The organism is Actinomycetospora sp. 2LY8.5 (assembly GCF_057180585.1).
This window is the reverse complement of record NZ_JBXUHE010000036.1, coordinates 1-55,438: the sequence shown is the minus strand read 5'-3', so window position 1 is coordinate 55,438 and position 55,438 is coordinate 1. Positions and strand designations below refer to the sequence as shown.

General features: G+C 74.4%; 56 protein-coding genes (1 of these 56 cut by a window edge). 18 read left to right on the top strand and 38 right to left on the bottom strand.

Translation table 11 applies throughout. From position 1 onward, the window contains the following. Nucleotides 1-746, top strand: partial view of an ABC transporter permease gene (locus tag AC2A1K_RS28075; protein ID WP_483899641.1) — the 3' portion only. The gene continues 46 nt to the left of window position 1, outside the view; only the last 746 of its 792 coding nucleotides appear in the window; its start codon lies off the left edge, out of view; its stop codon occupies nucleotides 744-746. 33 nt (nucleotides 747-779) lie between these two features. Here AC2A1K_RS28075 and AC2A1K_RS28070 read toward each other — a convergent pair whose 3' ends face one another. From AC2A1K_RS28070 to AC2A1K_RS28040, 7 genes are all read right to left on the bottom strand, one after another. Next, nucleotides 780-1,535: an SDR family NAD(P)-dependent oxidoreductase gene (locus tag AC2A1K_RS28070; RefSeq protein ID WP_483899640.1), complete on the bottom strand. Its 756-nt coding sequence runs from the start codon at nucleotides 1,533-1,535 to the stop codon at nucleotides 780-782. Beyond that, the gene (locus AC2A1K_RS28065) at nucleotides 1,532-2,875 is read right to left on the bottom strand and encodes an MFS transporter (RefSeq protein WP_483899639.1); all 1,344 of its coding nucleotides are present in this window, start codon (nucleotides 2,873-2,875) and stop codon (nucleotides 1,532-1,534) included. Before AC2A1K_RS28065 ends, AC2A1K_RS28070 begins: the two co-directional genes overlap by 4 nt. Further along, a complete protein-coding gene (locus tag AC2A1K_RS28060; protein WP_483899638.1) occupies nucleotides 2,872-3,609 on the bottom strand; it encodes an enoyl-CoA hydratase/isomerase family protein in 738 nt (245 codons plus the stop codon). The genes AC2A1K_RS28065 and AC2A1K_RS28060 overlap by 4 nt, the downstream gene beginning before the upstream one ends. A 29-nt stretch (nucleotides 3,610-3,638) precedes the next feature. After that, nucleotides 3,639-4,961 (bottom strand): NtaA/DmoA family FMN-dependent monooxygenase, encoded by a 1,323-nt coding sequence (locus AC2A1K_RS28055; protein ID WP_483899637.1) that lies wholly within the window; start codon nucleotides 4,959-4,961, stop codon nucleotides 3,639-3,641. Continuing rightward, nucleotides 4,958-6,115, bottom strand: a complete 1,158-nt coding sequence (locus tag AC2A1K_RS28050; RefSeq protein ID WP_483899636.1) for an LLM class flavin-dependent oxidoreductase — start codon at nucleotides 6,113-6,115, stop codon at nucleotides 4,958-4,960. Before AC2A1K_RS28050 ends, AC2A1K_RS28055 begins: the two co-directional genes overlap by 4 nt. Then, nucleotides 6,112-6,606, bottom strand: coding sequence for a cyclase family protein (locus AC2A1K_RS28045; protein WP_483899635.1), 495 nt, complete (start codon nucleotides 6,604-6,606; stop codon nucleotides 6,112-6,114). Before AC2A1K_RS28045 ends, AC2A1K_RS28050 begins: the two co-directional genes overlap by 4 nt. A 166-nt stretch (nucleotides 6,607-6,772) precedes the next feature. Then, entirely contained in the window at nucleotides 6,773-7,690 is a 918-nt protein-coding gene (locus tag AC2A1K_RS28040) for a dihydrodipicolinate synthase family protein (protein WP_483899634.1), read from the bottom strand. Nucleotides 7,691-8,161: 471 nt separating this feature from the next. Here AC2A1K_RS28040 and AC2A1K_RS28035 point away from each other — a divergent pair, with 471 nt between their 5' ends. From AC2A1K_RS28035 to AC2A1K_RS28015, 5 genes are all read left to right on the top strand, one after another. Further along, a complete protein-coding gene (locus AC2A1K_RS28035; protein ID WP_483899633.1) occupies nucleotides 8,162-8,827 on the top strand; it encodes a GntR family transcriptional regulator in 666 nt (221 codons plus the stop codon). Between the two features lie 45 nt (nucleotides 8,828-8,872). Then, nucleotides 8,873-9,211, top strand: coding sequence for a cupin domain-containing protein (locus AC2A1K_RS28030; RefSeq protein WP_483899632.1), 339 nt, complete (start codon nucleotides 8,873-8,875; stop codon nucleotides 9,209-9,211). Between the two features lie 251 nt (nucleotides 9,212-9,462). After that, the gene (locus AC2A1K_RS28025; protein WP_483899631.1) at nucleotides 9,463-10,401 is read left to right on the top strand and encodes an LLM class flavin-dependent oxidoreductase; all 939 of its coding nucleotides are present in this window, start codon (nucleotides 9,463-9,465) and stop codon (nucleotides 10,399-10,401) included. Then, complete coding sequence (locus tag AC2A1K_RS28020; protein WP_483899630.1) at nucleotides 10,398-11,693, top strand: NtaA/DmoA family FMN-dependent monooxygenase; 1,296 nt, start codon at nucleotides 10,398-10,400, stop codon at nucleotides 11,691-11,693. The genes AC2A1K_RS28025 and AC2A1K_RS28020 overlap by 4 nt, the downstream gene beginning before the upstream one ends. Continuing rightward, a complete protein-coding gene (locus tag AC2A1K_RS28015) occupies nucleotides 11,690-12,904 on the top strand; it encodes an acyl-CoA dehydrogenase family protein (RefSeq protein ID WP_483899629.1) in 1,215 nt (404 codons plus the stop codon). Before AC2A1K_RS28020 ends, AC2A1K_RS28015 begins: the two co-directional genes overlap by 4 nt. A 1-nt stretch (nucleotide 12,905) precedes the next feature. On the opposite strand, the gene AC2A1K_RS28010 is transcribed toward AC2A1K_RS28015, so the two are convergent. The 5 genes from AC2A1K_RS28010 to AC2A1K_RS27990 form a co-directional block, all read right to left on the bottom strand. After that, nucleotides 12,906-13,280: a winged helix-turn-helix transcriptional regulator gene (locus AC2A1K_RS28010; protein ID WP_483899628.1), complete on the bottom strand. Its 375-nt coding sequence runs from the start codon at nucleotides 13,278-13,280 to the stop codon at nucleotides 12,906-12,908. Then, complete coding sequence (locus tag AC2A1K_RS28005; protein ID WP_483899627.1) at nucleotides 13,277-13,873, bottom strand: NADPH-dependent FMN reductase; 597 nt, start codon at nucleotides 13,871-13,873, stop codon at nucleotides 13,277-13,279. Before AC2A1K_RS28005 ends, AC2A1K_RS28010 begins: the two co-directional genes overlap by 4 nt. Nucleotides 13,874-13,957: 84 nt before the next feature. Then, on the bottom strand, nucleotides 13,958-15,067 hold the full coding sequence (locus tag AC2A1K_RS28000) for an LLM class flavin-dependent oxidoreductase (protein WP_483899626.1): 1,110 nt from the start codon (nucleotides 15,065-15,067) through the stop codon (nucleotides 13,958-13,960). Next, nucleotides 15,064-15,891 carry a hydroxyethylthiazole kinase gene (thiM, locus tag AC2A1K_RS27995; RefSeq protein ID WP_483899625.1) on the bottom strand — a complete coding sequence of 276 codons (828 nt, stop codon included), beginning with the start codon at nucleotides 15,889-15,891 and terminating at the stop codon, nucleotides 15,064-15,066. Before thiM ends, AC2A1K_RS28000 begins: the two co-directional genes overlap by 4 nt. 11 nt (nucleotides 15,892-15,902) lie before the next feature. Then, nucleotides 15,903-16,748 (bottom strand): sulfurtransferase, encoded by an 846-nt coding sequence (locus AC2A1K_RS27990; protein ID WP_483899624.1) that lies wholly within the window; start codon nucleotides 16,746-16,748, stop codon nucleotides 15,903-15,905. A gap of 62 nt (nucleotides 16,749-16,810) precedes the next feature. On the opposite strand from AC2A1K_RS27990, the gene AC2A1K_RS27985 reads away from it, so the two are divergent. The 3 genes from AC2A1K_RS27985 to AC2A1K_RS27975 all read left to right on the top strand — a co-directional run bounded on the left by AC2A1K_RS27985 (nucleotide 16,811) and on the right by AC2A1K_RS27975 (nucleotide 20,113). Continuing rightward, entirely contained in the window at nucleotides 16,811-17,449 is a 639-nt protein-coding gene (locus AC2A1K_RS27985) for a GntR family transcriptional regulator (protein ID WP_483899623.1), read from the top strand. Nucleotides 17,450-17,643: 194 nt separating this feature from the next. Then, a complete protein-coding gene (locus AC2A1K_RS27980) occupies nucleotides 17,644-18,984 on the top strand; it encodes a dicarboxylate/amino acid:cation symporter (RefSeq protein WP_483899622.1) in 1,341 nt (446 codons plus the stop codon). Between the two features lie 430 nt (nucleotides 18,985-19,414). Next, nucleotides 19,415-20,113, top strand: coding sequence for an SDR family oxidoreductase (locus tag AC2A1K_RS27975; RefSeq protein WP_483899621.1), 699 nt, complete (start codon nucleotides 19,415-19,417; stop codon nucleotides 20,111-20,113). Between the two features lie 32 nt (nucleotides 20,114-20,145). Here the strand turns inward: AC2A1K_RS27975 and AC2A1K_RS27970 are convergent, their stop codons facing one another. The 6 genes from AC2A1K_RS27970 to AC2A1K_RS27945 form a co-directional block, all read right to left on the bottom strand. Beyond that, on the bottom strand, nucleotides 20,146-21,351 hold the full coding sequence (locus tag AC2A1K_RS27970) for an acyl-CoA dehydrogenase family protein (protein WP_483899620.1): 1,206 nt from the start codon (nucleotides 21,349-21,351) through the stop codon (nucleotides 20,146-20,148). A 67-nt stretch (nucleotides 21,352-21,418) separates the two neighbouring features. Then, entirely contained in the window at nucleotides 21,419-22,414 is a 996-nt protein-coding gene (locus AC2A1K_RS27965) for an ABC transporter substrate-binding protein (protein WP_483899619.1), read from the bottom strand. After that, nucleotides 22,411-23,568 (bottom strand): Rrf2 family transcriptional regulator, encoded by a 1,158-nt coding sequence (locus AC2A1K_RS27960; RefSeq protein WP_483899618.1) that lies wholly within the window; start codon nucleotides 23,566-23,568, stop codon nucleotides 22,411-22,413. Before AC2A1K_RS27960 ends, AC2A1K_RS27965 begins: the two co-directional genes overlap by 4 nt. Further along, nucleotides 23,565-24,671, bottom strand: a complete 1,107-nt coding sequence (locus AC2A1K_RS27955) for an LLM class flavin-dependent oxidoreductase (RefSeq protein ID WP_483899617.1) — start codon at nucleotides 24,669-24,671, stop codon at nucleotides 23,565-23,567. The genes AC2A1K_RS27960 and AC2A1K_RS27955 overlap by 4 nt, the downstream gene beginning before the upstream one ends. Then, the gene (locus AC2A1K_RS27950) at nucleotides 24,671-25,417 is read right to left on the bottom strand and encodes an ABC transporter ATP-binding protein (RefSeq protein ID WP_483899616.1); all 747 of its coding nucleotides are present in this window, start codon (nucleotides 25,415-25,417) and stop codon (nucleotides 24,671-24,673) included. The genes AC2A1K_RS27955 and AC2A1K_RS27950 overlap by 1 nt, the downstream gene beginning before the upstream one ends. Beyond that, nucleotides 25,414-26,292 (bottom strand): ABC transporter permease, encoded by an 879-nt coding sequence (locus AC2A1K_RS27945; RefSeq protein ID WP_483899615.1) that lies wholly within the window; start codon nucleotides 26,290-26,292, stop codon nucleotides 25,414-25,416. Before AC2A1K_RS27945 ends, AC2A1K_RS27950 begins: the two co-directional genes overlap by 4 nt. Before the next feature lie 671 nt (nucleotides 26,293-26,963). On the opposite strand from AC2A1K_RS27945, the gene AC2A1K_RS27940 reads away from it, so the two are divergent. From AC2A1K_RS27940 to AC2A1K_RS27920, 5 genes are read left to right on the top strand one after another with little or no spacing between them, the layout of a single operon-like run. Beyond that, nucleotides 26,964-28,607, top strand: a complete 1,644-nt coding sequence (locus tag AC2A1K_RS27940) for an ABC transporter substrate-binding protein (RefSeq protein ID WP_483899614.1) — start codon at nucleotides 26,964-26,966, stop codon at nucleotides 28,605-28,607. Continuing rightward, complete coding sequence (locus tag AC2A1K_RS27935) at nucleotides 28,588-29,574, top strand: ABC transporter permease (RefSeq protein WP_483899613.1); 987 nt, start codon at nucleotides 28,588-28,590, stop codon at nucleotides 29,572-29,574. The genes AC2A1K_RS27940 and AC2A1K_RS27935 overlap by 20 nt, the downstream gene beginning before the upstream one ends. Next, entirely contained in the window at nucleotides 29,571-30,437 is an 867-nt protein-coding gene (locus AC2A1K_RS27930) for an ABC transporter permease (protein WP_483899612.1), read from the top strand. The genes AC2A1K_RS27935 and AC2A1K_RS27930 overlap by 4 nt, the downstream gene beginning before the upstream one ends. A gap of 2 nt (nucleotides 30,438-30,439) precedes the next feature. Beyond that, on the top strand, nucleotides 30,440-32,122 hold the full coding sequence (locus AC2A1K_RS27925) for a dipeptide ABC transporter ATP-binding protein (RefSeq protein WP_483899611.1): 1,683 nt from the start codon (nucleotides 30,440-30,442) through the stop codon (nucleotides 32,120-32,122). Next, on the top strand, nucleotides 32,119-33,558 hold the full coding sequence (locus tag AC2A1K_RS27920) for an LLM class flavin-dependent oxidoreductase (RefSeq protein ID WP_483899610.1): 1,440 nt from the start codon (nucleotides 32,119-32,121) through the stop codon (nucleotides 33,556-33,558). The genes AC2A1K_RS27925 and AC2A1K_RS27920 overlap by 4 nt, the downstream gene beginning before the upstream one ends. Nucleotides 33,559-33,571: 13 nt before the next feature. On the opposite strand, the gene AC2A1K_RS27915 is transcribed toward AC2A1K_RS27920, so the two are convergent. Beyond that, entirely contained in the window at nucleotides 33,572-35,002 is a 1,431-nt protein-coding gene (locus tag AC2A1K_RS27915) for an MFS transporter (protein WP_483899609.1), read from the bottom strand. 114 nt (nucleotides 35,003-35,116) lie between these two features. Here AC2A1K_RS27915 and AC2A1K_RS27910 point away from each other — a divergent pair, with 114 nt between their 5' ends. Then, on the top strand, nucleotides 35,117-35,626 hold the full coding sequence (locus AC2A1K_RS27910; RefSeq protein WP_483899608.1) for a MarR family winged helix-turn-helix transcriptional regulator: 510 nt from the start codon (nucleotides 35,117-35,119) through the stop codon (nucleotides 35,624-35,626). Nucleotides 35,627-35,648: 22 nt separating this feature from the next. Here the strand turns inward: AC2A1K_RS27910 and AC2A1K_RS27905 are convergent, their stop codons facing one another. The 6 genes from AC2A1K_RS27905 to AC2A1K_RS27880 form a co-directional block, all read right to left on the bottom strand. After that, nucleotides 35,649-37,025: an LLM class flavin-dependent oxidoreductase gene (locus tag AC2A1K_RS27905; protein WP_483899607.1), complete on the bottom strand. Its 1,377-nt coding sequence runs from the start codon at nucleotides 37,023-37,025 to the stop codon at nucleotides 35,649-35,651. Between the two features lie 13 nt (nucleotides 37,026-37,038). Beyond that, the gene (locus AC2A1K_RS27900) at nucleotides 37,039-38,337 is read right to left on the bottom strand and encodes an MFS transporter (RefSeq protein WP_483899606.1); all 1,299 of its coding nucleotides are present in this window, start codon (nucleotides 38,335-38,337) and stop codon (nucleotides 37,039-37,041) included. Nucleotides 38,338-38,495: 158 nt separating this feature from the next. Further along, nucleotides 38,496-39,605, bottom strand: coding sequence for an LLM class flavin-dependent oxidoreductase (locus AC2A1K_RS27895; RefSeq protein ID WP_483899605.1), 1,110 nt, complete (start codon nucleotides 39,603-39,605; stop codon nucleotides 38,496-38,498). Continuing rightward, a complete protein-coding gene (locus tag AC2A1K_RS27890; protein WP_483899604.1) occupies nucleotides 39,602-40,057 on the bottom strand; it encodes an LLM class flavin-dependent oxidoreductase in 456 nt (151 codons plus the stop codon). Before AC2A1K_RS27890 ends, AC2A1K_RS27895 begins: the two co-directional genes overlap by 4 nt. Further along, nucleotides 40,054-40,803, bottom strand: a complete 750-nt coding sequence (locus AC2A1K_RS27885) for an SDR family NAD(P)-dependent oxidoreductase (RefSeq protein ID WP_483899603.1) — start codon at nucleotides 40,801-40,803, stop codon at nucleotides 40,054-40,056. The genes AC2A1K_RS27890 and AC2A1K_RS27885 overlap by 4 nt, the downstream gene beginning before the upstream one ends. A gap of 52 nt (nucleotides 40,804-40,855) precedes the next feature. Next, nucleotides 40,856-42,028: an acyl-CoA dehydrogenase family protein gene (locus AC2A1K_RS27880; protein WP_483899602.1), complete on the bottom strand. Its 1,173-nt coding sequence runs from the start codon at nucleotides 42,026-42,028 to the stop codon at nucleotides 40,856-40,858. Between the two features lie 64 nt (nucleotides 42,029-42,092). On the opposite strand from AC2A1K_RS27880, the gene AC2A1K_RS27875 reads away from it, so the two are divergent. Next, nucleotides 42,093-43,004, top strand: a complete 912-nt coding sequence (locus AC2A1K_RS27875) for a LysR family transcriptional regulator (RefSeq protein WP_483899601.1) — start codon at nucleotides 42,093-42,095, stop codon at nucleotides 43,002-43,004. On the opposite strand, the gene AC2A1K_RS27870 is transcribed toward AC2A1K_RS27875, so the two are convergent. The 8 genes from AC2A1K_RS27870 to AC2A1K_RS27835 form a co-directional block, all read right to left on the bottom strand. Beyond that, nucleotides 42,959-44,323 (bottom strand): aldehyde dehydrogenase family protein, encoded by a 1,365-nt coding sequence (locus AC2A1K_RS27870; RefSeq protein ID WP_483899600.1) that lies wholly within the window; start codon nucleotides 44,321-44,323, stop codon nucleotides 42,959-42,961. The genes AC2A1K_RS27875 and AC2A1K_RS27870 overlap by 46 nt on opposite strands. Further along, nucleotides 44,323-44,916 (bottom strand): peroxidase-related enzyme, encoded by a 594-nt coding sequence (locus AC2A1K_RS27865; protein WP_483899599.1) that lies wholly within the window; start codon nucleotides 44,914-44,916, stop codon nucleotides 44,323-44,325. The genes AC2A1K_RS27870 and AC2A1K_RS27865 overlap by 1 nt, the downstream gene beginning before the upstream one ends. 9 nt (nucleotides 44,917-44,925) lie before the next feature. Continuing rightward, entirely contained in the window at nucleotides 44,926-45,510 is a 585-nt protein-coding gene (locus AC2A1K_RS27860) for a peroxidase-related enzyme (RefSeq protein ID WP_483899598.1), read from the bottom strand. Nucleotides 45,511-45,944: 434 nt separating this feature from the next. Continuing rightward, nucleotides 45,945-47,045 (bottom strand): LLM class flavin-dependent oxidoreductase, encoded by a 1,101-nt coding sequence (locus AC2A1K_RS27855; RefSeq protein WP_483899656.1) that lies wholly within the window; start codon nucleotides 47,043-47,045, stop codon nucleotides 45,945-45,947. Next, nucleotides 47,039-48,031 carry an ABC transporter substrate-binding protein gene (locus AC2A1K_RS27850; RefSeq protein WP_483899597.1) on the bottom strand — a complete coding sequence of 331 codons (993 nt, stop codon included), beginning with the start codon at nucleotides 48,029-48,031 and terminating at the stop codon, nucleotides 47,039-47,041. Before AC2A1K_RS27850 ends, AC2A1K_RS27855 begins: the two co-directional genes overlap by 7 nt. Further along, on the bottom strand, nucleotides 48,021-48,719 hold the full coding sequence (locus AC2A1K_RS27845; RefSeq protein WP_483899596.1) for an ABC transporter ATP-binding protein: 699 nt from the start codon (nucleotides 48,717-48,719) through the stop codon (nucleotides 48,021-48,023). The genes AC2A1K_RS27850 and AC2A1K_RS27845 overlap by 11 nt, the downstream gene beginning before the upstream one ends. Continuing rightward, the gene (locus AC2A1K_RS27840; RefSeq protein ID WP_483899595.1) at nucleotides 48,716-49,555 is read right to left on the bottom strand and encodes an ABC transporter permease subunit; all 840 of its coding nucleotides are present in this window, start codon (nucleotides 49,553-49,555) and stop codon (nucleotides 48,716-48,718) included. Before AC2A1K_RS27840 ends, AC2A1K_RS27845 begins: the two co-directional genes overlap by 4 nt. A gap of 198 nt (nucleotides 49,556-49,753) precedes the next feature. Then, a complete protein-coding gene (locus AC2A1K_RS27835) occupies nucleotides 49,754-50,023 on the bottom strand; it encodes a helix-turn-helix domain-containing protein (RefSeq protein ID WP_483899594.1) in 270 nt (89 codons plus the stop codon). Nucleotides 50,024-50,072: 49 nt separating this feature from the next. Here AC2A1K_RS27835 and map point away from each other — a divergent pair, with 49 nt between their 5' ends. Together map and AC2A1K_RS27825 are read left to right on the top strand one after the other, a co-directional pair. Beyond that, the gene (gene map / locus AC2A1K_RS27830) at nucleotides 50,073-50,858 is read left to right on the top strand and encodes a type I methionyl aminopeptidase (RefSeq protein WP_483899593.1); all 786 of its coding nucleotides are present in this window, start codon (nucleotides 50,073-50,075) and stop codon (nucleotides 50,856-50,858) included. 269 nt (nucleotides 50,859-51,127) lie between these two features. Further along, entirely contained in the window at nucleotides 51,128-51,616 is a 489-nt protein-coding gene (locus AC2A1K_RS27825) for a beta-class carbonic anhydrase (RefSeq protein WP_483899592.1), read from the top strand. A gap of 76 nt (nucleotides 51,617-51,692) precedes the next feature. Here the strand turns inward: AC2A1K_RS27825 and AC2A1K_RS27820 are convergent, their stop codons facing one another. The 5 genes from AC2A1K_RS27820 to AC2A1K_RS27800 all read right to left on the bottom strand — a co-directional run. Beyond that, a complete protein-coding gene (locus tag AC2A1K_RS27820; RefSeq protein ID WP_483899591.1) occupies nucleotides 51,693-52,511 on the bottom strand; it encodes an SAM-dependent methyltransferase in 819 nt (272 codons plus the stop codon). A gap of 66 nt (nucleotides 52,512-52,577) precedes the next feature. Next, a complete protein-coding gene (locus AC2A1K_RS27815; protein WP_483899590.1) occupies nucleotides 52,578-53,375 on the bottom strand; it encodes a sulfotransferase family protein in 798 nt (265 codons plus the stop codon). After that, nucleotides 53,372-54,292: a hypothetical protein gene (locus tag AC2A1K_RS27810; protein ID WP_483899589.1), complete on the bottom strand. Its 921-nt coding sequence runs from the start codon at nucleotides 54,290-54,292 to the stop codon at nucleotides 53,372-53,374. The genes AC2A1K_RS27815 and AC2A1K_RS27810 overlap by 4 nt, the downstream gene beginning before the upstream one ends. Beyond that, complete coding sequence (gene cysC, locus AC2A1K_RS27805) at nucleotides 54,289-54,915, bottom strand: adenylyl-sulfate kinase (RefSeq protein WP_483899588.1); 627 nt, start codon at nucleotides 54,913-54,915, stop codon at nucleotides 54,289-54,291. Before cysC ends, AC2A1K_RS27810 begins: the two co-directional genes overlap by 4 nt. A 126-nt stretch (nucleotides 54,916-55,041) precedes the next feature. Further along, nucleotides 55,042-55,438, bottom strand: a 397-nt coding sequence (locus tag AC2A1K_RS27800; protein WP_483899587.1) for an elongation factor 1-alpha C-terminal domain-related protein, incomplete at its 5' end; no start/stop codon positions are given.

Below are 55,438 nucleotides of genomic sequence, written 5' to 3'. Positions count from 1 at the left end.
CGATCGCCGTCGTGGTCGCGCTGTGGTGGGTGATCACCGACGTGGCCGCCCCGCCCGCGAGCATGGTCGCCGCGTTCTCCCCGGTCCGTGCCCTGCCCGCCGTCGTCGAGCTGGCCGCCCGCGGGGTGCTGTTCGACGACATCGTCACGAGCCTGTGGCGCCTGCTCGTCGGCCTCGCCGTCGGGGCCGTCCTCGGCGGGGCGGTCGGGCTGGCCGTGGGCTGGTGGACCTCGGTCGAGGTGGCGACGCGACCGATCGTGCAGTTCCTGCGGATGATCTCGCCGCTGTCCTGGGCGCCCGTGGCGATCGGGGTGTTCGGCATCGGCCACGCCCCGGTGTTCTTCCTCGTCGCCGCCGCGGCGATGTGGCCGATGGTGCTCAACGTCGCGGGCGGGGTGCGAGCCCTCGACCCGGGGCTGCTGCTCGTGGCCCGGTCGCTGGGCGCCGACCGGCGCGAGCTGCTGACCACGGTCGTCGCCCCGGCCCTGCGCCCCCACGTGCTCACCGGACTGCGGCTGGCGCTGGGCATCGCGTGGGTCGTGCTCGTGCCCGCCGAGATGCTCGGCGTCACCTCGGGCCTCGGTTACGAGATCCTCAACGCCCGCGACCAGCTCGCCTACGACCAGGTCATCGCGGTGATCCTCGTGATCGGCGTGCTCGGCTACCTGCTCGACGCCCTCGCCCGGCGCGCCCTCGAGCCGGGTGCGCCGCGCGCACGTGAGCACAAGGACGTGCTCCAGCACTGACTTGCGCTCACATGCCCGCGCAGCGCGCCCCGGTCAGCGGTGGATCAGGCCACCGTCGACGTGGAGGGTCTGGCCGGTCACGAAGCCGGCGGCGTCGCAGAGCAGGAAGACCACCGGGCCGGTGATGTCCTCCGGGCCCGCGTCGCGGGGCAGCGCCTGCGCCGCGCGCATCGCGGCCTTCTGCTCCGCGGTCACCGTGCCGCGCTCGATCTCGGTGTACACCGGGCCCGGCGACACCGTGTTGACGCGGATCCCGTCGGCGCCGAGCTCGTGGGCCATCGAGTGGGTCATGCCCGCGACGCCCGCCTTGCTCACCACGTAGTGCAGGTAGCCGGGCCGTCCGAGCCACACGGCGTCCGAGCCGATGTTGACCACGCTCGCCGACCCCGACGCGCGCAGCCCCGGCAGCAGCGCCGCCGTCACCGCCCACGGCCCGCGGACGTTCACCGCGAGCACGTCGTCCCACTCGGCCGGCGGGATCTCCCAGAACGGGCGCATGGTGATCGTCGAGAACAACGCGGCGTTGTTGACCAGGCCGTCGATCCGCCCGTAGGCCTCGATCCACGACGCCGCCGCCGACGCCACCTCGGCGGCGTCGGTGACGTCCACCCGCCGCGCCTCGGCCCGCCCGCCGGCGGCCTCGACCTCCTTCGCCACGGCCGCACCGCGAGCCTCGTCCCGCTCCGCCACCAGCACTGTGGCCCCGGCCGCGGCGATCGCCAGCGCGTGCGCCCGCCCGATGCCCTGGCCGGCGCCGGTGACCACGACGACGCGGTCCCGGAGCGTCACGACGGCAGCGGCTTCCCGCGCGTCTCCGGGCCCACGATCAGCGAGAACACGAGCCCGAGCACGTAGATCGAGCCGATGGTCAGCGCGGCGACCGTGATGCCCCCGAGCCCGCCGATGATCGCGCCGGAGAGCAGTGCGCCCGCGGCGGCGAGGAAGCGCGAGGCGTTGAAGACGATGGTGATCGCGCTGCCGCGCACCGCGGTCGGGAACAGCTCGCCGGGGTAGGTCGCCATCCAGCCCATCTGGCCGAGGGTGAAGATGCCGTTGACGAACACGACGGCGATCAGCCAGTTCAGCGACGAGTACGACAGCCCGAACAACACCCAGGTCATGACCAGCGCGCCGGCGTAGTAGCTCCACAGCGTCCAGCGCCGGCCGATGGCGTCGGCGAGCACACCCCACGCGAGCCAGCCGAGGACGCCGCCGACGTTGTAGGCGAGCAGGATCAGCGTGACGGTGCCGGGAGCGAGGCCGAGCCCGGAGACGATCGTCCGGGCGTACTGAGGGATCCAGCTCGAGACCGCCCACCAGCCCACGAGGCTCGCGGTGGAGAGCACCAACAGCTTGAGCATCCGCGAGCGGTACAGCTTGTCGGCGAAGATCCGGCGGTGGGTGAAGACCGTGAGCTCGCGGTCCTCGGCGTCGACGTCCTCCCCGGCCGCGACGCGGGCGACGACGTCACGGCGGCGCTGGTCGGCCTGCTCCCACAGCGGCGACTCGTGCACCCGGCTGCGCAGGAACAGCAGCAGCAGGGCGGGCACCGCGCCGACCGCGAGCATCCAGCGCCACGTGGTGCCGTCGAGCTGCTCGAGCAGGAAGAACGTGGCGGTGGCGGCGAGGAAGCCGAAGCCGAACGCCGACTGCAGCAGCGCGAGGCCCTTGCCGCGCGAGCGGTCCGGCCACGTCTCGGCGACGAGAGCCGAGCCCGGGCCCCACTCGGCACCCATCCCGAACCCGGCGATGATGCGCAGGACCAGGAAGACCGCGAAGTTCGGCGAGAGCGCCGAGAGGGCGGTCGCCACCGTGTACAGCACGATGGAGTACATGAGCAGGCGGCGGCGCCCGAAGTAGTCGATCAGCACGCCGGAGGCGAGCCCGCCGAGCGCCCAGGCGATCAGCTGGACGGCGACGATCGTCGCCACGTACACCGGCGACGAGTTCGGGCCGACGAGGTCGGCGACGACGAAGCTCGAGACCAGCACGATCGCGTAGGTCTCGAAGCCGTCGAGTCCCCACCCGAGCCAGGCCGAGGCGAACGCGCTGCGGCGTTGCCGCCGTGCGGAGCTCGGCGCGGGCGGCGAGGTCGACGAGGTCGACGAGGGGGGGCTGGTCGTGGTCATGCGGAGGCTCCTTCGGGACGTTCGATCCAGTCGACGAGGCGGGCGACGGCGTCGGCGCCGGCCTTCGGGGTGGGGGCGGTGTTCTTGTGGGCGCGGCCGAACTCCTTGAGCAGGCGCAGCGCGGAGGGGTCGCGCCCGGCGAGCTCGGCCACGGTGCGCTCGACGACGTCGTCGAGGTCGGCCTCGGCGACGACGCGCGAGACCAGCCCGAGGGTCAGGGCCTCGGCGGCGCCGACGCGGCGGCCGGTGAGCACGAGGTCGTCGGCGACCTTCGGCGTCACGTGCCGGTAGAGGTAGGTCAGCACCACGAGCGGCGGCAGGCCGTGGGCGAGCTCGTCGAAGCCGAGGACGGCGGTGTCGGCGGCGAGCGCGAGGTCGCTGTGCAGGGCCAGGCCGGTGCCGAAGCCGAGCGCGCGGCCGCGGACCACGGCGACGCTGACCCCGGGGAACGCCGCGAGGGCGGCGTTGGCGCGCAGGATCAGCGAGAGGTTCTCGGTGCGCGTGACACCGGGGACGCGCTCGTGCTTGGCGCGCCCGACGGTGAGGTCGGCGCCGGCTCCGCTGATCACGAGCACCGACGCGCCGGAGTCGCGCGCGGACTCCAGCGCGTCGACGAACGCCGTCATCGCCGCGTAGGTCAGGGCGTTGGCCTCGTCGGGCCGCTCGATGACGACGCGGGCGACGGGGCCGGCGTGCGAGACGCGCACCGGTGCGGCGTCGGGGGGTGCGGACACGGTCGTCCTCCGGGAGTGGGTGCGGGGGGTCAGGCGGGGAGCGGCTGGGCGGGACGGGGCAGGCCCAGGTGCTCGCGCAGGGTCTCCCCGACGTAGCCGGCCGGGAACCGGCCGCGCTTGCGCAGGCGGGGCACGAGCTCGTCGACGACGGCGGCGAGGCCGTCGGGCAGGACGTCGATCATGAGGTTGAAGCCGTCGGCGGCGCCGGCGTCGAGCCAGCTCTCGACGGTGTCGGCGACCTCGTCGGGGGTGCCGACGACCTGCAGGTGCCCGCCGCCGTTCTCGGCGAGCAGCTCGCGCACGGTCAGCCCGCGGCGTACGGCGAGCTCGACGGCGGCGTCGCGGAACCCGTACGAGCCGCGGAAGCCCTCGTTCGCGCGGATGCGCTCGACCGGCAGCGGTGCGTCGAGCTCGAGCTCGGCGACCGGCACGCCGACCCGCAGCGCGAGCTTGTCGAGCTCGGGGCCGATGCCGCGTCGCTCGTCGAGCTCGGACTTGCGCTCCTGCGCGGTCGCCGCCGTGTCGCCCAGCACCGGCACCAGGCCCGGCAGGACGAGCAGGTGGTCGGGGTCGCGGCCCAGCGCGGCGGCGCGGGCACGCAGGTCCGCGCGGAACGCGACGGCGGCCTCGAGGGTGTTCTGCGCGGTGAAGACGACGTCGGCGTGCCGGGCCGCGAGGTCGCGCCCGGGTCCCGACGACCCGGCCTGGAAGATCACCGGCCGGCCCTGCGGTGAGGGCGGCAGCGTCGCCGGGCCACGGACGGCGAAGTGCTCGCCGCGGTGGTGAAGAGCGTGCACGTGGTCGGTGTCGACATAGGTGCCGGTGTCCTTGTCGCCGACCAGCGCCTCCGGGGTCCAGCTGCCCCAGAGGCCCTTGACCACGTCGAGGAACTCGCCGGCCCGGGCGTAGCGCGCCGCGTGGTCGGGCAGCGGGGCGTCGCCGAACTGCGCGGCGGCGCCGGGGACGAACGTCGTCACCGCGTTCCAGCCGGCGCGCCCGCGGCTCATCGCGTCGAGGCTCGCCATCCGCCGGGCGAGGTTGTAGGGCTCGTTGAAGCTGGTCGACGACGTCGCCACCAGCCCGATCCGCTCGGTGGCCGCGGCGAGCGTGGCCAGCACGACGGCCGGGTCGAGCGCGCCGAGCGACGGCCGGGCGTAGTGCTCCTCCGAGCCGTCGAGGGTGTCGGCGAGGAACAGCGCGTGCAGCCCGCCGGCCTCGGCCAGGCGTGCGTTCTCGAGGTGGTAGTCGGGCCCCAGGTGGTCGAAGGGGTCGCCGTCGCGGACCCGCCACGCGCCCTGGTGCATGCCCAGGCCCATGACGGTGGCCGTCAGGACGGCCTCTGAACGGCTCATCCCCGCAGCCCGCGCTTCTCCAGCAGCGGCAGCACGGTCTCGACGAACTGCTCGAGGTCGGGCTCGTAGTCGTAGAAGCCCAGCTGGACGCCGTCGAAGCCCGCGGCGTGCAGGCGCTCGAGCGACTCGGCGACCCTCTCCGGGCCGCCGGTGATCTGGAGGTGGCCGCCGAGGGCACGGTCGGCGAGCACGTGCCGGGGCCAGGCCTCGCTGTCGCCGCCGGTGTGGCGGGCGTGGTAGTTCACCAGCGAGCCGTGGTCGGCGTGGGACACGATCGCGTCCCGGTAGGCCTGCGCCTCCGCGTCGGTCTCGCGGCAGACGATCAGCGGGAAGATGATCACCTTGACCTCGCGGCCCTGCGCGCGGGCGGCGCGCTTGATGGTCGCGACGTGCTCTCCCAGCGCGTCGATGGCGCCGTCGAAGTCCGCCCCCGCGGGGCTCGAGGTGAACACGATGTCGGCGTGGCGCCCGGCGAACGCGTAGCCGGCCGGTGAGCCGCTGGCGGCGACGAGGATCGGGCGCCCGTAGCGCGGCCGCGGGGAGACGTAGGCCTCGTGGAGCCGGTAGAACCCGCCGTCGTAGGTGAGGTTCGACCGGCCCGCCCACAGGTCTTCCATGATCGAGGTGAACTCGTCGGCCTGCTCGTAACGGCGGTCGTGGTCGACGCGCTCCATCCCGAACATCCGCGGTTCGGACTCCGCGTACCCGGTGACGATGTTGAGCCCGTAGCGCCCGCCGGAGATGTGGTCGGCGGTGGCGGCGAAGCGGGCGAGGTGCAGCGGGTGCCAGTCGCCGTAGAGCACGTGCACCGTCGAGAGCGACAGGATCCTGCTCGTGGTGGCGGCCAGGGCGACGGTCGAGATGAACGGGTCGAGGAAGTTCTCGCGGTAGGCCATCTCGCCGCCGAACCCGCCCTGGCCGACCCACTGCTGCAGGCCGAAGACGAACTCGAAGCCCGCGCTCTCCGCCCGGGCCGTCAGCGCGCGGTTGTACTCGAAGTCCCAGCGGGTGCCGCGCGGCAGCGTCGACTGTGAGAACGCGCCGGTCTGCAGGGGCAGGAACAGCCCGAGCATGAGCGGTGCCCGCGCGGCCCGGGACAGGGGGCTGGTGGGGTCGTCGAGGGGGCCGGCGACGCGGTCGAGGGGGCGGCTCACGAGGTCTCCCCGGGGATCTCTTCCGCGACGATCCGGGCCGGGCCGGCGTCGCCGCCCCGGACGGCCAGGGGGAACGCGCGCAGCAGCGCGTGCCCGCCGGCGAGGGGCGCGAGCCCGGTGAGGTTCTCGGCGACCAGCACGTCCGCGCCGAGCAGCGTGCGGTGGACGTCGAAGGCGAAGTCCGGGCCGCGGCGGTGCACCGGGAGGTCCGGGGTGATCATGTCGACGCCGACGAAGGGGATGCCGCGCTCGACGACCCAGCGGGCCAGCTCCACCGACAGGCTCGGGTGGTCGCCGTACTCCTCGGAGGTGAAGCGCTCGCCCCAGCCGGTGTGCAGCACGAGGAAGTCCCCGCGCCGCGGCTCGGGACCGCCGGCCAGCACGTCGTCGACGGTGATCTCCTCGCCGGGCTTGCGGTCGACCGCCGCGACGACGGCGCGACCGTGGAAGCGCTCGAGCGGGATCCGGTCGATCGACGCGCCGCCGGGCACCGCGTGCGAGGCGCGTCGACGTGCGTGCCCACGTGCAGTGCGAGCGTGATCGACGAGATGTCCAGCGGCGCCCCGTCGGCCATGGAGGCGATCTGGTGGCGCTCGACCTCGGGCAGGATCGGGATCTTCGGCATGCCGGCCCAGAGCTGGTGGGAGAGATCGTGGATCACGAGCGGCCTCCGGTGGTGAAGTGGTCGAGCAGGTCCCACTTGGCGAGGTGCGCGGCGAGGTCGGCGCGGGCGGTCTCGTCGAGCCCGTCCCACGGCCACAGCGGACGACCGAGCTCGCAGCCCATGAGGGACGCCGCGGCCTTGACCGCGGGCAGGAAGCCGAGCGCGTTCCAGCGGCTCGGGAAGTCGGCGAAGAACAGCGCGTCCGCGGCGGCGGCCTCGTGGTCGCCGCGGTGCACCGCGTCCAGCACCCGGGCGGCGACCGGCAGGCCCGGCGTGGGGAGCATCGCGCCGGCGCCGCCGAGCACCAGCGTCGAGAGCAGCATCTCCATGTTGGTGAACACGCGGGCGTGCTCGGCGACGCGGGACACGAGCCCGAGCAGCTTCGCCTCGTCGCGCGAGGTCTCCTTGAGCCCGGCGATCTGCGGGTGGCTGGCGATCCGGGCGATGGTGTCGACGGACAGGTCCACGCCGAGGCGCGGGTTGTTGTAGAGCATCACCGGGATCGGGCTGGCGTCGGCGAGCAGCGAGAACCACCGGTGGGCCTCGTCGCCGGTCGGGGCCGCGCCCCAGGGCTTGGGTGACGCGACGGCCAGCGCCAGCGACGCCCCGCGCTTCGCGGCCTCCCTGGTCAGCGCGATCGACTCGGTCAGGGACGGGCTCGAGACGCCGGCGACGACCGGCACGCCCGGCGCCGCGGCGACGACCGTCTCGAGCATCGCCAGCCGCACCCGGCGCCCGAGGACCTGGAACTCCTGGCTCTCCACGCCCGCGACGCTGATCGCCGACGGCGTGTACGCGGCGATGTGCTCGACCTGCGCAGTGAGGCGGCGCCGGTCGACGCGGACGGAGTCGCCGACGAACGGGGTGAGCGCGGCGACCACCAGGCCGGGCGGCAGGAGGCTGTCGGTCATGGCGGCCTTCCGGGGCGTGGGCGCACGGCGACGCGCGCGGTCACGGAGGACCGCGGGTCGTCGGTGCACGGGAGACAGGGCGATCCGAGACGGGCGACACGGCCGGGCGCGCGTCAGCGGGGGAGCCGGTGGGCGTCCGGGGTGGGGTGCCGCGTCAGGCGCGGCCGAGGCACGGACGACAGCTGCGGCAGCCGCGGTCACCACGGGTGTCGCGGGGGTGGGAGAGGAGGTCGCGCTGACAGGTCACGCCGATCCCTCCTCGTCCGTACTCGTCCGTGCTCGTCCGTGCTCGTCCGTGCTCGTCCGTGCTCGTCCGTGCTCGTCCGTGCGGCTCCGACGGTAGAGACCGTGTGCGGGGTTGCGCAAGCACGTGTCCACGAGCGTCTTCACGCGTCGACACGATTCCGGTCGTTCCGGGTCCTCGTCGACACGTGCTCTAGAGTTCTCCTGATCCGGACCCCGGGAGGACCCATGACCGGCGCCGCCTCGACGTCGAGTGCGGGCGAGACCGCGCACGAGCGGCTGCTCGAGGAGCTGACCAGCGGAGCGCTGGCCCCGGGGTCGCCGGTGCTCGAGACGGCGGTCGCCGCGCGCTTCGGCCTGGGCCGCGCGCCGGTGCGCGAGGCGATCGTGCGCCTCGAGGCCGACGGGTTGATCGTGCGGGGTCCGCGCGGCCCGGTGGTGCGGACGCTCACGCCGGGCGAGGTCGTCGACATCTACCAGGCGCGCATCGCGCTGGAGGCCGAGGCGGCGGCGTCGGCGGCGCGGCACCGCTCGAGCCTCGACCTGGCGCGCCTGCAGCACGTGCACGACCAGGCTCGCGACGTCGACGACCCCGAGGAGTCGCGCCGGCTGCACGGGCGCTGGCACGCGGTCCTGCGGCGCTCGTGCCGCAACGACACGATCACCGACATGCTCGAGCGCCTGGCCCGCCAGCTGGCGCTGCACGACACCGGCGACATGACCCGCTCGGCGAACCTCGAGTCGACCGACGACGAGCACCAGGTCGTGCTCGACGCGATCGTCGCCGGCGACGAGGACACCGCCCGCCGGGCGCTGCGCGAGCACCTCGAGCGCACCCGCGACGTGCGCATCGCCGCCCTCGTGCGCGACGAGGGTGCCGCGGCCGCCGGCTGAGGGCCACGATGGTCGTCCACCACCACGGCACGGACGGGGACGACCATGCTCAAGCTCTCGCTCGACGCCTGCGCCCGCCAGCAGCTCACCGCCGCCCGGAGCAGCACCGCCGGCCGCGCCGCGCACACCGTGGTCGGTGGGCACGGCAACGTCATGCGCCAGACCGTGATCGCGCTGACCGGGGGCCGCGAGCTCGGCGAGCACGAGAACCCCGGCGAGGCGACGCTGGTCGTGCTGCACGGGCGGGTGCGCCTCGTGTCGGACAAGGACGCGTGGGACGGGCGCCGCGGCGACCTGCTCGTCGTCCCCGACGCCCGCCACCGCCTCGAGGCCGTGGAGGACGCGGTCGTCCTGCTCACGGTGGCCAAGCTCGGCGCCACGTGAGTCCCTCGCTCACCGACCACGTGATCCGCGGCATGGACCGGGCGGCGGGGCGTCTGCGATGCTCGGACGCGATGTCCCTCTCGGTCGCGCTCCGCACGCGCCGCCACGTCGACCTTCGGCGGCAGGCGAGCGCGATCTGTGCGTGCGTGCCGCCGCGCCGCTGACCGCACCTCCGCTCGCGCGGCGTCACCAGCCTCGTCCGATCCACCTCGAGGTCAGGGACCACTCTTGCGCGCACTCCCGTACCTGTCATGACCGCCGTCCTCCTGCGTCTCGACGGCGACCGCGCCGCCGCCTGGCTCGCCCCCGGTGGAGCCGGGGCCGCCCGTCTCGGGCGAGCGCTCGACGACTCCCGCGCCGACGCCGTGCTGATCGGCGCCGAGCGCGTCGCCGGCCCCGCCGAGCAGGCGGTGCTCACCGCGCCCGGGCTCGACCCGAGCGTCGTGGCCACGCTGCTCGCGCACCACACGCGGCGCGTCGGGCTCGTCGTCACCGCCGCCCCGCAGCGCGACCACCCGTTCAACCTCGCCCGCCGCGTGGCCTCGCTCGACCACGTCAGCGACGGCCGCGCCGGTTGGCTGGTCGGCGACCGCGACCTGCGCGCGCCCGGCGGCCCGCCCGTCTGGACCGACCACGCGCCGGGCAGGGCGACGACCGCCGACGCGGTCACGGTCGTCCGCGAGCTGTGGCGCAGCTGGCCCGCCGACGCCGTCGTCGCCGACCACCGCCGCGGCGTCTTCACCGAGTCGCACCGGATCGCGCACGTCGACCACCACGGCGCCTTCGACGTCGCCGGCCCGCTGCCGCTGCCCGAGGGTCCGCAGGGCGAGCCGGTGGTGCTGTGGTGGTGGACCGGCGGTGCGGACACCGGCCCGGCCGACGCGGTCGCCGACGCGCTGGTGGTGCCCGGATCGGGCGCGGTCCTCGCCCCCGGCCCGCGCTTCGTCCAGGTGTCGGGCCCCGGCGTGTGCCCGCCGGCCGGGGTCGACGGGGTCGTGGTGCGCCTCGACGACCTGCCGCCCGCCGGGCTCGCCGACCGCTTCCGCGACCCCGCCGACGCCCCGGCCGCGCCGTCGGCGACCCTGCGCCGGCGCCTGGGCCTGCCCGACCGTGCTCCGACGCCGCCCGGCGCCGGGCGCCCGTTCGCCCCGATGCCCGCCTCGGCCGCGGGCAGTGGAGCCGCCCGATGAGAACCGACCAGCTCACCCTCAACGTCAACGTCCTCGACGTGGGTCTGCACCTCGCCGCGTGGCGCGCGCCCGATCTCCACGGGCGCTCGTTCCTGGACCCGCAGCACTACCGGCGCTGCGCCGAGCTCGCCGAGCGGGGCACGCTCGACGCGCTGTTCCTCGCCGACGTCCCGGCGATCCGCGACGACCCGCGCATGAAGCCCTCGCGCAACCTCGAGCCGACCGTCGTGCTCGGGACGGTCGCGGCCGCCACCACGCACCTCGGGCTGATCGTCACCGCGTCGACGACGTTCAACGACCCCGTCGAGCTCGCCGACCGCCTGCTGTCCCTCGACACGGTGTCCGGGGGACGGCTGGGGTGGAACGCGGTCACCACGTACCACGAGGCGAGCGCGGCGAACTTCGGTCTGGACGGGCACCCGGACCGCGCCACCCGCTACGCCCGCGCCGGCGAGTTCGTCGACGTGGTCCGCGCGCTGTGGGACTCGGCGGCCACCGGGCGGGTCGTGCACCACCGCGGTGAGCACCTCGCCCTCGACGGCCTGCTCACCGTGCCGCCGTCGGCCCAGGGTGCGCCGGCGATCGTGCAGGCCGGGGGATCGGCGTGGGGACGCGACCTCGCCGCCCGCTCCGCCGACGCCGTGTTCTCCGCGGAGCTGACCCTCGAGGCCGGGCAGCGGCACTACGCCGACGTCAAGGACCGGGCGCGGCGCCTCGGCCGGGATCCCGACGCGATCCGCATCCTGCCCGGTCTGGTCACCGTGCTCGGCGGCACCGAGGCCGAGGCCAGGGCGCGCCACGAGTCCTTCGAGCGCCACGTCCCCGCCGACCACGCGCTCGGACGCCTCGGCGGCGTGCTCGGCGTCGACCTGGCCACCCTCGACCTCGACGCCCCGGTCCCCGACCACCTCCTCGACGACCCGCCGGAGCCGGAGCGCTTCCGGGGCGCGCTGGGATTCCGGGAGGCCGTGGTGCGGGTGGCCCGCGAGCGCCGTCCCACGCTGCGCGGCCTGCTGGGCGAGTTCGGCGGTTACGGGCACCGGCTGCTCGTCGGCACCCCGGAGCAGGTCGCCGACACCATCGCCGACTGGTTCTCCGCACGGGCCGCCGACGGCTTCAACCTCATGCCCGACGCACTGCCCTCGGGGCTCGAGGACGTCGTCGAGCACGTCGTCCCGCTCCTGCGGGCCCGCGGGCTGTTCCGCCACGAGTACGCCGGGACGACGCTGCGCGAGCGCTACGGGCTCGCCGGCACCGGCTCGGCCGGTATCGAGAAGGGGTTCACCGCATGACCGACACGCTCGCCACCGCGGCGGCACCGTCCGGGACCCCACCCGACGCGTTCGAGCAGCTCCTCGCCGAGATCCACGAGGGCGAGCTCGCCCGCGAGGAGGGGCGCACCCTGCCCTGGGCGCCGGTCGAGCGGCTGCGCGCGCTGGGTTTCGGCGCGCTGCGGGTCCCGCGGGCCTACGGCGGGGGCGAGGCGACGGTGCCGGAGCTGATCGCGCTGGTCACGCGGCTCGCCGAGGCCGACGCGAACGTCGCGCACCTCCTGCGTGGGCACTTCGGCCACGTCGAGCAGCAGCTGGTCGCCCCGGCGTCGGCCCGGCGGGACCGCTGGCTGGAGGACGCCGTCGCGGGCGGGCTGGTGGGCAACGCCGCCAGCGAGCGCGGCGACGCCCCCTCCAGCGCGCCGTCCACCGTGCTGCGGCGCGAGGGCGAGCGCCTGCTGCTGTCGGGCACGAAGTACTACAGCACCGGCACGATCTTCGCGGACTGGATCACCATCACCGCGCAGCTCGACGGCGACCGGGTCACCGCCACCGTGCCCGCTCAGGCCCCGGGCGTGCGCCGCGACGACGACTGGGACGGGTTCGGGCAGCGGCTCACCGGCAGCGGCACCACGGTGTTCGACGACGTCGACATCGACCCCGACCACGTCGTCGACTACCGCGACCGCGCGCTGACCCACTCCACGGCGTTCTTCCAGCTCTACCTGCTCGCCGTCCTCGCCGGGATCGGGCGTGCGGTCGTGCGCGACACCGTCGACTTCGTCCGCCCGCGCCGGCGGTCGTTCGTCACGGGCCGCGGCGCCGTCCCGCGCGACGACCCGTTGGTGCAGGAGATCGTCGGGCGGGTGTCGGCGGCCTCCTTCACCGCCGACGAGCTGGTGGCGAGCGCGGCCCGCGCGGTGCAGGCGGCCGTCGACACCGCCGGGCCCCGCGGGCTCGCCCGGGGGGCCGTCGACGCGGCCGAGCTCGCGGTCTACCGCGCCCAGCTCGTCGTCGTGGACACCGTGCTGGGCGCGGCGAACGAGCTGTTCGAGGTGGGCGGTGCGTCGGCCACGTCGACCGGGCGCGGCCTGGACCGGCACTGGCGCAACGCGCGCACGCTGGCCTCGCACAACCCCGCGGTGTTCAAGGCCCGCCTGATCGGCGACCACCTGCTCAACGGCGTCTCGCCGTCGGCGGAGTGGTCGGCGTGGAGCACGCCGGCGACCTGAGTCAGGGGTGGGAGCCGTCGTACGCGGCGCGCGCGGAGGCGACGGCGTCGCGGTAGCGGACGGCCCAGCCCGAGAGGTGCGTGACGGTGCCGTGCAGCTCGCGCGCCATGTCGGTGGCCAGGTACTCCACCTGCGGTGGCGTGGTCGGGTGGACGCGGCGCTCGAGCAGCCCGTCGCGCTCGAGCTCCCGCAGCGTGAGCGACAGCATCCGCCTGCTGATCCCGGCGAGCGAGCGCTCCAGCTCCGCGAAGCGCACCGGTCCGTCGCGTGTGGTGGAGATGATCGCCAGCGCCCACTTGCTCCCGACGCGGTCGAGCGTGTCCCGCAGCGCGGCGCAGGTCCCGGGATCGGACGGGGCGTCACGCGGGGCGGTCACACCGTCATCGTGCCACCTCCGGACGGCGTGATCCCACCGTCGCGGACCGGCGCGAGCGCCCGCGCCCACGTCTCGACCTGGTCGAGGAGCGTGTGCACCTGCGCGTCGCGCCCGGCGGCCGGCGCGATCTCGGTGTGCGAGGCGAAGTCCGTGGCGCTGACCAGCCCGACCGACGCGGCGACGGGCGCCATGCGCAGCTCGATGGCGTTGAGGCGCAGCTGCTCGACCGCCCGGGCGCCCCCGGCCCCGCCGAAGCCGACGAAGCCGATCGGCTTGTCGTTCCACTCGGCGTAGAGGTAGTCGAGGGCGTTCTTCAGCGCGGCGGGCGGGCCGTGGTTGTACTCGCCGGTGACGACGACGAAGCCGTCGTACGAGGCGACGGCGTCGGCCCAGCGCCGCGTGTGGGCGCCCTCGTAGCGCCCGACCATCGCGGGCCACGGCTCGTCGTAGAGCGGGAGGTCGAAGTCCGCGACATCCAGGAGCTCGTAGATGGCGCCGGGGCGGGTGGCCGCGACCTCGAGGACCCAGCGGGCCACGGCGGGGGCGAGCCGGTGGGGGCGGGTGCTGCCGACGACGACGGCGATCCTGGTCATGACGAGATCGTCGTCCGGGCCCGGTGCGCCCGGAAGGAGGCACATCCGCGTCCCGACGTCACACCGGTGTAGCGGTGCACCTCGTCAGCCGAGGGCGTCGAACCGCGGGATGAGGTGCTCCGCGACGTGCTCGGCCTCCTCGGTCAGCGGCCACCCCGCGAGGATCAGCGCGCTCAGACCCGTCGTCCGGCGGACCGCGGCCACGTGGCCGGTGATCTCGTCCGGCGCGCCGACGTAGTACACCGCCGAGGACCCGGTGGCGAAGACGTCCAGCGGGGACCAGGCGGTGATGCCGGCGTGCAGCCCGTGGCCGAGCTCGAGGTCGGCGGGCTCGGGGAGGCGCCCGGCGAGGATCTCGTCGACCCAGCCCTGCCGCTGCGCGTCGCGGGCGGTGAAGGTCCGCAGGTCCTGCGCGCCGTGGGTGCGGCGGCGGACGGCGGCGTCGAGGACCTCGGCGATCCGCTCGACGCCCGCCTCGACGAACAGCGACCGGAACCGCTCCCGCGCCTCGTCGCGGCGGGGTCGCACGATCGTCCCGGCGAGGGCGCCGAACTCGGTGAGCTCGCGGCCGTTCTCGCTCGCCGACCGCCGGGCCGCGTCGAACTTCGCGGCCAGGTGCTCGGGTGGGCGCATCATCGTCAGGTACGCGTCGAGCACGCGGCCCGAGTTGTCGAGCCCGGCCTCGGAGTCGCCCGCGCCCCACAGCGGGACGCCGTCGTTCTGCACGGGCTCCATGCGCAGCGGGGTGTTGGGGAAGTTCGAGTCCGCGCCCTCGCGGTAGCGCTCCCGGAACTCCTGCCAGTAGTCGCGGCCGAGCTCGTAGCGCGCGTCGTGCTCGGTGTCCATGCCGTAGCGGGTGAGGATGTCGTCGCGGCCGTTGACGACGTTGATCAGCAGCCGGCCGCCGCTCCACGCGTCGAACGCGAGCGCCTTCTCCGCGAGCAGCCGCGCCGGGATCATCCGCGCGTAGACCGCGACGAGGAACCGCATCGACGTCGTGTGTGCCGCGGCGAAGCTCGCCGAGACGAAAGGGTCGTTCGGCCAGGTCGCGACCAGGGCGCCGAAGAAACCGGAGCGGTCGATGGTGCGGGCGAGCTCCAGGTAGCGCTTGGGTTCGACCGGGTAGAGCCCGCCGGGGCTCCACGGGTACTCGCCGTCCGCGGGGGTGAGGTACCAGAGGGTCTTGACGCTCATGCCGCTCCGGGCTCGACGCGGCCCTGCGCGCGGATCGTGTCCGGGTCGACCGCGGCGAGGGCGTCGAGGAAGGCCGGGACGAAGGTGCCGGGCCCGTGCGAGACCTTCTCGGCGACCTCGGCGGCGACCGCGAAGTGCACGTGCGCGGCGACGAGCCCGGTGAACGCGTCCGGCGCGACGGCGAGGTAGGCCGCCGAGAGCGCGCCCAGCGAGCAGCCGGTGGCGGTGACCTTCGGCAGCAGGGCGCTGCCGCCGTGGACCCGCACGGTGGCGACGTCGCCCTCGGCGGTGCGCCCGGTGACGTAGTCGGTCGGTCCGGACGCGGAGACCGCCTCGCTGACCTCGAGCAGAGCGACCGCGGCCTCGACGGAGTCGCCCGCGTCGGAGCCGCCGCTGTCGACCCCGCGCCCGTCCCCGCCGAGCCCCGCGGTCGCGGTGACCTCCGAGGCGTTGCCGCGGATCGCGGTGGGTCGGTGCTGGAGCAGGCCGGCGGCGAGGTCGGTGCGCCACGGCAGCCCGCCGACGCCGACGGGGTCGAGCACCCAGGGCGTGCCCGCCTCGCCCGCGGCCCGGGCGGCCAGGGTGAACGCCTCGGCCTGCCCGTCGTTCGGCGTCCCCAGGTTGATCAGCACCGCATCGGCGATCCGGGCGAAGCCGTCGGCCTCGTGCGGGTTGTCGATCACCGCGTTGGTGGCACCCGACGCGAGCAGCACGTTGGTGAGGACGTTCGCCGAGACGATGTTGGTCAGCGACTGCACCAGCGGGGTGCGGGCGCGCAGGGCGTCGAGGGCGTCGGCGGAGGAGGCGACGTCGGGCAGGGGCATGGCGGGTTCCTTCACGGTGCGGGGGAGGTGACGAGCGGGAGGGCGGGGTCGGCGGCCCATTCCTCGAGCGAGCCGTCGTAGACCTCGACGTGCCGGTGGCCGGCGAGGGTGAGCCCGAGGGCGGTGAGACAGGCCGAGACGCCGCCGCCGCAGTAGACGACGACCGGGTCGGCGGCGTCGGCGAGGGCGGCGGGTCGGACCGCCTTCTCCGGCGTGAGCAGGGAGGCCGCCGGGAGGTTGCGGCTGCCCGGGATGTGCCCGCGCCGCGCATAGCGGCTGGGCACGGTGCCGGCGAACTGCTCGGGCGACAGCGCGCAGACCAGCGTGCCGGGGCGGTCGCCGGCGCTGATGGCGGCGACCTCGTCGCGGTCGGCCCAGCCGTCGTACGGGTCGTTCGTCGGGGGCGGGGCGCCGGGTGCGGGGGCGGTCGCGGCCTCGCCCTCCTCCACGGGGAGCCCGCTCGCCATCCAGGCCGCGAGCCCGCCGTCGAGCACCCGGCTCCCGACCCCCGCGCAGCGCAGCACCCACCACGCGCGCGCCGCCCACTGCATGCGGCCCTCGTCGTAGAGCACGATGCGCCGGGCGCCGACGCCGAGCCGGGCGAGGCCCGCGAGCAGGTCGGCGCGCGACGGGTGCGCGAAGTGCTGCGCGCCGTCGGGGTCGAGAAGCTCGGTCAGCAGGTCGACGTGCCGCGAGCCCGGGACGTGCCGGCGCGTCCAGCCCGCGCGCCCGGAGGCGGCGCGATAGTCGCCGTCGAAGCGGGCGGGCTCGAGCTCGACGGTGACGTCGATGATGACCGTGTCCCCGCGTGGCTCCGCGGCCAGCTCCGCCGGGGTGACCAGCACCTGCTCGCGCACGTCCCACCGCCCTCCCCACGTCACCCGTACCCGCGTGTATACACGAGGGTACGCTACCCGGCATGGACGATGCGCCGCGCCGCCAGGACCGCACCACGACCTTCTACCGGCAGCTCCGCGAGGACGTCCTGGCCGGCGCGTTCCCGGTCGGGTCGGTCCTGCTCGAGACGACGCTGGCGGAGCGGTACGGCGGGTCGCGCACGCCGATCCGGGAGGCGCTGAACCTGCTCGAGCACGACGGCCTGCTCGAGCGCGCCGCGCGCGGCTACCGCGTGCGCTCCGGGACGCCCGAGGACGTCGTCGAGATCTACGAGGCCCGCCTCGCGCTGGAGTCCGAGGCGGCGGGCGCCGCGGCGCGCCGGTCGACCGACCTGGACCTCACCCGCCTCGCGCACCTGCACGAGCGATGTCGCCACGGTCAGAGCGACACCGAGCGCCGCGCCGACAACTTCCGCTTCCACGAGGCCCTCTGGCGCGCCGGGCACAACGCCACGATCACCGGCATCCTGACCAGGCTCACCGCGCAGCTGCGCATCTACGACAGCGGGCCGCCCGCGGCGTACGGCGATCTCGACGTCCTCGACGCCGAGCACGACGACATCCTCACCGCGCTGCGCGACCGCAACCCCGACGCCGCCCGCACCGCCATGCGCGCGCACCTGCAGCGCAGCCTCGACCAGCGCATCCGCACGACGCTGTAGATGCGCTCGCGACGACCGTGCCCGCAGGGCACGGTTGCGTCCGTCGGGTCGCGGGGGAACAGTGATCGGTGTGCGGGAGACGCCATCGATGCCTCTGGCGCGCCGGCGTGTGATCGACCTGTGCCGCCGTGGGGCGACGGGCTGTCGGCGCTGAGCCGACCCCGTCCCTGTCGTCACCGTCGGAGGAAATCCCCGTGTCCCTGATCGTCCGGGCGGCGCGTGCCTGGCGCACGCCGCGCGTCTTCGCCCTCCTGACCGTCGCCGGCCTCGCTCTCGGTGTGCTGCTCGGGCTGGTCGCCCGGCTCACCGGTCAGGACTGGCTCTCGACCCTCCTGGACACCATCGGCACCCTGTTCACCGGGCTGCTCGAGTTCACCGTCGTCCCCCTGGTCTTCCTCGCCGTCGTGGTGGGCATCGTGAGCCTGCGCGAGCTCGGCGGCGGGCGGACCGCGGCCCGCCTCGGCGGGCGGACGGTCGCCTGGTTCGCCGGCACCTCCCTGATCGCGGTTCTCCTCGGACTGGCGCTCGGGCTGATCGCCCGCCCGGGCCGGGGGGTGGCGCTGACCGCGGCTCCGGAGGAGGTCGAGGCGGTCGGAGAGCGCACCCCGGGCTCGTGGGATGCGCTGCTGTCCGGGCTCGTTCCCGAGAACCCGATCGCGGCCCTCGCCGAGAACAACGTGCTGCAGGTGGTCGTGGCTGCCCTGCTCGTCGGCGCCGCCGCGTACGCGGTGGGGGAGAAGGCCGAGCCCTTCGTCGCGTTCTCCCGGTCCGCGTTCGAGGTCGTGCTCACGGTCATCCGCTGGATCGTGCTGCTCGCACCGATCGGCGTGCTCGGACTGCTCGGCCACGCGTTCGCCACCTACGGCAGCGGCGTCGTGCGCTCGCTGGGCGGTCTGATCGCGACGGTGTACCTGGGCTGCGCGCTGGTGCTGTTCGTCGTCTACCCGTTGCTGCTGAGGTTCGTCGCCGGGGTCGGACCGCGACGCTTCTTCGGCGTCACCTGGCCGGCGCTGCAGTTCGCGTTCGTGTCCCGCTCGTCGGGCGCCTCGCTGCCGCTGTCCCGCCAGGCCACGATCGATCTCGGTGTGGACCGGAACTACGCCGGCTTCGCGGTCCCGCTGGCCACCACCACCAAGATGGACGGCTGCGCCGCCGTCTACCCCGCCCTCGCGACGATCTTCATCGCCCACCTGTCGGGAATCCAGCTCGCCGTCTGGCAGTACCTGGTCATCGTGGCCGTCGCCGTGTTCGGCGCGCTCGCCACGGCCGGGACCACCGGCTGGTTCACCATGCTGACGCTGACCCTCGCCGCGGTCGGTGTGCCGCCCGCGGCGATCGCCGCCGGCATCGCGGTGATCATCGGCGTCGACCCGATCATGGACATGATCCGGACTGCGACCAACGTGGCCGGCCAGATCACCGTGCCCGTCCTCGTCGCCGGCCAGGAGGGGCTGCTCGCCGTCGACGGCCCCCCGCCGCCCGGGACGGTCACGGAGACGGCGTCCTCCGACCCGCAGCCGGTCGGGCAGACGTAGCGGTCGGCGGAATGGACGGCCTGGAGCGCCCCCTCGGGCACTCCCTCGCGGAGTGAGGCGGCGCCGGTCGGGGAGCCTCACCACCGGGTGGGACAGGACCGAGCCCGGCCCGGCGATCCCCGAGGAGATCGTCGAGCAGACACGCCCGCTGGCGACAACCGACGTGTCCACGGCGACTGGACGTGCGGAGCGCTACTGGGCGCGTGTACGCCTCGTCCGGGCTGGAGCCCGGTGACGATGGTGTGCGGTCAGTTCGGCGGGCCGGACAGGAGGGCGACGAGGCCTTCAGTGAGGGTGTGCGCCTCGGACTCGGTGGGCGCGCGCTGAGGGGCCAGCACGGAGTACCAGATCGCCCCGAAGACCACGTGGGCGTCGAGGTCGGTGGGGCGATGGTTGAGCTCCCCGCGCTGGAGGGCTCGTTCGACCAGGAGTGGGTGGAACCTCGGGGATTGGTCTGGCGACCGCCCGTCAGCTGACCGACAGGCCGGGACTGACGGTGCATGTGGTCGGGCGCGACGAGCACCGTGGCCGGCAGGCCGCCCGGGCCGTCCCTGAGCTGCATGTTCACTGCGGCGACGGCGCGGACTCGGCCAGCATCGGTGCGGTGTTCGAGCGTGTCGGGGTCATCGACATGCTGATCGTGACCCTGTCCGGCAGCGACGGACCCGGACCGGTGTCCGGTCTCGACCTCGACATGCTGCGCCGAGCGTTCGACGCCAAGTTCTGGGCGCACCTGACCACGCTTCAGGCTGCCTTGCCCCGGCTGCCCCGGAACGGGTCGATCACCCTGCTCGGCGCGATCACCGCCCGTGCGGCGATGCCCGGGACCGCGGGCATCGCGGCCATCAACGGGGCGGTCGAGGCGCTGGTCAAGCCCCTGGCCGTCGAACTGGCCCCGATCCGGGTCAACGCGGTGTCACCGGGACTGGTGGACACCCCGTGGTGGAGCGCGCTTCCCGATCAGGATCGCGCACAGTACTTCGCCGTGGCCGCCGAGCGGCTGCCGACCCGCGGGGTGGCGTCTGCCGACGACGTGGCCGAGGCCGTCGTCCTCGCCTCGATGAACCCCAACCTGACCGGGACGGTCCTGGAGACCGACGGCGGAGCACGGCTCGTCAGCATGGGCTGATCGGAGTCATGGTGCGCCGGAGGCGCACCTCGTCAGAAGTAGCCGTTGACCGGGAGCGGATCGCCGCTGATGAGGTGCCGGCCGACGGCGGCGGCCTTGTAGCTCGCCGGGTTGTGCAGCGTGAGCGTGCGGAGGTTGCGCCAGTGCCGGTCGAGGTTGCGGGCGCGGCTGGACGCCGACGCGCCGCCGACGTCGAACAGCGCCGTCGCCGCCTCGAGCCCGATCCGGTCGAGGTGCACCTTCACCGACGTGTGGGCCAGCGACGCCGCGAGCAGCAGGTCCTCGGTGGGCTCGCCCTTGGCCCACGCCTCCATGACCGCGTCGATCGTGTCGGCCGCGGTGAGTACCGCCGACTCCGCGATCCACGCCGTCGCCGACAGCCGGCCCACGGTCTCCTGCAGGATCGGGTCGTCGACGGCCTGCGGGGCGGGCGCGTGCTCGAAGGTCCGGCTGCGCGAGCGGACGACCCCGGCCGCGTCGGTCGCCACCGAGCGCAGGATCCCCGCCACCAGCGCGTGCAGGTACAGCTGCAGGAACGCGACGTCCCCGGGCGGGCGCGGCTCGAGCCGGGGCCGCGCGCCCAGCACGTCGCCCGGTGCGACCGCGACGTCGGTGAACGCCGTCGTCCCGGTGCCCGTGCGGCCCTGGCCCATGCCGTCCCAGTCGTCGACGACGTCGACCCCGGGCCGGTCGGCGGGCACCATCACCGTCGCGACCCGGTCGTCGGGCACCCGCGCCGCCACCGCGATCCAGTCCGCGTAGAGCGTCCCGGTGCTGTAGTACTTCGTGCCGTTGAGGACCAGGCGGCCGTCGACCTCGTCGAGCCGGGTGTCGAACTCGTGCCCGCCCGCCGCCGACGGCCCGGTCTCGCTGATCGCGTTCCCGAACACCTTGCCCGCACGGACCTCGTCGACCCAGCGCCGGCGGACGTCCGCGTCGGGCTGGCGCAGGAACCCCAGCACCTGGCTGTAGTGGGTGCGCAGGACGTGGGCGACGATCGGGTCGGCCTCGGCGAGGTCGACGACGAACGCGAGCACCTCGCGGACCGGGGCGCCCCGCCCGCCCTCGCCGATCGGCAGCGACAGCGCGCCCAGCCCGGCCCGGGCGATCGCCGCCACCTCGTCGAACGGCGAGACGTCGCGCCGCTCGCGCTCCGCGGCGCCTTCGGCGATCTCCGCGAGCAGCGCGGCGACCTCGGGCTCGGCGGCGACCCGGGACGCGGGCCATCCGGCGCTCACGGCCGGACCTCGGTGGCGACGGACGCGAAGGGCCTGCTCACGGCGTTGCTCCTGTCTGCTCGGGCGGTCACGAGACCGGAGCGCGCAGCTCCTGGACCCGCGGGGCCACCGCGACGTCCTGGCGCAGCACCCCGTAGGACCGCAGGTTGTCCGCGACGCCCTGCAGCTCGCCGACGGTGTTCGCGTCCAGCGGCACGGCGCGCCGCTGGGCTCGCGCCGCGATGATGGACGCCACCTCCGGTGGGCGCTGGGTGAGCCGCGCGTAGATGGCGGTCAGCTCCTGGGGGTTGGCTTGTGCCCAGTCGAGCGCCCGGGCGTAGCGGCCGAGGAAGTCGGCCATGGCGGCGCGCTTGTCGGGGTCGGCGAGTGCGTCGTTGTTGGCGTCGAGGAAGCTCAGTCCGGGCGAGAGCCCGGCGTTGTCGCGCACCACCTGCGCGCCGTTGTCCTGCTGGGCGACCGCGGTGTAGGGATCCCAGGTCGACCAGGCGTCGATCGCGCCGGTGCGGAACGCCGCGGCCGCGTCGACCGGCTGCAGGAAGCTGATCTGCACCTCGTTCGCCGGGATGTTCGCCTCGCGCAGCGCCTGCAGGAGCAGGTAGTGGCCGATGCTGCCCTGCGTCGTGGGCGAGACGCGCTTGCCGCGCAGGTCGGCGACGCTGCGGATCGGCGAGCCCGGGGGCACGAGCACCGCGAGCCCGCCCGCCGTGGGGGTGCGGGTGGCCGCGACGATCGAGATGTCGTCGCTGGCGCCGAGCGCGTTGAGCGTCGGGGAGTCGCCCGCGACGCCGATGTCGATGGCCTCGCTGCGCAGGGCCTCCAGCAGCGGCGCCGCGGCCGGGAACTGCGAGAACTCGACGGTGTAGGGCGTGCCGGCGAGCACGCCGGACGCCTCCAGCAGCGCCTGCTGCTGGCCGGCCTGGTCGCCGAAGCGCAGGGTCTGGCCCGCCGGGTCCCCGGGACCCTCGGCAGGCGACGGCTCGCCCGAGCAGCCCGCGAGGGCGAGGGCGACCACGGCGAGCAGGGCGGGGACCAGCCGTCGGACGGCCAGGGCACGGTGGCTCACGGGCGGGGCTCCTCGGGGTCGTGCTCGAGCACCCGGTGCTCGAGGAAGTCGGTGACGGCGCGCCCGAGGTCGTGCCAGACCTCGGTGCCGCGCCCGTCGGGGAGAGCGGCCACCTCGCCCTCGACGGCGCGCACGACGTCGGCGACGGTGATCTCCCCGGAGGGCCGGGCGAGCCAGTAGCCGCCCTCGCAGCCGCGGCGGCTGCGGACGAGCCCGGCCCGGCGCAGGTCGACCATGAGGTTGACCAGCGAGTTCAGCGGGATGGCGCGGGCGCGCGCGACGGTCTCGCAGCGCACCGGCTCCTCGGCGGTGTCCTCGGGGAGGGCCGCGACGGCCCGCAGCGCGTAGTCCAGCCGCGCGGAGACGTGCAGCGGACCGGACCGCCGACTGCGACCGCGCGCCGGGGACGCGGCCGGAGGGGCGGCGAACCCGGCGTCGTCCCTGATCACGGTGTGGTCGACGATCCGGGCCGCCTTGCCGACCTCCTCCAGGAACAGCACCAGCCGGGCGGCCACGCTGCGGTGGAACCGGTCGTTGAGCACGTCGTGCACGCCGCCCTCGACGACCGCGAGCGTGGCCTGCGGCGCGGACCGGACGAGGTCCGCCACCGGGTCCACCGGGGCGATCCGGTCGGCGGCGCCGTGCAGCACCAGGGTCGGCACGTCGGGCAGCCCGGCCGGGCGGTCGGGCAGCGGGTCGTCGAGGCGACCCCAGGCGAACCCGGGGTCGTCGGTGAGCAGCGCGCGGTGCACCGGGCAGGAGGTGCGCAGGTCCAGTTCGGCTTCTCGACCCTCGGCGCGCTCGGGTGCGCCGGCACCCAGCGGCAGCCCGGCGAGCACCAGCGCGTCGACACCCTCGGGTCGGGCCGCGGCGTGCGCCCACCCGCGCAACGCCCCGCGGTCCGCGCCGAGCAGCACCCGCGCGCCGTCGGGGTGGGCCGCGAAGCCGGCCCGGATCGCCTCGTCGTCGGTCCCGGCGTCGTCCGGAACAGCCGGCACGACCACCGTGTAGCCGTCCATCGCCAGGCGCCGCCCGAGGCGGTCGTACACGCCGGGGTGCTCACCGCGCCCGGTGAGCAGGACGACCGTGCCGCGCGAGGCGGCCGGCGGGGTGTGGAGGAGCGTCGCGGTGGTGGGGGAGGGGACCGCCGTCATGCGGGCACGCCCACGGGGGCGCGGCGGGCCAGCTCGGCACGCACCAGCGGGAGCAGCTCGCGGCCGTAGTCGACGGCGTCGGCGAGGGGGTCGTAGCCGCGGATGAGCAGCGTCGTCACCCCGATGTCGACGTAGTCCAGGAGCGCGGCCGCGACCGTCTCCGGGGTCCCGACCAGCGCGGTGGAGTTGCCCGCGGCGCCGGTGGCCGCCGCCGTCGGCGTCCACAGCGCGCGGTCGTGGAGCTCGCCGCGCTCGGCCGCGGCGAGCAGGCGCTGCGACCCGACGTTGGCCGGGGGCTCGCCGCCGCGGCGGCGCGTCATGCGCCCGGTGAACGACCCGGCGCCGCCCTGCGCGGTCCGGATCCGCTCGAGGACGTCGTGGGCACGCTCCCAGGCCTGCTCCTCGGTGGGTCCGAGGATCGGGCGGAAGGACACGCTGATGCCGGGGAGCTCGCTGCGCCCGGCCTCGCGGGCGGCGGCGTGCACCGCGGCGATCTGCTCGGCGGTCTCGGCCAGCGGCTCGCCCCAGAGCGCGAACACGTCGGCCTGCCGGCCGCCGACCCGGTAGGCCGCCGCCGACGACCCGCCGAAGTAGACCGGGATGCGGTCGAGCGGGCGTACGGCGGCGTCGACGTCGGCGACGTCGTAGAACTCGCCGTGGTGGTCGAACGGCTCGGCCGAGGTCCATGTCCGCCGCACGACGTCGAGGTACTCGTCGGTGCGGCGGTAGCGGTCGTCCTTGCCGAGGTGGTCGCCGTCGCGGGCCTGGTCGACGTCGCTGCCGCCCGAGATGACGTGCATCGCCACGCGGCCGCCGGAGAACCGGTCGAGCGTGGCGTAGGCGCGGGCGGCCAGCGTCGGTGCCGTGAAACCGGGCCGGTGCGCGACGAGGAAGCCGAGGCGTTCGGAGTGCGCGGCCCCGAACGCGGCGACCTGCATCCCGTCGGCGGTGGACGAGCTGTGGCCCACCAGGACCTTGTCGAAGCCGGCCTCCTCGTGGGCGGCGACGAAGCGGCGGACGAAGTCCGGGTCGATCTCCGGCCCGACGGGCGGGTGGATCTCCGAGACGTGGCGGGTGCCGATCATGCCGACGAACTCGACCATCAGAGTGTCTCCTTCACGTCGACGCCCAGCCGGGCGAGCAGGTCGGTGCGCATGGCGACCAGGCCCGGGTCGGCGAGATCGCGGGGGCGGTCGAGGTCGACGCGGGCGTCGTGCGCGATACGGCCCCTGTCCATCACCAGCACGCGGTCGGCCAGCACGAGCGCCTCCTCGACGTCGTGGGTCACGAGCAGCACCGCGCAGCGGTGGCGCTCCCAGAGCTCCTCGACCAGGCCGCGCGCGGTCAGGCGGGTGAGCGCGTCGAGCGAGGAGAACGGCTCGTCGAGCAGTAGGAGGTCGGGCTCGCGGACCAGCGACCGCGCCAGCGCCGCGCGCTGGGCCTCGCCGCCGGAGAGCACCTTGGGCCACACGTCGACCCGGTGGGAGAGGCCGACCTCGGCGAGCGCGGCCTCGGCGCGCGCCCGGTCCGGTCTCCCGGGGAGTCCGAGCACCACGTTGCGCCACACCCTCTTCCACGGCAGCAGGCGCGGGGCCTGGAACCCGACCGCGCGGTGCGTCGCCACCTCGACGGAGCCGTCGATGTCGCGGTCGAGGTCGGCGAGGATCCGCAGCAGCGTCGACTTGCCGCAGCCGCTCGCGCCGAGCAGTGCCACGAACTCGCCGGGCTCGATGGCGAGGTCGAGGCCGTCGAGCACGGTGTTGACGTTCTTGGCCGGATCGCCGAACCGGCGGGTCAGCCCCTGGACCTCGACGGGCCGCCCGGTCCGGGTCGTGCTCGCCGGGGTCACTGTCCGCTGAACGCTGGTCGCCACGACAGCAGCCCCCTCTCGAGTCCACGGACGAGCAGGTCGGCCACGAGGCCGAGCAGGGCGTAGAGCACGAGGCAGACGACGATCACGTCGGTCTGGAAGTACTCGCGGGCGGTGTTCATCTCGTAGCCGATCCCGGAGGTCGTGTTGATGGTCTCGCCGAAGACCAGCGCGAGCCAGGCCGAGCCGAGTGCGTAGCGCAGGCCGACCAGGGCCTGGGGCAGCGCGGCGGGCAGGATCACGTGCCGGACCTGGTCGAACCGGCCCAGCCCGAGGGTGCGCGAGGCCTCGACGAGTGCGGCGTCGACGTTGCGGATGCCGCCGAAGAGGTTCATGTACAGCGGGAACGTGACGGCCAGCCCGATGAGGGCGACCTTGGGCTCCTCGCCGATGCCGAACCACACGATGAGCAGCGGGATCAGGCCGATCACGGGCACCGTGCGCAGCATCTGCACGGGCAGGTCGAGCAGGTCCTCGCCGCGGCGGAACAGGCCGGTCACGGTGGCGAGCACCGTCGCGGTGACGACGCCGAGCACGAGCCCGACGGCGACGCGGCCGAGCGAGGTGAGCACCGCGGACTGCAGGCGCCCCTCGGACCACATCTGCGCGGCGGTGCCCAGCACCTCCAGCGGCGGGGCGAGCACGTCGCGCTCGAGCACGCCGGTCGAGCCCAGAATCTGCCAGACGATCACGATGGCGATCGGCGAACCGGCCTTCACCACCCAGCGCGGCACGCGCGACCGGCCGGCCTCGGGCGTCGGTTCGACGGTTTCGACCTCGACGGCCCGGGGTGTGTCCGGTGGCGGCCCGGGCGGGTCCGGAGAACCGGACGAGGACTCGGACACGAGGGTCATGACGGCTCCTCGGAGGACGCGTGGGAACGCGCGTGGCGGGGTCCCGCGACGGAGGGCGGGACCCGTCGACGGGGGAGAGGCAGGCCACCGGGTCTCGACCCGGGACAGCCGTGGATGGCAGCGTCGCGCTGCGGAGCAGGACCGGCTCGGCTCAGCGACAGAGCGCGGAGGCGACCAGGAGCAGGTCGATGTGCTCGCGCACGGTGAGCTCCCGGCCGGTCATGCCCCGCACGCTAGGGCGCGGCTCCCGGAATCACAACCGTCGGTGTTGGGTTTGTGACGGTGCGCGCTGTCCAGCCCCCGAGCGGCGTGGATCACAGTCGGTGAGCACACGTTGACGCCGTGACGGTCCGTTTACCTAGGGTGATGTCCGAATCTTCCGGGTGACGCCCACGGTCGGCCGGCCCGCACCTCGCTCCGCGACGTGCACGGCCGGTGATCCTCGGGACGCCCGCGGACGTCGGGGAGGGTCATGTTCCACGGGGTGCAGCGTCGCCACGTCGACCTCCTGCGCACGGCCAGCGACGGCTGTCGGGTCTGACGCCGTCTCCTCCTCGCCGCTGACGACAGCGGCCTCCTCGTGACGCCGCGATCCGCGGCGCCCGCCCCGTCGCGCGCCCGCATGCCCTGATCCCGGGGCGCCGGTCGTCGCCCCACCGGAGAGGACACCCGTGCGACCTCCCCGTGCCCTGCTGCGCGCCGGCCTCGCCGCCGTCGTCGCGTTCGGTCTCGCCGGCTGCGGCACCGCCTCCGTCGACCCCGCCGCCCTGACCACCCCGTCGGCCGCCCCGGACACCCTCGTCTACGGCCACCAGCAGGAACCGCCGTGCGTCTACGGCGGCTGGATCGAGCAGGCCTACCTGTCCGGGCAGATCCTCGACACCCTGGTCGCCCGCGCGCCGGACGGCCGCGTCGAGCCCTACCTCGCCGAGTCCTGGCGGACGTCGCCGGACGGCCTGACCTGGACGTTCACCCTGCGACCGGGCCCGACGTTCAGCGACGGCACCCCGGTCGACGCCGCGGCCGTCGCGTTCAACGCCGACTGGTGGCTGCAGGGCGGTACCGCGGGTGGCAACACCACGGTGAAGGCCTGGATGGGCGACTACTACGCCGGCGCCCGCGCCCTCGACGCCCGCACGGTCGCGTTCACGCTGAAGGCGCCCTACCCGCGCTTCGCGGAGAACCTCACCCAGCCCTACTTCGGCATCCAGTCGCCGCGGGCGCTGCAGACCCGCAGTGCCGAGGAGAACTGCACGGCGCCCGTCGGGTCCGGACCGTTCGTCGTGAACCGGTGGAACCGGGGCTACAACATCCTGCTCGACCGCCGCGACGACTACGCCTGGCCGCCGGCGAGCGCGGCCCACACCGGGCCCGCCCACTTCGCGCGGATCGACTGGCGCTTCATCACCGACCCGACGACGCGCACCGCCGCGCTGCGGGCAGGCGAGGTCGACGCGATCTACGACGTCCAGGCCTTCGAGTGGGAGAACCTGCGCGGCCAGGGCTATCAGCTGCAGACCTACGTCACGGGCGGGCGGCCGCAGCAGATCAGCTTCAACACCACGCGCGGCCCGTTCGCCGACGAGCGCGTCCGCCAGGCCTTCGCCTACAGCCTCGACCGCCGCGCCGTCGTCGACACCGTCGGCAAGGGCGTCATCCCCTACGAGGGCAACGGGCCGGTGAGCGCCTCGACGCCGGCGTACAGCCAGGCGGCCGCCGACCGGTACTCCCACGACCCGCAGCGCGCGGCGGCCCTGCTCGACGCCGCCGGCTGGCGCGCCGGGCCCGACGGCGTGCGGGTCAAGGACGGGCAGCCCCTCGACGTCGTCTTCCCGTACGCGATCAACCGCACGATCAACCAGGACGGCGCGGCGATCATCCAGGCGGTGGCGCGCCAGGCCGAGGCGGTCGGCTTCCGCATCCGGCTCGTGCCCTACCCGCCCAGCGCCGCGGCGGCCGGGGCGTACTCGAAGCGCACCGACTACGACCTGCAGATCGGCTACTGGACGGCCGTCAACGCCGGGATCCTCTACGTCAACTGGCGCCAGGACCTCCCGGAGTCGCGCAACACCGCCAACGCCGCGTTCTGGAACGACCCCGCCCTCGAGGGCCTCATCCGGGCCGGCAACTCCGAGGCCGACCCGGCCCGCCAGGACGCGCTCTACCGCCAGGCCCAGGACCGCATCGCCGAGCAGGCGCTGTCGATCGGCGTCTATGCCCGGCTCAGCACGCTCGCGATCAAGCCGACGCTCGCCGGCGTCCGCCAGGAACAGTCGCAGGGAGGACCGATCTTCCATGACGCTCACTTCCGCTGACCCGATCCCCGCCCGGCGCCCGGGACGGTTCTCGGCGCGCCGCTGGGCGGGCCGCCTGGGCGCCGCGGTCGTCGTGGTGTGGGGTGCCGCGACGGCGGCGTTCCTGGCCCAGCTCGCCCAGCGCGGCGACCGGGCCACCTCGATCGTCAACCTGCGCAGCGGCCAGGTGCAGGAGCGCTCGCCCGACGAGCTGGCGCCGATCAACGCCGAGTACGGCTTCGACGCGCCGGTGTGGGAGCAGTACCTGCGCTACCTCGGCGGGCTGCTGCGCGGCGACCTCGGGACGTCCTACCAGCAGCACCGGCCGGTGTGGGACGTGATCGCCGAGCAGATCGGCCCGACGGTCGTCCTGTCCGTCACCGCGCTCGTGCTGGCCTGGCTGCTCATGGTCACGTGGGTGACGCTGACCGCGGGCCGCTCGCCACGCCGCAGCGCGGTCGGGGCCGGCGTCGAGGCGTTCCTCGCGAGCCTGCCCCAGTACTGGCTCGGCGTGGTGCTCGTGCTGCTGCTCGCCCTCGGCCTGGGCTGGTTCCCCGTGGTCGGCGGGCCCGGCCCGATCGGGCTCGTCCTGCCCGCGCTGACCATGGCGCTGCCGCTGGTCGGCTTCCTCGGCCAGACCACGCGCACCGAGTTCGAACGGGTGCTCGCCCAGCCGTTCGTCCTGTCGGCGCGCCTGCGCGGCAGCGGCGACCTCGCGGTCCGGCTGCGTCACGTCCTGCGCCACGCCTCCCTGGCACCGCTCACCCTCACCGGCTGGGCGCTCGGCGCGACGATCTCCAACGCGGTGATCGTCGAGTCCGTGTTCTCCCGCCGCGGCATCGGCCGCACGCTCGTCACCGCCGTCGAGTCCCGCGACCTGCCGATCGTCACCGGCGTCGTCGTGCTCGTCGCCCTGCTCTACGTGGTGATCAACCTCGTGCTCGACGCCCTGTACCCGCTGATCGACCCGAGGACGGCCGCCGCATGAGCGCCCCCACTCTCACCGCCGCCGCGCCACCGACCGGCCTGCCGACCCGGCGGCGCCGCCGACGCGTCGGCCCCGGGACCGTCGTGGCGCTCCTGCTCGCGATCGCCTTCGCCCTCGCCGCGTTCCGGCCCTCGGTGCTCGCCCCCCGCGACCCCGGGGCGATCGATCTCGGCACCACCCTGGCCCCGCCGTCGTGGCACCACTGGTTCGGCACCGACGAGATCGGGCGCGACCTGTACACGCGGGTCGTGCACGGCGCCGGCCAGTCGCTGCAGATCGGTCTCGGTGCCGCCGGCATCGCGCTGGTGCTCGCCGTGCTGCTCGCGTGCGTCGCCACGCTCGCGCCCCGCCCGGCCGCGATCACCTCGGACCGCGTCGTCGACGTCCTCTTCGCGTTCCCGACGCTGCTCTCGGCCCTGCTGTTGGTCAGCGTGCTCGGCCCGGCGCCCACGACGCTGATGGTCGCGGTCGGGGTGGGCGTCGCGCCGGGCTACGCGCGCATGGTCCGCGCGCAGCTGCTCGGCGTGCGCCGCGCGCCCTACGTCGAGGCGGCGACCGCCCTCGGGCACCGACGCTCGCGGATCCTCGTGCGCCACGTGCTGCCGAACGCCCTGCGCCCGCTGGTCGCGGTGTTCGCGCTCGCGATCGGGCAGTGCGTCGTCTGGTCGTCGAGCCTGTCGTTCCTCGGGCTCGGGGTGGCGCCGCCCGCCCCGGAGTGGGGCGCGCTGCTCGACGCCGGCCGCACCTACCTCACCGTCGCCGGCTGGCTCGTCGTGCTGCCCGGCCTCGCGATCGTCCTGCTCGCCCTCACCGCCACCGCCCTGGGCCGCGCGCTGCAGGCCCACCTCGAGCCGGGAGAGTGACCGTGTCCCAGACCTTGTCTTCAGGGAGCGCCCCGAGCGCCGCGACGCCGACAGACCCCGCCCTGGTCGTCGACGACCTGCACGTCGGCTTCCAGCACCATCGACACCGCCACGGCCGGGTGCGCGACGTCGTCCGGGGCGTCTCGTTCACCGTGGCCCGCGGGGAGTGCCTGGCGATCGTCGGCGAGTCCGGCTCGGGCAAGAGCGTCACCGCGCGCAGCCTGGTCGGCCTCGCCGGGCGCGGCGCCGACGTCCGGGCCCGCACCCTGGCCGTCGACGGGCTCGACGTCCGGGACCTCGACGAGCGCACCTGGCGCTCGGTGCGCGGCGGGCGGGTCGGGTTCGTGCTCCAGGACGCGCTCGTCTCCCTCGACCCCGTGCGCCCCGTCGGCCACGAGATCGACGAGGCGCTGCGCGTGCACGGCCACGGCACGCGGAAGCAGCGCCGGCGCCGCGTCGTCGAGCTGCTCGCCGACGCCGCGGTGCCGCAGCCCGAGCTCCGCGCCGCGCAGCGTCCCGGCGAGCTCTCCGGCGGCCTGCGCCAGCGCGCGCTCATCGCCTCGGCGCTGGCCGCCGACCCCGAGATCCTCGTCGCCGACGAGCCCACCACCGCCCTCGACGTCACCGTCCAGGCCCAGGTGCTCGAGCTGCTCGGCGAGCTCAGGACCGCGGGCCGCGCGATCGTGCTCATCAGCCACGACCTGTCGGTCGTCGCGCACCTCGCCGACCACGTGCTCGTCATGCAGGGCGGGCGGGTCGTGGAGTCGGGCCCGGTCGAGACGATCCTGACCGACCCCGCCGAGGACTACACCCGCGCGCTCATCCAGGCCGTGCCCGGCGCCGCGACCCGCGGGCGCCGGCTGTCGCCGGAGGCCCCGCACAGCCCCCGCGACCGGTCGCCCCGCACGCGCGTCGACGGCCCGGTGGTCGTGGCGCGCGACCTGGTCAAGGACTTCCGCCTGCCCGACGGCAGCGCGCTGCGGGCCGTCGACGGCGTCGGGTTCACCCTGCGGGCCGGGGAGACGCTCGGGCTGGTGGGGGAGTCGGGCTCCGGGAAGTCGACGACCGCGCGGCTGGCGCTGGCTCTCGAGCCCGCCGACGCCGGCGAGGTCACCCTGCGCGGCGAGGCGTGGACGGGCGTCCCCGAGCGCCGTCGGCGCGCCCGCCGTCGCGCGGTCACCGTGGTCTCGCAGGACCCGCTGAGCTCGTTCGACCCGCGGTGGAACGTCGAGCGGATCCTCCGGGACGCCCTGCCGCGGGGCACCGACCGCGGGATCGACGACGTGGGGGATCTCCTCGCTCGGGTCGGGCTCGCCGACGAGATCCGCCACCGCCACCCCTTGACGCTCTCGGGCGGGCAGCGCCAGCGCGTCGCGATCGCCCGGGCGCTGGCCCCCGACCCCGACGTCGTCGTGCTCGACGAGGCGGTCTCCGCGCTGGACGTCTCGGTGCAGGCGCAGATCCTCGACCTGCTCGTCGACCTGCAGCGCGCCGCGGGCCTGGCCTACCTGTTCATCTCCCACGACCTCGGCGTGATCAGCCACCTCTCCGACCACGTGCTGGTCATGAAGGACGGCGCCGTCGTGGAGGAGGGCCCGCCCGAACGGCTCTTCGACGACCCCGAGCACCCGTACACCCGCCGGCTGGTCGAGTCGCTGCGCACCCTCGAGAGGAGCTGGTCGTGACCGTGTCGTCCCCCGTCGCGGCGCTCGCCCCGCGACGACCGCTGCTGTTCAACGCCTTCCTGATGAACACGCCCTCGCACATCCAGCACGGGCAGTGGCGCCATCCCGACGCCCGGCAGGTCGAGTTCGACCGGCTCGACCTGTGGGTGGAGCTCGGTCAGCTCCTCGAGCGGGGCCTGTTCGACGCGATGTTCTTCGCCGACGTCTCCGGGCTCTACGGGCCCGCCGACGGCGTCTACGTCGACAACGTCCACGAGGGCCTGCAGATCCCCTCGAACGACCCGACGGTGCTGCTCGGGGCGCTCGCGGCCACCACGGAGCGGATCGGGCTCGCGACGACGTCGAACGTCATGCAGAACCCGCCGTTCAACTTCGCGCGGCAGATCTCCACGCTGGACCACCTCTCGCGCGGGCGGATCGCCTGGAACATCGTCACCTCCACCCAGGAGAACGCCGCGCGCAACTTCGGGCTCCCCGCACTCGTCGAGCACGACCAGCGCTACGAGTGGGCCGAGGAGTACGTCGAGGTCGCCTACAAGCTCTGGGAGGGCTCCTGGGAGGACGACGCCCTGCTCGTCGACCGCACCGGCAGCCGGCACGCCGACCCGGCGAAGATCCACAAGATCCACCACGAGGGTCCGCGCTACCGGGTCGAGGGCCCGCACCTGCCCTCGCCGAGCCCGCAGCGCACGCCGCTGCTGTTCCAGGCCGGCGGCTCGCCCCGCGGCGTCGCGTTCGCGGCGCGCCACGCGGAGGCGGTCTTCATCTCCACGCCCTCGCCCGAGGTGGCCCGCGACCACATCGAGCGCACCCGCGCGCTCGCCGAGGCCGAGGGCCGCCGCGGTGACGACATCCGCTTCTTCCAGGGTCTGTCGATCGTGCCCGGGCGCACGGAGGCCGAGGCCCGCGAACGCTATGACGACCTGCTCGCCCACGCCTCCTTCACCGGCTACCGGACCCACGCCGCGATCGGCATCCGCCCGGACGGCACCCGACTGCCCGACGACACCCCGCTGCGCGACGTCGAGAACAACGGCGGGCGCGGGCACGTCGAGTGGCTGCGCGCCGAGCACCCCGACCGCGAGCCGACCCTCGCCGACCTCGCCCGGCGCCGCCTCATCGGCCAGACCGTGGTCGGCACGCCGGAGACGATCGCCGACGAGCTGGAGCGCTGGCGTGCGGCGGGTGTGGACGGCGTCAACCTCGTCAACTGGCGACTGCCGTCGAGCTACGAGCAGTTCGTCGACCTCGTCCTGCCCGTGCTGCAGGACCGCGGGCTGGCCAAGACGTCGTACGGGGACGCCCGGACGCTGCGCGGGCGAATCTTCGGTCGGGATCGGCTGCCCGACCGCCACCCGGCGGCCCGGTTCCGCGGGGCGTTCGCCGGTGCGTCGGCGCCTGCGGGTCCAGCGGAGGTCCCCGGTCGTGTCCGGTGACGCATCACCTCGGTCAGGCGGCCCGGGATCGCGCGGGGAAGGCGAGGCAGAGCATCCCGCTGAGCACCAGCGCGCCGGCGACGGTCAGGGCGCCGGCGGTCAGCCCCGCGGTGTATCCGCCGGTGAGGGTGACGGTGAAGAACACGGAGCTCAGCGACGCGACCCCCACCGCGGCGCCGAACTGCTGGCTGGTGGTCCAGATGCCCGAGGCCGAGCCGGCGTAGCGCGGGGGAACGGTCGAGAGGAACACCGTGGTCAGCGGCGGCATGACGAGGTTGATCCCGACGCCGAGCGCGAACAGACCCGGTGCGAGCACCCAGGGGTCGACGTCCGCGGGGGCGGTCGTGGCGGCGCCGAGCACGGCCACGGTCCCGAGCGCGCCGGTCAGCGTGCCGGCCATGACGGTGCGGGTCCCGAAGCGCACGGTGAGGCGCCCGACGAACGGGGCCATGGCCAGGCCGCCGGCGCAGAACGCGGCGGTGACCACGCCGGCGCGCAGGGCGGTGTAGCCCTGGCCGTCCTGGAGCCAGAGGACGAAGACGAGCAGGAAGCCGCTGAAGGCGGCGAAGGCGACCATCTGCACGATCAGTGCGACACCGCTGGTGCGCTCGCGGAGCAGGCCGAGGGGCAGGAGGGCCCCGGCCCGGCGGGCCGGGACGCGGTGCTCGCCGACGGCGACCAGCGCGACGACAGCGATGCCGGCGGCGAGCAGCGTCCAGATCCACCATGCCCATCCGTGGGCGCGCCCTTCCAGTACGGGGAACACGATCGCGACGAGACCCAGGGTCAGGGCGGCGGCGGGGAGCCAGCGGGGCCGCAGCGTGTCGGGGGCGCGGCTCTCCGGGATGAGCCGGCCACCGAGCACGAGGAGGACGACGGCGGCCGGGACACTGAGCCAGAAGACGGTCCGCCATCCCAGGCCGGCGATGTCGGCGGCGATCAGCACGCCGCCTGCCACCAGTCCCCCGGCCTGGGCGAGACCGGCGACGATGCCGAACAGGCCGAGGACGGTGGCGCGTTCGCGCCCGCGGAACAGGGTGTAGAGGCTGCTGAGGACCTGAGGCGCCAGGATTCCGGAGGCCGCACCCTGGGCGGCGCGGGCGACGATGAGCTCGCCGGGGCTGCGTGACAGGGCGGACCAGGCGCCCGCGAGCGCGAAGGCTGCGAGCCCGACGAGGAACACCCGCTTGCGTCCCCACAGGTCACCCCAGCGAGCCCCGGTGATCAGCGCGGCCGCGAACGCCAGCAGGTAGGCCGTCGCGATCCATCCGACCTGTGACGAGGTGCCGCCCAGGCCGCCCTGGATCGCGGGCAGCGCGACGTTGACGATCGTGACGTTGAGCAGGTCGAGCATGAACCCCAGGACGAGCACGGCCATCGCCGCCCATCGCCGGGGATACAGCGCCTCGGGCGTGTCGTCGGGAGGCGTGGCCGGTGTCGTCACCGAGGTCTCCCGTTCACGCGGGGTATGTTTGCCGCGGCGAGATGCTCGCGAGGACATTTATCTCGTATGACCGAGTATCTCGTCTCCACGAGAGATTAGGCGGTGACCTCTCCGATGGCAACCACGTCCGGCACGTCCGGCACGTCCTGCACGTCCTGCGCGCGCTCGCAGACCGTGCGCGCCATCGCGTCCGAGCTCGGCCGGTACGCGGCGGCATCGGCCCGCGCCGACCAGATCGCCGCCGACGAGATCGGGGTGACGCTGAGCACCTGCGAGGCGAACTTCCTCAACCTGCTGCGCCTGCACGGTCCCCTCACCGCGGGGCGGCTCGGTGAGCTGGCGCGCCTGACCTCGTCCGGCACCACGACCGGAGTCGTCGACCGGCTGGAGGCCGCGGGCTACGTCGCGCGCGAGCGCTGCGCGAGAGACCGCCGCAAGGTGATCGTCTCGCTCAGCGGGCCACAGCTCGCCGCCGCCGACGCGGCCCGCGCCCAGCGGCTGACCGACCTCCTCGCCGACTACGACGACACCCAGATCGACACCATCGCCGCGTTCCTCGCCCGCCTCGCCGGCGACGAGGCCTCCGCCGCGGTGCCCCCGGAGCTCGCCACGGAGGTCCGCTGACCTGCGCGTCCCGTGTGGACCGTCAGGTGCGGGCGCGCAGCGCGCCCGCCGGGTGGCTCGCGTCCGCGCGGGGGCCCTCGCCGCCGAGGACCTCGCGCAGCGTCCCGGTCGGCGGGGTCTCCGGCATCCGTCCGCGGCGGCGCAGCTCCGGGACGACGAGCTGCGCGACCTGCTCGAACGTGCCGGGCGTGACCGCGTAGGCGAGGTTGAACCCGTCGGCGCCGGTCTCGTCGATCCAGCGCTCCATCTCGTCGGCGACCTCGGTGGGCGAGCCCACGGCGACCGGGCCGCGACCGCCGACCGCGAGGTGCGCGGCGATCTCGTCGATCGTCCACTCCCGATCGGGGTCGTCGGTGGTGAACGACGCGAGCGCGGTCTGCCCGGCGTCGGTGTGCACGTGGCGCAGCGGCTCGTCGGGCGGCACGTCGGACAGGTCGAGCCCGGTCCAGCCCCCGAACAGCGCCATCGCCCCCTCACGGGAGGCGGCCGCGAGGTAGGACTCGTGGAGCTCCCGTGCGTCAGACGACGTCGCCGCCACCACCGGCGCCAGCTGCACGAAGATCGTCACCGACTCCGGGTCCCGGCCCGCCTCGGCGACCGCCGCGCGGATGCCCGCGACCGACTTCGCGACGACGCCGGTGCTCGGTCCCGACACGAACACCGCCTCGGCGTGCTTGCCGGCGAACGCCTTGCCGCGCGACGAGGCGCCCGCCTGGAAGATCGCCGGGGTGCGCTGCGGCGAGGGTTCGCAGAGGAACGGGCCGGGCACGTCGAACCACGTGCCGTGGTGGGCGACGTCGTGCACCTTGGCCGGGTCGGTGTAGACGCCCTTCTCGGCGTCGCGGACCACCGCGTCCTCGTCCCAGGAGGTCTCCCAGAGCTTGTAGCAGACCTCGAGATACTCCTCGGCCATCGCGTAGCGCTCGTCGTGGGGGAGCTGGTCGCCGAGCCCCAGGTTCGCCGCGGCGCTCGACAGGTAGCCGGTGACGACGTTCCACGCGACCCGGCCTTTCGTCAGGTGGTCGAGCGTGGTGAACCGGCGCGCCAGCGCGTAGGGGTGCTCGTAGCTCACCGACACCGTCACCCCGAAGCCCAGCCGCGACGTCGCCGCCGCCAGCGCCGGCACGAGCAGCATCGGGTCACCCAGCGGGACCTGTGCCCCGGCGCGCACCGCGGCGTCGCGCGAGCCGCCGTACACGTCGTAGATCCCCAGCACGTCGGCCAGGAACAGGGCGTCGAACCCCGCGTCCTCCAACGTGCGGGCCAGCGCGATCCAGTGGTCGAGGTCGGTGTAGCGGAACCCCTCGTCGTCAGGGTGGCGCCACAGGCCCGCCGACTGGTGGCCTGCGCAGTTCATGGCGAACGCGTTGAGATGGATGCGGCGCTTGTCCGAGGGCACGGCGTCCTTTCTCTCAGATCGTGTCGTCGAACGCCGTCTCGCGCGCGAACACCGCCGAGAGGATCGTCAGCACGGACACGCCCGCGAAGATCACCACGACGAGCCAGAACGACCCGGTGGCGCCGACGACGGCCGCCGCCACCAGCGGGGCGAAGCCGCCCGCGATCACCGAGCCGATCCCGTAGCCCAGCGATGCGCCGCTGTAGCGCAGCCGCACGTCGAACAGCTCCGCGAACCACGCCGCCTGCGGCCCGTACATCGCGTCGTGGGTGACGTTGATCGCGAGCACCACGGCCAGCACGACCAGCCACGTCGATCCCGTGCCGACGGCGAGGAAGAACAGCAGCAGGGTCAGCGTGCCGCCGACGGCGCCGAGCAGGTACGGGATCCGCCGCCCGATGCGGTCGGACAGGATCGCCCACAACGGGGTCGTGATCAGTCCCAGCGCCGACGAGATCACCACGGCGAGTAGCCCGGCGCTACTGCCACGGCCGATCTCGCTCGCGATGTAGGTCAGGCCGTAGGTCGTGATCAGCACGAACAGCGCGATCTGCGAGAGCCGCAGACCGGTGGTCAGCAGGACCTCGCGGGGCGCGGCGCGGAACACCTCGACCACGGGCAGCCGCGAGATCTTGCCCTGCTCGCGCAGCGCGGTGAACTCCGGCGCGTCGGAGATGCGCAGCCGGATCACCAGCCCGACGATCACGAGCACCGCGCTGGCCAGGAACGGCAGCCGCCACCAGCCCTCGACGAACGCCTCGTCGCCGACCGCCGTCCGCACGAGGAAGAACAACCCGGTGGCGAGCAGCATCCCGGCGGGCGAACCGAGCTGGGTGAAGCTGCCGAAGAACCCGCGCCGCCGCGGCGGGGCGTGCTCGACGGCGAGGATCGCGGCGCCGGCCCACTCGCCGCCGACGGCGAGGCCCTGGAGGATCCGCAGCACCACGAGCAGCACCGGCGCCGCGACGCCGATCGTCGCGAACGACGGGAGCAGGCCGATGAGCGTCGTCGCCGCGCCCATGAGCACGAGCGCGCCGACCAGCACCGTGCGCCGCCCGAGGCGGTCGCCGAGGTGCCCCGCCACGACGGCCCCGACCGGCCGCGCGCCGAAGCCCGCCGCGTAGGTCGCGAACGCGGCCAGCGTGCCGGCGGTGGGGCTGATCGAGGGGAAGAACAGCTGGTTGAACACCAGCGCGGTGGCGGTGGCGTAGAGGTAGAAGTCGTACCACTCGATGGTGGTGCCGATGGCGCTGGCGAGGGCGACCCGGCGCGGGGTGCGCGCCGGGGCAGAGGTGGGCGTGCTGGTGCTCACGGGGGTTCCTGGGGGAGGAGGGCGGGCGGTGGCTGACGAGGTCAGCGACGACAGCCCTGGGAGCCGACGCGACCGAGATCGACGTGCCGGCGACGGGTCAGGAACACGGGCGCAGAGTTCACCAGGACCACCCGTGTGGGTCAACGCGACGTGACGCGTTACCCGTCCAGCAGCCCACGCGCCCGCAGCAGCGGGGTCACGCCGTCGACGAAGTCCTCGGCGCCGCCGGGGTTGTGCGAGAACTTGACGACGAACCCGTCCGCGGCCCCCGCGCCCACCCAGTCCGCCATGATCTCGGCGACGGCCTCCGGGGTGCCCGTGTGCTGGAGGTGCCCGCGGCTGCCCGCGACGTGGCGCACGAGCCGGCGCAGCGTCACGTCGGGACCGAGCTCGCGGGCGACCGAGTCGAGCACCGCCGCGCGGCTGCGGATGCCCTGGAACCCGGCGCCGGTGGTGAGGTCGGCGGGCAGCCGGTCGTCGAGCCCCACCCCGGGCAGGTCGAGCCCGAACTGGTCGAGCAGCGTGGCGATGGTGCCGTCGCTGAGCAGGTCGTCGAGCTGCCGGCGGCGCCGGCGCGCCTCCTCGTCGGTCGAGCCCAGGGTGACGAGGAAGCCGGGCAGCAGGAGCGGGGCGGGGCGTCCGAGCGCGGCGGCGCGGGCGTGCAGGTCGTCACGGAACGCGCGGGCGGCGTCGCGGTCGGGGGTGGCGGCGAAGACGGCGTCGGCGTGGCGCGCCGCGAACGTCCGCCCGCGCGGCGACGCCCCCGCCTGCACGAACAGCGGGCGGGTGTCCTCGGTGAAGGCCGCGCGCACGTGGTCGACGACGGCGTCCGCGGTGTCGTAGCGCGCGTCGTGGGCGGGCACCGCCGCCCGGCCGAAGGCCGCCGCGGCCGCCGGGGCGCCGGCGGTGACGATGTTCCAGCCGGCGCGCCCGCCGCTGACGTCCTGCAGCGTGGCGAACGTGTCGACGAGCTCGTCGGGCGACGCGAACACCGTCGACCCGGTGGCGACGACCCCGATGTCGGGCACCGTCGCGGCCACCGCGCCGAGCAGCGTCGTCGGTTCGAACGGCCAGCGGACCTGGTGGCGCACCACGGGGTCGTAGCCGACGAAGTCGGCGAAGAAGACGTGCGAGAACCCGCCGGTGGCCGCGATCCGGGCCCGCTCGACGTAGTAGCTCGCGTCGTCCGTGCGGTCGGGGCGCGCGGTCGGCAGGCGCCAGGCGCCCTCGTGGTCGCCGCTGTGGTGGAACTCGGCGAAGAGCTTCATGACCCCGCCCACCGCGGCACGACCCCTTGGGGCCCGGCGGGCACGTCGAGGGGCGAGTGCACGCTCCACCACCGCCCGTCGTGGTGCACCGCGGTGATCCGGTCGGTGTCGACGTGCACGCCACGCTCCCGGTCGTTGACGGTCGCGCCCGGCCCCCACGACGCCAGCAGCGCCTCCACGAGACGCACGGCCTCGTCGAGGCGCGCCGGCTCGCTGTCCTCCGGGAGCCACTCCGCCCGCCCACCGGAGATCTTGTCGAGCGCGGCGAGCTTGCGGGCGGCGACGTAGGGATGCGTGCGGGCCGTGTCGACGGCCACGCCGACCCGGATCGTCGCCGTGCGCGCCGCCACCGCCGCCGCGAGGACGAACGGGTCCCCGTCGCGGATCAGCACCCGGCGCTCGCCCGCTTCCTCCCGCACGAGCGCGTCGGTGAGGATCTCGGTGAAGCTCACGGCCGGAACTCGCCCAGGTAGCGCCCGCCGTCGACGACGAACTCGGAGCCCGTGGAGAACCGCGAGTCCGTGCTCAGCAGGAACAGCACCAGCGCGCTGACGTCGTCGGGCCGACCCGGCTCCCGCACGACCTGGTTGGGCAGGATGCTCGAGTCCAGGCCGTCGATGAACGGCGTGACGATCCGGCCGGGGTGCACCGAGTTGACCCGCACGCCGTGGTGGCCAAGGTCGAGCGCGGCGGCCTTCGTCAGGCCCCGCACCGCCCACTTGCTCGACACGTACGCCGGGTGGTCCTCGATCCCGATCATGCCGGCGATCGACGAGATGTTGACGATGCTGCCGCGCCGGTCCCGGGTCATGACGGGCGCGACCGCCTGGATCCCCAGCAGCGTGCCCTCGACGTTGATCCGGTGCACGGTGCGGAAGACCTCGAGGTCGACGGTCTGCGTATCGCCGTGCCCGAAGATCCCGGCGTTGTTGACCAGGCCGGTGACCGGGCCGAACGCGTCCTCAGCCGTGGAGACGGCACTCGCCCAGTCGGCCGCGCTGGTGACGTCGAGGTCGACCGCCACCGCCGCCCCACCGACCTCTCTGCCGATCTCCTTGGCGACGGTCCGCACGCCGGCGCCGTCGATGTCGCCGACCACCACGCGGGCGCCGGCCTCGGCGGCGCGGCGGGCGTGGTTGGCGCCCATTCCGCGCGCGCCGCCGGAGATCAGGACGACCTCGCCGTCGAGGGACGTCACGGCATCTCCCGTTCGAGCTCCCCTATCGGCGTGCTCCCCTCATTGCTTCGTCTCACAGCAGGCCCAGCACCGTCTTGCCGATCAGGTCGCGCACCGCGTCGGAGTTCGGCGGGTGGAAGCTGCCCGCGCGGACGTCGCGGTAGAGCCGCTCGAGCTCGTTGCGGCGGCTGATCGACGAGGCACCGGCGATCTCCAGGGCGAGGTCGGTGACGCTGCGCGCCACGCGGGTGCCGTTCTCCTTGGCCGCGAAGAGCTTGAGCAGCGTGCGGTCGCCGAGATCCACGCCGTTGGTGAGGTCGGCGGTGAGGCGGTCGAGCTGCGCGCCGACGCCCTCGAGCTGCAGCTCGGCCTCGGCGGCGTGGTACTGCACGAACGGCTTCTCGGCGACGGGCGCGCCGCCCAGGCTCAGCGCGGTGCGGGTGCGGGCCTGCTCGAGGGCGACGTCCACCGCGCGGCGTCCGGCGCCGTAGTAGACGTTGGCGAGCAGCGGGAGCACCCACGGGAAGACGCCGGCGACGTAGGGGCCCGGGGTGGCGCCGAGGTCATGGACGTCGACGACGCGCTCGGTCGGGACGAAGACGTCGCTGAGGTGGGTGTCGTGGCTCGCGGTGGCCCGGACGCCGAGAGTGTCCCAGGTCTCGTCGGTGCGCACGCCCTCGGCGTCGCGCGCGACGAAGGCGTGCACGATCCGCGGGTGGTCGGGGTCGGAGTCGTCACGGGCGTGGACGCCCAGCCAGTCCCAGACCGGCGCCAGCGAGGTGAAGATCTTGTGGCCGCTGATGCGGTAGCCGCCGTCGACCGGGGTCGCGGTGGTGCGCGCGTCGTCGATCGCGGTGTCGTTGCCCGGCTCGCCGTGGCCGGCCGCGACGACCTTGCCGGCGACGACGTCGTGCAGCAGCCAGTCGAGCGAGGAGTCGCCCGCGCGATGGCGGTCGGACGCCGAGCCGACCCAGTACAGGTGCATGGTCGTGGCCAGCGCGGTCGAGGGCGCGTTGTACGCCAGCCGGCGCTGGGCGTGGGCGACCTGGTCGAGGGTCAGGTCGCCGCCGCCGAGCTCGGCGGGGATCGGCGCGCGCAGGTGTCCGGCCTCGCGCAGGTCGTCGAGGTCCTCGTGGAAGAAGCGGTTCTCGCGGTCGTAGTCACCGGCGCGCGCGTGCACCCGCGCGAGCAGGTCCTCGGTGAGCAGGGTCGGGGCGGGCGTCGGGATGGGTGAGGTGGTCGTCACGGGAGCTGCCTTCGCTGGGGTTCGAATGGGTGTCCCGGAGCGCGGCGCGTGCCACGCTCGGGAGATGCGGGTGGAGCAGGCCGGCGCGGTGCTGGCCATCCTGAGGACGGGCTCGTTCTCGGCGGCCGCCCGCGAGCTGGGCGTGGGGCAGTCGACGTTGTCCGAGGGCGTGCGCTCCCTGGAGCGCGAACTCGGGGCGCAGCTGCTGCGACGCAGCCGGCGCGGCGTGACGGCGACGACCGTGGGCCAGGCCGTCCGCCCCGCGCTGGAGCGGATCGTCGCCGCGACCGAGGAGATCGCCGACGTCGTCGCGGGCGGCGGGACGCGGCGGCTGCGCGTCGGGGCGGTCAGCGCGGCGATCGGCACGGTGCTGGCCGACGCCACCGCCGACCTGCTCGCCGCCGCGCCGGGCCTCGAGCTGCGCGTGCGCGCCGCGGGCTCGGCCGAGGTCGTCGCCGCGGTGCGCAGCGGCGAGCTCGATGCCGGGCTGGTCGTCGCCGGCTCCGAGGAGCAGGACCTCGCCCTCGTTCCGCTCCTCACCTGCGATCTGGGCGTCTGCATGCCGCTCGGGCACTACCTGGCCGACCCCGACGAGGTCGCCGTGGTGACGTCCGCCGAGCTCGACGGCGAGCGCCTCGTCGCCCACCGCCCCGGCTACCGGGTGGCCGATCTCGTCGACGCGCTGCTGCCCGGAGCCGACGTCGTACACCGCGCCGACAACACCGAGACGGCCAAGGCGATGGTCGCCGCGGGCGTCGGCGTCGCCGTGCTGCCCGAGCTCTCGCTCACCGACGCCGACCGGGACGCGCTGGTCTGGCGCCCGCTGCACCCGCCCGAGGCGGTCACCGTCGCGCTGGTGCACACCGCGGAGGCCGGTGACGTCGTGCGGGTGTTCCGCGAGATCGTCGTGCGCCGGGCGGGCCGCAGTGCTCACAGGGTCACCCCGGACAGCACCAGCGTGCGCTCGACGGTGTAGTCGGTCATGGCGCTGCGCACGCCCTCGCGGCCCTGCCCGGAGTCCTTCACTCCGCCGAACGGGGTGACGTCCGAGCGGTAGGTCGGCGCGTCCCCGACGACGACCTGGCCGACCTCGAGCTCGTCGAGGGCCCGGAAGGCCAGGGTGGTGTCGTGGGTGAACAACCCCACCGAGAGCCCGTACCGCGACGCGTCGACCGCGGCCAGCGCCTCGTCGACCGCGTCGTAGGGCAGCACGCTGACCACGGGCCCGAACACCTCGTCGACGAGCACCCGCGCCCCGGCCGGGACGTCGGTCAGGACGGTCGGGGTGACGACGCGGCCCTCCCGGGCGCCGCCGGTGCGCACGACGGCGCCGCCCGCGACCGCCTCGGCGACCCACGACTCGACCCGCCGGGCGGCGTCCTCGTCGACGAGGGGGCCGACGTCGGTGGCCGGGTCCCAGGGGTCGCCGACGACCTGGCGGCGGGCCTGCGCGACCAGCCGCTCGGTGAACCGCTCGAGGTGCGCGCGCGGCACGTACACACGCTGCGGCGACGTGCACGCCTGCCCACCGGCGTAGAAGGCGAACAGCGCGATCCGCCCCGCGGCGTGGTCGAGGTCGGCGTCGCCGGTGTGATCGGGCGCGATCACGGCGGCGCCGTCGCCCCCGAGCTCGACGACGACCTGCTTGCGGGGCGCGGCGTCGACGATCCGCCAGCCCACCGCGTCCGAGCCGGTGAAGGTCACGACCGGCAGGCGCGGGTCGGCGACCAGCGCGGCGGTGCGGTCGTCGTCGGCCTCGACGACGCCCACCACCCCGTCGGGGACCCCGGCCTCGCGGGCGAGCCGGGCCAGCACGTGCGCCGGCTCGGGCGCCCGCGGCGTCGGCTTGACCAGGACCGGGGCGCCCACCGCGAGCGCCGGGGCGACCTTGTGGGCCACCAGGTGCAGCGGGAAGTTGAACGGCGTGATCGCGAGCACCGGGCCGCGCGGCACCCGACGGGTGACCGCGAGCCGCCCGGCCCCGGACTCCTGCGCGTCGAGGCGCTGCGCGTCGGGGTGCCACCGGACCGCCTCCTCGGCCGCGAGCCCGAGGATCGACGCCGCGCGGGCGACCTCGATCCGCGACCAGCGCACGGGCTTGCCGGTGGCGGCCGTGATGGTCCGGGCGTGCTCCTCGGCGCCGTCGAGCAGGAGCGACCCGAGCGCGCGCAGGGCGTCGGCCCGCTCGACGGCGGGACGACGCGCCCACCCCGGCCCCGCCGCGACGGCCGCCCGGACGGCGGACTCGACCCCGTCGTGGACGGGTGCGGCGGGGGCCGGAGGTGCGGTCGTCATCAGCGGTTGGCGAAGATCTGCTCGTCGGGCAGGACGCCGAGGGCGAGCGTGATCCGGTTGGTGGCGTTGATGATCGAGATGACCTGGACGGCCTCGAAGATGTCCTCGTCGTCCAGGCCGGCGCCGCGCAGCGCCTCGATGCGGTCGTCGGAGATCTCGCCCGGGGTGTGGGTGAGGGTCAGGGCGAGGTCGGCCAGCAGGCGCTCGCGGTCGCTGAGCTCCTCCACCTCGGCGTGGTGCAGGCCGATGCGGTGGGCGAGCCAGTGGTCGTCGAGCACCTTGCCGAGCGTGTCCACGTGCAGCGCGTGGCAGTAGCTGCAGCCGTTGGTGACCGAGACGATGGTCGCGAGGATCTCGCGCTCACGCCCCGTGAGATTGCCCGGGGAGTCGGCCGCGCCCTCGAGCAGCGGGAACAGGTAGGCGTTGAGGCGATTCGTGTGCTCGCCGCCGAGTGCGAACGCCTCGATCCAGTTCGGGACGTATCCCTCGGCCTTCTCGGTGGCCTCGGCGAGGCGTTGTGCGCTCGGGGTGAGCTCGTCGCGCCCGGGAACGCGCAGGCGTGAGAGGCGGGGTCCGGCGAACGTGGCGGTCATGCGTGCTCCTCAGGCGAAGAATTCGTCGTCGGGGGTGACCTGCAGGAAGATGGAGAATCGGTTCGCGGCCGCGAACACCGAGATCACGTGGACGGCTTCGAAGATCTGCTCGTCGTCCAGGCCGAGCTCGCGCAGCGTCTCGATGTCGGTGTCCGAGACCTCGCCGGGGTGGTTCGTCAGCTTCGCGGCGAACTCGGCGAGCGTGCGGTGGCGCGGCGAGAGCTCACGCACCTCGCGGAAGTCGATGGCGACCCGGGTGCCCAGCTTCTTGTCGCCGAGCGCCCCACCCAGGCTGCCGGCGTGGTTGAGACGGCAGTACGAGCAGCCGTTCTCGGCCGACGTGACCGTCGCGAGAATCTCCCGGTCGTCGTAGGGCAGCAGGCCGCTGGCCGGGTCGAGCAGCGGGAGCAGGTACTCGTTGAAGCGTGCGGTGTGCGCGCCGCCGAGGGCGAAGGCGCGGATCCAGTTCGGCGTGTAGCCGAGCTGATCGGTGATCGACTCGATCTGCTTCTGCAGTTTCGGCGGCAGCTCCTCGACGGCGGGAACGCGGAGACGCGAGATCGTCCCGGTCCTCTCGGGAAGGTCGACGGACATGGGTACACCCTTCATGTGGAGGGAATCGTGGAAATGGTGCGCGAGAATGCGCGGCGGGCCGCGGGGCGGCACGTCGCTACCAGGAGAGAGGCTCGCGCAAAAGGAGGGCCGGCCTACCGAGCCGGCGTCGCGGGACTAACAGCCCGCGGAGATGACGCGACACAGGTCGACGTGAGCTCGCTGGGTGAGCATCGATCCGCCGGCCACGTCCCGAACGCTAATCAACGGCGGAAGGTGAGCGCAACCGCCGAGGGTGTCGGCGGGGTCATACGACAATTCGGCGGAGCCGATCGATCGATCGGCTCCGCCGGTCGTGGGCGCGTCCCGTGGTTTCCGACCGAAGGGCACCTTCGCTCGCATAGACGGGCAAGGGGCGCCCCTGACCGGAACGCCGGTGAAACCCCGCGCAGCCGGCCGTGATTTCCGGGAGGCGCTCAGGGCCGTGGCGCCAGCACCTCGCGCCGCGCGAGCTCGGGCAACACGCCCTCGCCCACCCGGAAGGCCTCCTCGAGGTGCGGGTAGCCGGACAGGATGAACTCGTCGATCCCGAGCGCGTGGTACTCCTCCATGCGGTCGGCGATCTCGGCGTGGCTGCCGACGAGCGCCGTGCCGGCCCCGCCGCGCACGAGGCCCACCCCGGCCCACAGGTTCGGGCTGATCTCCAGGGAGTCCACCGAACCCCCGTGCAACGCGGACATCCGCCGCTGGCCGACCGACTCGCTGGTCTGCAGCACCGCCTGCGCGCGTCGGATCTCGGCGGGGTCGAGCGCATCGAGCATCCCCTGCGCCACACCCCACGCCTCCGCGGCCGTGTCACGGGCGATGACGTGCAGGCGGATCCCGAAGCGCGGCTCACGGTGGTGCTCGGCGGCGAGCTTGCGCACCCGCTCGATCTTCTCGGCCACCTGCGCCGGCGGCTCGCCCCACGTCAGGTAGACGTCGGCGTGCTTGGCCGCGATCGGGAGCGCGGCGTCCGACGAGCCGCCGAAGTAGATCGAGGGCGTCGGTTCGGGCGGCGCGAGCGTCGTCGCGCCCTCGACGCGGTAGTGCTCGCCGGCGAAGTCGATCGGCTCGGGGCCCCAGGACGCCCGCAGCACCGAGAGGAACTCGTCGGTGCGGGCGTAGCGGGTGTCGTGCTCGGCCCAGTCGCCGAAGCGCTTCATCTCGACCGCGTCGCCCCCGGTCACGATGTTGAGCATCAGCCGCCCGCGCGACAGGCGCTGGAACGTCGCGGCCTGCTGCGCGGCGAGCGTGGGCGAGATGAGCCCGGGCCGGAACGCGACGAGGTACCGCAGGGAGCGGGTCTCCTGCAGCAGCGCGGCCGTGGTCAGCCAGGCGTCCTCACAGAACGTCCCGGTCGGCGTGAGCACCCCGTGGAAGCCCTGGTTCTCGGCGGCGTGGGCGACCTGCGCGAGGTAGTCCAGGTCCGGCGCGCGGGGGGCGTCACCGGCCTCGCCGCGGTCGGCGTGGCGGCGGGCGACGATGGTGCGCGCGTCCCCGGACGTGGGCAGGAACCAGTGCGGAATGATCACGATCGGTCCTCGAAACGACGGTCGACGAAGTCGGCGAAGCCGACCCGGCCAGGGATGACGCCCGCGTCGGTGAACGCGTCGGCGAGCTCCTGCTGCGAGCGCACCAGGCGGTCGTCGAGCGGGACGGGCAGGTCGGGCCCCCGGGACGCGGCGAGCTGGGTGACCGGGAGCGGGAGCTTCGTCTCCTGGGCCCAGGACTCGGCGCGCTGGTCGCGGTGGATGTCGGACCAGCGCATCGCCTCCCGGACCCTCCCGGTGAAGTCGGCGAGCGCCGCCTGGTGCGCCGGGTCGGCCAGCGCGGCGTTGCTCGCGACGAGGAACGAGTACCCGTTGGCGGTGCCCTCGCCGTCGGCCAGGATGCGCGCGCCGGTCTCGAGCTGGGCCTGCGCGGTGTACGGATCCCAGGTCGCCCACGCGTCGACCTGGGACTGCTTGAACGCGGCGTACGCGTCCGAGGGCTGCAGGTAGGTGAGGTCGACGTCGTCGAGCGTCAGCCCGGAGGCGCGCAGGGTGTAGAGCAGCTGGCCGTGCGCCGACGTGCCCTTGCCGACCGCGATGCGCTTGCCCCGCAGGCTCGCGACGTCGCGGATCGGGGAGTCGGGGGCGACGAGGATCGCGTCGCTGGTGACGTTGCCCTGCGACGCCGAGATCAGCTGCACCCGGGCCCGGGCGGCCGCCGCGAAGATCGCGGGTGTGTTGCCGGTCTGGCCGACGTCGATCGCGCCGGCGCGGGCGGCCTCGATCAGCGGGGGACCGGCCGTGAACGTCGACCACTGCAGCCGGTACGGGGTGTCGAGCAGCCCGGCTGCGCGCAGCAGCGACTGCACGCCGCCCTTCTGATCGCCGACGCGCAGGGTGACCCCGGCGAGCGCCGCCGGGTCGGCGGGCGGCTGCACCGGCGGTCGCTCCCGCGGCACCGACGAGCAGCCGGCGAGGACGAGGAGCATCCCGAGCAGCAGCAGCGCGCTCCCCCGAAGATCAGGCCGCATCGTCGGTCACCCCCAGTTCGCCGAGCACGCGACGCCGCAGGGCGCCGACGTCCTCGCGCGGTCGCGGGCCCGGCGCGTGGTCGGCGACGATCCGCCCCTCGTCGAGCACGAGCACGCGGTCGGCGAGCACCAGCGCCTCGTCGACGTCGTGGGTGACGAGCAGGATGCCCATGCCGTGGCGCTCCCACAGGTCGAGCACGAGGCGGTGCATCGCGATCCGGGTCAGCGCGTCGAGGGCGCCGAACGGCTCGTCGAGCAGCAGCAGGCCGGGCTCACGGACCAGGGCGCGGGCGAGCGAGGCGCGCTGGGCCTCGCCGCCCGACAGCGTCAACGGCCAGGCGTCGGCGCGCTCGCGCAGCCCGACCTCGTCGAGCGTGGCGCGGGCGATCTCGGCGGCCTCGGGGCGGTGCAGTCCGAGCACCACGTTGTCGGTGACGCTGCGCCAGGGCAGCAGCCGCGGCTCCTGGAACGCGACGGCCACCGAGCCGGGGACGGTCACCTCGCCGCCCACGCCCTCGCTGCCGGCGTCGTCGAGCCCGGCGAGCACTCGCAACAGCGTGCTCTTGCCCGAGCCGCTGCGCCCGAGCAGCGCGACGAACTCGCCGTCGCCGACCGTGATGTCGAGGCCGTCGAGCACCCGGTGGTCACCGAAGTCGCGGGTCAGGCCGCGGACCTCTGCAGCACTCACGCGTCCACGCTCCCCACCCGCCACGCCAGTGCCTTGCGCTCGATCCGGCGCACGAGGGCGTCGGTGCCGAGCCCGAGCAGGGCGTACACGACCAGGCCGACGACGATGACGTCGGTGCGGAGGAACTCCCGCGCATTCATGATCATGTAGCCGAGGCCCGAGTCGGCCGACACCGTCTCGGCGACCACGATCGAGAGCCAGGCGATGCCCATCGCCAGGCGCAGGCCGGTCAGCGCGCTCGGCAGGGCGCCGGGCAGCACGACGTGGCGCAGCTGCTCGCCGCGCGTGAACCCGGAGACGCGGGCGGCCTCGAGGAGCTTGGGGTCGACGCCGCGGACGCCGGCGTGGACGTTGAGGTAGACGGGGAAGAGCGCGCCGAGGGCGACGAGCAGGATCTTCGGGGTCTCGTCGACGCCGAACCAGAGGATGAACAGCGGCACGAGCGCGAGGTGCGGCAGCGTCCGCAGCATCTGCACCGGCGGGTCGACGAGCACCCCGCCCCAGCGCGACAGCCCCGAGAGCAGGCCGAGCGCGGTGCCGGCGGAGACACCCAGCGCGAGCCCGATCGCCACGCGCACCAGCGAGACCAGCAGGCCCTCGGGCAGCTCGCCGCTGGCGGTGACGTCCACGGCGGCGGTGACCACGCGCCACGGCGAGGCGAGCTCGTCCTCGGCGAGCAGCCCGGTGCTCGAGGCGAGCTGCCAGATCAGGACGATCGCGACCGGGCTGATCCAGCGGTACCACGCGGCGGGCCGGGCGCGGCGGCGCCTCCCGACAGGTGCGGAGGGCGGGGTGGCCGGGCGCGCGGGCGCACCGGTGGATTCGAGCGTGGACACACGGGGCTCCCGGAAGGGACGACGGGACGGCGGCGTGTGTCAGCGACAGATGCCGTGCGCCGTGCGCATGAGGTCGACGTGACGGCGCCGCGTCAGATCCGTCCCCCGGTCCATCACACGATCGTGAGTGACGCTCCGCGACAGCGCAACCGCGCTGTGTCCCCGTTCTCAGGGTCCCCGTTCTCAGGGTCCCCGTTCTCAGGCGGTGCGGGAGGGCGCGGGATCGGGATCGGTGCAGCGCGCGGCGAGATCGTCGAGGGGGAGCCCGAGCTCGGCGCACAGGGCGACGACCGTGAAGAACGCCGGCGTCGGCACCCGACCGGTCTCGATCTTGCGCAGCGTCTCGGGCGACATCCCGACCGCGGCGGCCACCGACGTCATGCTCCGCGGGCCGCGCGCGGCCCGGAGGACCTCGCCGAGACGCTGCCCACGCTCGTGCTCCTCCGCCGTCAACGGCACGCGCACCATGACCGTGATACTAATACCGGGATAGTTATCCCGCGAAGAGAGTGCGTCGATGATCGAGTTGAAGACCCCCGCCGAGATCGACCGGATGCACGAGGCCGGCCGCTTCGTCGCGCACGTGCTGACCGAGCTGGGGGAGCGGGCCGCGGTCGGGGTCAACCTGCTCGACCTCGAGCAGCACGCCCGGCACCTGATCCGCGAGCGCGGCGCCGTGTCCTGCTACTGGGACTACGCGCCGTCGTTCGGGCGCGGCCCGTTCCGCAACGTCGTGTGCCTCTCGGTGAACGACGCGGTGCTGCACGGTCTGCCCCACGACGACGTGCTGCGCGACGGCGACGTCCTGAAGATGGACCTCGCGGTCATGGTCGACGGGTGGGCCGCGGACTCCGCGCGCACCGTCATCGTCGGCACGCCCCGCGAGGACGACCAGCGGCTCGTCGCGGCGAGCGAGGAGGCCCTGGAGGCCGCCATCACCGCCGCGCAGCCGGGCGGGAGGCTCGGCGACATCTCGGCCGCCATCGGCGCGGTCGCCGCCCGCCACGGCTACCCGGTCAACCTCGAGTTCGGCGGGCACGGGATCGGCCGCACCATGCACGAGGACCTCCACGTCCCCAACGACGGGCGCGCGGGCCGCGGGATGCGCCTGAAGCCGGGATTGACCCTCGCCCTCGAGCCGTGGTTCGCGCGCACGACCGACAAGATCGTCTTCGACCCCGACGGCTGGACCATCCGGTCCGCCGACGGCTCGCGGACCACCCACAGCGAGCACACGATCGCGGTCACCGACGACGGGCCGCGCGTCCTCACCCGGCGGGAGAACGAGCTCGCCACCCGGTGAGCGGTCTTCGAGCCGACAACCCGAGGATCGCTCACCGAGGCCGGCCGCGGGCCCTCGTTGCGGCCGACCGGATGCCTGCGGTGAGATGTGCGCATGAGTCACCGCGCCCTCGAGCCGTTCTGGCCGAGCCGGCGCGTCATCGAGTTCGACCAGTGGTGTCGCCGGGCCGCGTGAGCGCCCGGGGCCGGTCACACGTTGGGGCACCGTCCTGATCCGTTCGCGCGGCCGGATCGTCGTGCCCCGACCGACCGACACCCCGGAGGCTCCGCATGTCCGTCACCGACGAGTACCTGAAGAACAACGACGCCTACGTCGCGACCTTCCCCGGCGAGCTGCCCCTGCCCCCGGCACGCAAGACCGCCGTCGTGGCCTGCATGGACGCCCGCGTCAACCCCTACGGCGCGCTCGGCCTGCACGAGGGCGACTCGCACGTCATCCGCAACGCCGGCGGCGTCGTCACCGACGACACGATCCGCTCGCTCGCGATCAGCCAGCACCTCCTCGGCACCGAGGAGATCGTGCTGATCCACCACACCGACTGCGGCATGGTGACCTTCACCGACGAGCAGTTCGCCGACATCCTCGAGAAGGAGGCCGGCGAGCGCCCGTCGTGGACGGCGAACGCCTTCCCCGACCTGGAGGCGGACGTCCGCGACTCGATCAAGCGCATCACCCACAGCCCGTTCGTCAAGAACAAGGGCTCGGTGCGTGGGTTCGTGCTCGACGTCGCGACCGGCAAGCTGAACGAGGTCACGTAGAGCGACCACGGATGACCGGCTGGTACCGCTCGCCGGCGAGCGGTACCAGCCGGTGACCCTCGAGGGGGAGTGCGGTCTACGGCTTGCGGCCCACGCCGGCCAGGACGATCTGGTCGACGGGCTGCTCGGCGGTGAGATTCGGACCGTCGGGCCACCAGTCGCGCAACAGGGTCAGGCCCGGCTCGACGAGCTCCAGGCCGGTGAAGAACCGCTCGATCTCCGCGCGGGACCGGAAGTTGGCCGATCCCATCGAACTGCTCCGGAACGTGTCCTCGATGTAGCGGGCGATCTCGCTCCCCGGGCTCCCGTCGCCCGGGTCGTGCCAGTGAGTCAGCGCGACGTAGGAGCCCGACGGGAGGGCGTCGATGTAGGCCTGCATGATCTCGTGCGGCCGTTGCTCGTCGGGGACGTGGTGGATCGTCGAGCACTGGATCAGCGCGACGGGACGATCGAGGTCGAGCCGCTCGGTGACCCGGGGGTCGGCGAGGAGCTGGTCGGGCCTGGTCAGGTCACCGTCGACGAACGTGGCCCGGCCGTTGTCCTCCAGCAAGGCCCGACCGTGCGCCGACACGATCGGGTCGTTGTCCACGTAGACCACCGTGGCCTCGGGCTCGTAGCGCTGCGCGGCCTCGTGGGTGTTCTCCTGGGTGGGCAGGCCCGAACCGCAGTCGAGGAACTGGCTCACCCCGGACTTGGCCAGGAACCGCACGACCCGGATCAACCACGCGCGGTGTTCCCGCGCGAACGCCAGCGTCTGCGGGATCTGCTCGATGACCGCGTTCGCGACCTCGCGGTCGACCTCGTAGTTGTCCTTGCCGCCCAGGAAGACGTCGTAGACGCGGGCGATACTGGCCCGGGACTGGTCGATCTCGACCTCGGCCTGGCGTCGACCCACGTGCGCTCCTCACTCCCGACCCGTCACCGGGGACTCTAGCAACCAGCCGGCACGAGCTGATCTCGCTCACGTCCGGCGGGCCCGCTTCCAGCCCGCCAGATCCCAGCCGGTGCGTTCCTCGACGCGCGCGACGTCGTCGGCGAAGGCGGGCAGCAGCGCCACGCGCTCGGCGTCGGTCGGCCCCGAGGCGCGCCCGGTGACGTCGGGGCGCACGTGGTGGCGGGGGATGCCGTCGATGCGCCCGGTCTCCACGCCGAGGAACGCGCAGACGCGGTCCGCGGTGCCGACGGGGTCGTCGCGGAGCACGCGGTAGTCGAGCAGCAGGATCCGGTCCGGGTCGACGAGCGCCGTGAGGTGGTCGAGCTGCTCGCCGTAGCGGCCCTGCGCGACGTAGTGCCAGAAGTGCGCGAAGCCCGCCGCGATCCGGGCGGGCTCCTCCCGGCAGGCGGCGAGGAAGTCGGCCTCGGGCTCGAGCCCGGCCTCGCGCAGGTGGGACCAGTTCGAGTGCGCCCGCTCCACCGGGTCGCGCAGCACGGCGATCAGGCGCACGTCGGGCAGCAGGTCGGCGATGCGCTTCTGGGCGTCGCGGTCGTAGAGGTAGAACACGGTGCCCTCCCCGCGCAGCGTGCCCGCCGGCGCGGGGTCGAACAGGGCCTCGTAGTCGGCGCGCCGCCAGACGTGCTCGCCCCAGGTGGCGACGTCGCCCGGCCCGCCTCCCGAGTGCGGTGGCGGCCCGTCGGTGAGGAAGAACTTCGGTTCCTTGACCGTCGGCAGGAAGATCTCCGGGTGCCCGCCGAGGGCGTTGTGCAGGGCCGAGGTCCCGGTCTTCGGGGCCCCGATGATCAGGAAGTCGGGCAGGGTCACGCGGCGTCCGGCAGCCCGGCCGCGGCGAGGACCTCGGTGCGCAGCTCGTGCGCGCCGTCGGGGCGGGTGGCCTCCCAGTACAGGCGCCGGACGCCCCCGACGTCGGCGACCGCGACGTAGCGCAGGCCCCGCCCGGCGTGTGGCGACTCGGCCGCCGGCGTGTCGCCCTCGGCCACGAACCGCCCGTCCCCGGCCGCGCGCGCGACGCCCGTGCGCTCCTCCCAGTTCTCGGCGGCGCTGGCGCGCCCGTCGTAGGTGGCGACCAGCGCGTCGCCGACGGGCACGACCGCGCTGATCCGCACGCCGCGCGCGTCCCACGTGCCGGCGCGCGGGGCCAGCGCGGTCCCCTGCCAGGTCCAGTCGAGGCCGTCGGGGCTGGTCGCGTACTCGGTGGTCATGCGGTCGGTCGCGTCCGGGTCGTCGAGAGGATGCACCGACGCCCACAGGTGCCAGCCCCGCCCGTCGCGGAGCACCACCGGGTCCTTGACGGCGTGCCGGTCGTCGCCGGGGAGCACGGTGCGCCGGGACGGTCCGGGCGCGAGCGCCAGCCCCTCGGGGGTGTCGGCCTCGAGCACGTCGACCCACCAGTGCTTCGTTCCCGGCGTCGCGCAGCTGACGTAGAGCCGCCAACGGCCGTCGTCGGCGCGGGCCAGCGCGGGGCGCTCGAGCGATGCGGCGCCGAAGGTGTCCTTCTCCACCACCGCGAGGGTCTCGAACGACACCCCGTCGACCGACCGCGCGACGACGTTGGCGTACCCGCGCCCGGCGCCGACGGGCTGGCGAAGCCGATAGGACAGGTACACGACGTCGTCGACGACGAGCACGCTCGGCGCGCCCGCCCAGTACCCGGGCTCGTCGACCGGCGGCGGGACGACGACCGTGCCCTCGCCGCGGGGGACCGGGATGCCTGCGTTCATGGAGCCGTCCTCGTCGACGTTGGTGTCGCGGCCTGCTCGGTGAGGCCCTGCCGGTGCAGATGATCCACGAGCAGGTCCACGGACTCGTCGACGGACTGCTCGTGGCTCGGGATCTCGAGGTCCGGCGACTCCGGGACCTCGTAGGGGTCGTCGACGCCGGTCAGACCCGTGACCTCGCCCGCGCGCTGGCGGGCGTAGAGGCCCTTGACGTCCCGCTCGCCGGCCACCTCGACGGGCGTCGACACGTAGATCTCGTGGTAGGGCGTGCCGGCCTCGGCGTGGGTCTCGCGCACCTGCTCGCGGATGTCCGCGTGCGGTGCGATCGCCGCGACCAGCACGATCACCCCGTTGCGGGCGAGCAGCTCGGCGACGAACCCGATGCGCCGGATGTTGATGGCGCGGTCCTCCCGGGAGTAGCCGAGGCCGCGGGACAGGTTCTCGCGGATGAGGTCGCCGTCGAGCACCTCCACCCCGCAGCGCTCGACGCGCAGGCGGGCGGCGACGCCGTTGGCGATCGTGGACTTCCCGGCGCTGGGCAGGCCGGTCAGCCACACCGTGGCACCCCCGGCGCAGGGGAGATCGTGGGGCGGCTGGACGTGGTGGACACGGTTGTCGTCCGGCATGACGGGTCGCTCCGGGGCGGCTCGGGGGCGGGCGGCCTGGTCAGCACCCCGCCCGACAGCCCGTCGCCCCGGTGCGGCGCAGGTCGACGTGGCGGCGCCGGGTCAGCCGCCACCCGCCTCCGCCTCTCACGACTCGACCGGCTCCAGGTCCTCGAGCGGCCGCGCGACCAGCGGCCGCCCGACCAGGCCCGCGGCGAGCGTGTCGCCGGCCTGCGGGTCGACGAGCAGGAACGACCCGGTGGCGGCGACGTCGTCGTACGGGTCGAGCGGCAGCGCCTCGGAGACCGTCAGCGACGCCTGGCCCATGTCGTTGATGCCCAGCTCGCCCGGGTCCTCGACGACCGACAGGTTGTCGGTGTCGAGCCGGTGGGTCACCGTGCCGACGATCGCCTGGACGGTGCGGGTGCCGTGCTTGAGCAGCAGGCGGGCGCCGGGACGCAGGGGCTTCTCGTGCAGCCAGGCGAGCGTCGCGTCGAACTCCGTGACCGGCTCCGGCGCGCCCGGCGCCGCGAGCAGCGCGCCG

Coding starts and splice junctions, on each gene's coding strand:
- AC2A1K_RS28065 (WP_483899639.1), bottom strand. CDS start 2,875: ATGACCACGACCAGCCCCCCCTCGTCGACCTCGTCGACCTCGCCGCCC.
- AC2A1K_RS28055 (WP_483899637.1), bottom strand. CDS start 4,961: ATGAGCCGTTCAGAGGCCGTCCTGACGGCCACCGTCATGGGCCTGGGC.
- AC2A1K_RS28040 (WP_483899634.1), bottom strand. CDS start 7,690: ATGACCGACAGCCTCCTGCCGCCCGGCCTGGTGGTCGCCGCGCTCACC.
- AC2A1K_RS28035 (WP_483899633.1), top strand. CDS start 8,162: ATGACCGGCGCCGCCTCGACGTCGAGTGCGGGCGAGACCGCGCACGAG.
- AC2A1K_RS28030 (WP_483899632.1), top strand. CDS start 8,873: ATGCTCAAGCTCTCGCTCGACGCCTGCGCCCGCCAGCAGCTCACCGCC.
- AC2A1K_RS28025 (WP_483899631.1), top strand. CDS start 9,463: ATGACCGCCGTCCTCCTGCGTCTCGACGGCGACCGCGCCGCCGCCTGG.
- AC2A1K_RS28020 (WP_483899630.1), top strand. CDS start 10,398: ATGAGAACCGACCAGCTCACCCTCAACGTCAACGTCCTCGACGTGGGT.
- AC2A1K_RS28015 (WP_483899629.1), top strand. CDS start 11,690: ATGACCGACACGCTCGCCACCGCGGCGGCACCGTCCGGGACCCCACCC.
- AC2A1K_RS28005 (WP_483899627.1), bottom strand. CDS start 13,873: ATGACCAGGATCGCCGTCGTCGTCGGCAGCACCCGCCCCCACCGGCTC.
- AC2A1K_RS28000 (WP_483899626.1), bottom strand. CDS start 15,067: ATGAGCGTCAAGACCCTCTGGTACCTCACCCCCGCGGACGGCGAGTAC.
- thiM (WP_483899625.1), bottom strand. CDS start 15,891: ATGCCCCTGCCCGACGTCGCCTCCTCCGCCGACGCCCTCGACGCCCTG.
- AC2A1K_RS27985 (WP_483899623.1), top strand. CDS start 16,811: ATGGACGATGCGCCGCGCCGCCAGGACCGCACCACGACCTTCTACCGG.
- AC2A1K_RS27960 (WP_483899618.1), bottom strand. CDS start 23,568: ATGACGGCGGTCCCCTCCCCCACCACCGCGACGCTCCTCCACACCCCG.
- AC2A1K_RS27955 (WP_483899617.1), bottom strand. CDS start 24,671: ATGGTCGAGTTCGTCGGCATGATCGGCACCCGCCACGTCTCGGAGATC.
- AC2A1K_RS27945 (WP_483899615.1), bottom strand. CDS start 26,292: ATGACCCTCGTGTCCGAGTCCTCGTCCGGTTCTCCGGACCCGCCCGGG.
- AC2A1K_RS27935 (WP_483899613.1), top strand. CDS start 28,588: ATGACGCTCACTTCCGCTGACCCGATCCCCGCCCGGCGCCCGGGACGG.
- AC2A1K_RS27930 (WP_483899612.1), top strand. CDS start 29,571: ATGAGCGCCCCCACTCTCACCGCCGCCGCGCCACCGACCGGCCTGCCG.
- AC2A1K_RS27910 (WP_483899608.1), top strand. CDS start 35,117: ATGGCAACCACGTCCGGCACGTCCGGCACGTCCTGCACGTCCTGCGCG.
- AC2A1K_RS27895 (WP_483899605.1), bottom strand. CDS start 39,605: ATGAAGCTCTTCGCCGAGTTCCACCACAGCGGCGACCACGAGGGCGCC.
- AC2A1K_RS27875 (WP_483899601.1), top strand. CDS start 42,093: ATGCGGGTGGAGCAGGCCGGCGCGGTGCTGGCCATCCTGAGGACGGGC.
- AC2A1K_RS27870 (WP_483899600.1), bottom strand. CDS start 44,323: ATGACGACCGCACCTCCGGCCCCCGCCGCACCCGTCCACGACGGGGTC.
- AC2A1K_RS27865 (WP_483899599.1), bottom strand. CDS start 44,916: ATGACCGCCACGTTCGCCGGACCCCGCCTCTCACGCCTGCGCGTTCCC.
- AC2A1K_RS27860 (WP_483899598.1), bottom strand. CDS start 45,510: ATGTCCGTCGACCTTCCCGAGAGGACCGGGACGATCTCGCGTCTCCGC.
- AC2A1K_RS27850 (WP_483899597.1), bottom strand. CDS start 48,031: ATGCGGCCTGATCTTCGGGGGAGCGCGCTGCTGCTGCTCGGGATGCTC.
- AC2A1K_RS27835 (WP_483899594.1), bottom strand. CDS start 50,023: ATGGTGCGCGTGCCGTTGACGGCGGAGGAGCACGAGCGTGGGCAGCGT.
- map (WP_483899593.1), top strand. CDS start 50,073: ATGATCGAGTTGAAGACCCCCGCCGAGATCGACCGGATGCACGAGGCC.
- AC2A1K_RS27825 (WP_483899592.1), top strand. CDS start 51,128: ATGTCCGTCACCGACGAGTACCTGAAGAACAACGACGCCTACGTCGCG.
- AC2A1K_RS27810 (WP_483899589.1), bottom strand. CDS start 54,292: ATGAACGCAGGCATCCCGGTCCCCCGCGGCGAGGGCACGGTCGTCGTC.
- cysC (WP_483899588.1), bottom strand. CDS start 54,915: ATGCCGGACGACAACCGTGTCCACCACGTCCAGCCGCCCCACGATCTC.